Consider the following 57,671-nt stretch of genomic DNA (forward strand, 5'->3'; position numbering starts at 1 on the left):
TATCAAAAGGATTTTTCTATTGTAGCTGAGGTAGTAGTTCACTCGCAGTGATTTATTATTTTCTTTCTTGATAAACAAGGATTTGGGTAAACCCCAGTTGTCATTTTCCCAATAGCTAATCGATATCCCAGACTCCATATAGTCTTCACCGAGGTATTGATTGCCAAGGATCAAATACGGTCTATCTCCATCAGAACCTACAGAAGCGATGAAGTTAGCACTAGAGTTATTGAGCGGTCTGCCCATATTGATGGCTTTGTCCCAATCCTCCATGGCCTCATCTCTCCAGCTATACCAGATGTCTTCTAGGTCTGTGATACCACCGATATTTTCTGGATCCCCCCTTCTAGAGAAGAAAAGCATCTTTCCATCAAGCGATACGAGTGGGCTGATTTCTTGATAAGGAGAATTGATCGTCATGCTTGACTTCCTCATATTGAGGACTTCGGACATGTTTGGCAAAATGAGAATATCTTTATTTACTTCAAACTCATCATCCCCGATAGCAACTGCATCGATGCCTACTTTCTCATTTAGCCCACGAGTATTGAGGCTGATTTTGAGAGACTTAACTTTGTAAGAAGTGAGGGGGAGAGTGATTTTGAGGATATTTTTTTCGAGGGGGGAGCCGACAGGGTCACTTTTGTAAACACTGTACTCTTTGTCTTTTTCGTCATACAAGAAGACTTCGTCTATGTACCCAGGCCTGAGGGTCTCAACGATCGCAACTTGCCGGACAAACTGTGCACTGTCAAAAGAGACTTTGACGTAGGCTTTGGCGCCTAGTACACCAGGGATCCAAATAGAGGGATGCTCACCTGCTTGAGGATATGCATTTGGTTCACCTAGAATTTGTTTGGCTGAATTTTGCTTCGGGGCCCATTCGGAAGAAAAGTCGATGATTTTAGAAGCCCACTGTATTTGTTGAGAGTAGGAAAAGTTGGCAATAAACAATAAGACAATCAATAAATTAGTCTTTTTCAACTGCTGTAAATTTGTTTTGTATGATGAAATTTGTCGATTGTTTTGATAAAGATAAAAATATCCTTGAAAACAAATACTATTCTAAAGATTTTTTTCTGAAAATCACATATCCGTAATGAGCGAAGACTCCCCAACGATTATTTGGTTCATCGTAGTAATTCACACTTAAACTAACTGGCCCAAAAGGAGAGTGCACCACTGCACCTATTGAGCCTGAGAGTCTTGGCGTGAATGCCACAGGTCTCAATCTAGCCTCTTGATTTTCTCTTTGCTCCAACTCTCTCAATGAGGAAAAAAGATACCCTTCGGCTCTCAAGTCTATCTTACTACTCAAGTGAAATACATTTCTTACACCTAATGCCCCATAGCTAAACCCTCTAAAATTTGCATTGATAAATGCTGGACTATCCTGTAATGGCTGAAATACAGGCGTATTGACTAGTGTACCTTTGTAATTACTAAAGAGTGACTGATTGGAAAGTGTAAACTCAGTCAAGTAACCAAAGGAATAAAGCGGACTTATATTAAAATACTCTTCCAACGTAAAGTTTAGCCTAAAAAAGAAATGATTGGTCCGACTATCTACAGAGTCTAGACTAGTAGTCCCCGGACTAAAGTTTTCTCTCCCTTGGATCATTTGAATGTTGATATTATAATTTGATCCTTTATTGGCATACTGTCGCTTATTGAGGCTATACCTACTCAACTGTAGCTTGGTATGTGTCCCAAAAAATGATAACCTATCCAAAATGTCAGAAGTGGTAGCATCTATACTATTGCTATAATAGTCCGTATTATTCACTACAGAAACCGTTGCGGTCAGTTCACTTTTGATCCCTGTAGCTTTACCTATACTTACTCCAAATCTTCTGTCATACTGATTAAGTATAGTAGGGCTCGCATTGTCAAAAAGAAAATCTTTGACATCTACATAGTTCCAATTATTGTAAACGAACTCTGGCTTGATAAAAAGACCTCTTCTAGGATAAATATCAAATCTCGAATACGCTCTGACAGAGGTAAAAAATCGGCTAGAGTACAGATCTATACCTGTGGTATTGAGAAAACGCTTAAACTGGTAAGCTCTCAAGCCTACATAGACATGGCTTGTATTTCGAGTAGACAAGTTACCTCCAATATCTACTGTCAGGATATCCTCAGGCTTACCATATAGCTCAAACACATAGCCTCCTAAATCATCATCCCAGTTGATATTTGGATAGATATTTTTAAAATGCTTGTCAGAGATCAAACTGAAATAAGCATTTTTGACGCCATCTAGCTTATAAAATCCATCTTTGGACTTGAAGTAGTTCCGCACAAACTTCTCTTGCTCATCTGTGAAATTGTACAACTTAATGTCCTTGATGATAAGTGGTTTGAAATTTTTCTTAAAGGTCTCTCTCTTTTTCTCTACATCTTTTTTAGCTACTCGGGTACTTATTTTTGATTTCAGCTCAGGCATTTTTTTGATAGCCATTTGATAGCCTCGCTCGATGAGCTCACTGACTGACTCAAAACTGATCGCTGTATAACCTTCTAGATCTGGTTCGATGTAGATATCTTTCTCGCCCAGTTTAGTGCTGTCGGTCTTGTCTAGAAAGAGAAAAAGCAAAGACTCTGACATGAGCTCCTCATCACCCTCTTCTGGATACTCTTTAAAACGCGTGACGGCTACATTGACCCCTATCGTGACATCAGGTTGATACAAGTCTTCGACCACATCTACAGGAAAATTATTATATAATCCACCATCGAAGAGATATCGCCCGTCAGTCTTGATAGAGCGGTAAAAAAATGGCACTGACATGGTCGCTCTCATGGCGTTTCCTAGATTACCCTCGCCCAAGATGACTTGCTTTTGGGTAAAAACATCAGCAGCCATAGCCCTGTATGGAATCATCAGTCGATCAAAGTCATCATTAGCTACTTCAGATGATTGAGCAGTAAGTTCCTCTAGCGCTAGGTTCAAGCTCAGGTCATTTGCTAAAGGAGAGTTTAACTCAAGCTTAAAAAGGCTTTTCCATGAAAAATCAACAGAAAGCAAACTAGAATTGTCTGGAAAATCACTCGCATCTCTAAAGTACAAACTCTCCGAGCCTCCATTTACCCATCTTTGGAAATTGTCTGACAAAGCAATCCGCTCAATCTCAGCTGGTGAATATCCAGAGGCATAAAGTGCTCCCACTACACCCCCCATAGAAGTTCCTACGATATAATCGACAGGGATATCATGTTCCTCTAAAGCTTTGAGTACGCCTATATGCGCTAGACCTTTAGCGCCACCTCCACTGAGTACTAAACCCACTTTTTGTTGAGCAAATACTACCTGCGAAAAAAATAAAAGGCTCCATAAAAAATACGCTTTCCTCATTGGGTTTTGAGTCTTTTTACCAAAACCAAAAATACAGCGCAGGGAGACTATTCGCTAGTATCTAGGCTTAATTATTTATCACTAATACAGGGTCTTCATCAGGAAAAGGAACATTCGAGATCAACTGTAAGATCTCAGCTTTGCGCTGATTATAAGCAGCCATGTTTTCCTCTTTGATAGGATTTGCAGATGGCAACTCAACTTTGAGGGCATCCACTTGGCGACCATTTTTCCAAAATCTAAAACATAAGTGTGGACCAGTAGCCAAACCTGTGCTTCCTACATATCCGATCACCTGACCTTGCTTCACTTTAGTGCCAGGCTTCATACCAGAAGCTATACGCGACATGTGTAGATACTGCGTAGAGTAAGTGCCATTGTGCTTGATCTTGACATAGTTGCCATTGTACTGACTATAGCGTGCTTCCTCTACGATACCATCTCCTACTGTACGGATCTCTGTGCCTGTAGGTGCTGCATAGTCTGTCCCTAGATGAGCTTTGTAGCGCTTCTGCACTGGATGAAATCTTCGCTGAGTATAGCGCGAACTGATTCTTGAGTATTTTACTGGGGTTCTAAGAAATGCCTTTCTCAAGCTTTGACCATCTTCATCGAAGTAGTCTACTTGTCCATCTTGCTCAAAAGGTATGGCCACATAGTCATTGCCAAAGTGCTGAAAATATGCCGCCCTCACTTCTCCTATCCCCACCACTTGTCCATCTACAATCTTTTCTTCATAGATAACTTTGAATTTATCCCCCTTTTGGATTCGCTGAAAGTCCAACTGCCAGCCAAATATATCTGCAAACTGATCTATCAGATCTGGCGTCACTCCTTGATCTATCATATTGAGGTATAGGTTACGATCTATCACACCTGACACAGAGCGCTCTGAGAAAGTAACTGGACGGGCTTCCTTGTACACCTCTACGCTATCTTTGAGCTTGTAGACGACATATTCCATAGGATTAGGCTCATAGATGAAATATGCGGCTTGAGATGAAAGAGAATCCTTAGGTCTGAGGATAGTATACTTTCTGTTAGCAGCGATTCTTCTGACATCAAATACTTCCCGAGATTTTTTGGCCAGCTCATCGATCAGCTGGTATGGCACATTGAAAGGGGAAAGGATGCTCGACAGGGTTTGGTTACGAGTGACTTTACCTTCGTGGATCTCCAGATTAGTAAGCTCAATGCCAAATATCAACTCAGTGGCAGGAATGACCTCTTCCTCCACAGTTATTTCTTGCTTGAGTGCCTCTATGGTCTCTTGATCATTTGCCTTATTGATGCTAAAAATGTAATATCCCCCTACAGCAATTACCAGTAAAATTGGCAGTATTAGTTTTCTCATGTGAAGCCGCTATTGATGTCGTTAACCCCTAATTTGACGAAATATAAACAATTGTACTTTTCTGATAACGTCTTTGAGGAAGAATTTTCGTGTGTAAAAGTCCTGATTTATTTTCTAAAAAAGGCTAAAAAGGCATTTTGGTTGATGAAAAGCAATAATCATTTAGCTAAGTGCAAAATAGTTTGGAAATAAAAAATCAAATTAAATCTTGTTCAAACTAATGAAAATCAGCTTGATAACTAAAAAAGGCAACCCGTTGGCTGCCTTTTTTAGTCACTATTCTTACATCGCATATCTTCGCTTGGCTTCATCTAGGAACTCCACGAAGTTTTTGATACTGAGATCGTAGGCTTTTGGCTCGATGACTAACTCTTCATTTTCGTCCAAAATCACATAGTATGGCTGCGCATTACTATTAAATCTTGTCACTTGGAAATCAAAGTTTTGCTTACCAATAGTCTTTTTCACTTTATTGTCAAAAGTAGAAGTGTACCACTCATCTTCTGGCAGTTCTCCCCTATCATCTACATAGAGCGCTACTACTACAAAGTCATTTTTCAATCGCTCAAGCACAGCTGGATCAGACCATACACGCGCTTCCATCTCTCGACAGTTTACACATCCATGACCTGTAAAGTCTATAAATAATGGCTTACCCTGCTCACGTGCACAAGCAAGTGCTTGCTCATAATCGAAGTAGCCTTGTATACCATGAGGAATCGTAAACTTATCAGCAAATCTAGGTGGCTCACAAAGCGTAGAAGCAGCAGTGGCTCCTCCTCCAGTAGCGTTTTGTCTGATGAGCTGCTCTAGATTAAAATCATGTGTACTCATCGGTGGAAGATAACCAGAAAGTGCTTTGAGTGGAGCTCCAAACAAGCCTGGAATCATGTAGACCACAAAGGTGAAAGTCAATATGGATAACAATAGACGGGGCACACTTAGGTACTTCATCTCGCTATCATGCGGTAGTCTGATTTTTCCTAGTAAGTATAGACCTAGCATAGCAAATATCACTATCCAAATCACTATGTAAGTATCTCTATCCAAAAGCTCCCAGTGATAAACTTGATCTGCTACACTTAAAAATTTGAAAGCCAATGCAAGCTCTAAGAAACCCAAAACAACTTTCACAGAATTGAGCCAGCCGCCTGATTTAGGCAAGCTATTGAGCCACTCTGGGAATATCGCAAACAATGTAAACGGAATCGCAAAAGCTAAAGAAAAGGCAAACATTCCTAAGATCGGCTTGATGATTTCTCCACCTGCTGACTCTATCAAGATCGTCCCTACAATAGGGCCTGTGCACGAAAATGAAACCAACACTAGTGTAAAGGCCATGAAAAACACGCCATAATATCCCCCTTTATCTGCTTGCTGATCTACCTTATTTACAAAACTACTCGGTAGTGTAATCTCGAATAGCCCCAAAAAGGCTAATGCGAAAATGATAAATACTAAAAAGAAGAAAATGTTGGGTGCCCAGTGTGTACTCAGCCAATTGGCGAACTCGGGTCCATTGACGCGTGAGACGATCGTTCCTGCTATGGTATAAATAGCAATAATCGAAAAACCATAAAGTAGGGCTTTAAAAATGGCTTGACCTCTGTTTTTACTTCCTCCAGTGAAAAAAGTCACTGTCATTGGGATCATCGGAAATACACAGGGTGTCAAAAGCGCGGCTAAACCAGCCAGAAAAGCTAAGACCATGAAGCTCCATAAAGATGAAGATTCAGCACCAGAGATCTGATTGAGATCTACTTTAGGACGTGTAGATTTTTCAGTAGCTACTGAGGAAGTATCTGTATTAGCGATATCTTCTTGTGGATCAATTGCTTCTGGAGCTTGTTCAGTCGGAGTCGTATTTGAGGCTTCAGCTGCATTAGGAGCTGCTTTAAGGCTAATCTCAAAGTCTTCCTCATAAGGGATGCACTGCCCAGTCACTTCAGAGCACATTTGATATTCAAGCGCGCCACTGATTGATGCATTGGTAGCAGTGATTTTTACTTTTTGTCTAAACTCTCCCTTTCCAGTAAATGAACCTACTTCCATCTCGAAGATGTCATCATACTTCTTTTTGGAGTTTACAGAAGCTAAGTCTCCTACCAGCGACATGCCATTAAGCACCAATCCGTCCTTCACAATAGCTGTCACTGTAGGCCCGCCTTGCTCAAAATCGCTTGAATAGATATACCAGTCTTTAGGTATTTCTGCTGTGAAACTAATAGTGACTTCATCCCCTACTTTGACATCTTTGGGGGTGTAAGACACTGTCCATTTAGGAGGCTTTATCAGCTGAGCAGAAGCATTGAGCGTAACAAATAGAGCAAAAACTAAAAAGAATAATTTGCGCATGATGACTTGATCTTAGGATACGGTATAAAATGCTTATTCAAGCAAAATAGTTTATTTCTTGATATAAAACTCGTGATAGCACTTTCATTTTTTAATGACTGCCCTTACTAACGAGATAAATGGATGTTTGGATGATTTCAAAGAAAAACGAGCCTAAGGCTCGTTTCTTCTATTTGTTCATTTTGGCAAATTGCTCATGAAACTTTGTGATCGTCTCTATACCCTTTAGGTAGTTTTGAATCCCATAATGCTCATTTGGAGAGTGAATAGCATCTGTATCTAAACCAAAGCCAAAAAGGATCGCATCTAAACCAAGTGACTTTTGGAATAAAGAAACAATTGGAATAGAGCCTCCATCTCTCGTAGGAATCGGTGATTTGCCAAACGTTTCTTCTATAGCCGCACTCGCTGCTCTATATCCTACTGAATCAGTAGGCACGACAGCTGGCGCTCCACCATGATGTGCAGTGACTTTTACCTTGACAGATACAGGTGCTAGTGATGTAAAATACTCCGTGAACAACTGTGAAATCTCTTTGAAATCTTGATTAGGGACAAGCCTCATAGAGATCTTTGCATTGGCTTTAGATGGCAAGACCGTCTTAGCTCCCTCACCAGTATAGCCACCCCAGATACCATTGACATCTAGTGTAGGTCTGATACCGATGCGTTCTATTGTAGTGAAGCCTTTCTCGCCAGCAACTGCCGCTATATTCAGCTTTTTACGATATTCTACCTCATCAAATGGTGCTTTATTGAGGTCTTCTCTATACTCACTAGTCAGTACCTCTACTTTGTCATAGAATCCAGGAATCGTGATATGTCCGTTTTCATCCTTTAATTTGGCGATCATCTCACAAAGCACATTGATAGGATTAGCGACTGCCCCACCGTAGGTACCTGAGTGTAAATCTCTATTTGGTCCGATCAGCTCCACTTCCATATAAGCTAATCCTCTTAGCCCCACTGTCACTGATGGAGTGTCTAATGAGATCATGCTCGTATCAGAGATCAAGATGACATCAGCCTTTAGCTTTTCTTTATTTTCATTGACGAAGATGCCCAAGTTCTCAGAGCCTACTTCTTCCTCGCCTTCTATCATGAATTTGACATTGCAAGGAAGCCCAGTCGTCTCAATCAGCGTTTCAAAAGCCTTGACATGCATATACATCTGACCTTTGTCATCACATGCTCCACGGGCGAATATTGCTCCTTGAGGGTGTGCCTCTGTTTGCTTGATCACTGGCTCAAATGGAAGCGAATCCCACAACTCATAAGGGTCAGCAGGCTGTACATCATAGTGTCCATAAACTAGTACTGTAGGCAAACTAGCATCTATGATTTTTTCACCATAAACAATGGGATAACCAGCTGTAGGACATATCTCTGCCTTATCCACACCAGCCTTGAGTAGACTGTCCTTTACAAACTCAGCAGTCTTGAGTACATCTCCTTTGAACTTCGGGTCTGCACTTACTGAGGGAATTCTGAGCAAGTCAAGAAGCTCATTGATAAATCGGTCTTTATTGCTTTCTATGTATGATTTAGTCGTCATGATATGTAGTTTGATAAAGAGTACAAAATTAAGATTTTAAGCCAGAAAACCCTGAATAATCCAATATATCAATCTATGAAAAAGCGATAAATTCAAGCCATGAAGATGAAACTAGTCTTTATCTTTGGATGTTTTTTGAAAAAATTCTCATGAATCAAAATCAACAACTCAAACTCATCAGCATTACTGGCATAGTAGAAGGTATCTCTTATCTGCTTTTATTATTTGTAGCGATGCCCCTCAAATATTTTTACGATATGCCCGAGGCAGTCAGGTATGTAGGCATGGCTCATGGATTGCTTTTCGTCTTATTTGCTGCGGGACTTTTTCAGGCTTGGTTGAATCTTGGTTGGACTATGGGCAAAGCCATCAAAGGATTTTTTTACTCGATCATCCCTTTTGGCACTTTTATTTTTGACAAAGAGATCAAAAAGGATATTCGCTAGGCTTTTTCATTAGCCTCTTTGATCTGATAGAGTCTCCACCATGGCGTGCCTGGAGAGGCATGATGCTCATAGTGATAGCCAAAAAAATAACAAGTCAAGAAGGCCCAGAGGTGATTGCTATGCTGAGAACCTGCATGATGCTCATTGTCGTGCTCTCCTTTATGGGGTAGATATGTACCAAAATAAAAGAGTTGGAGAGTACTTAGAATCGCGGGGGCCATCCAGAAAACAATCAAGTTTTCCATAGGTAGGAAGAGTTTGAGAATATTATACGTCACCGCCATCAGTAGGATCTGCCAGATAGTAACATACTGTCTCACAAAGCTGAAATACCAAATAAAGAAGTTGCCTGAAGGGTGATAATCTGGATCCTTATCTGTAGCAACAAATCTGTGGTGTTCATGATGCTTAGGGAATAGCTTCCAGTAGAAGTTGTAAGAAAAAAGCGTAGAAGCTATCCAACCGATACCATGATTGATGCGCTTATTGGGAGAAACTACTCCATGCATGGCATCATGAGCCGTGATAAAAAGTCCCGTATAGAGATGTGTCTGTATGAAGATGAAAAGGTAGGTAAGCGGATTGTCCCAGTGCAAATCGATAGTCAATAAATAGCTTAAGCTCAAACCCCACAAGCCTATGATCGCTAATGCTATCCAAACGCCTTTATATCCGATTGCCTTACTCATATACTCTCAAACAAAAAACAGGGGCTATTCGTCCCTGTCAGCTTATATTCTTTTCAAATATGGATTAAAAATTTGAGATTTTTTCTTTGACTTGCTCCATGAGCCACATCGGAGTAGATGTCGCTCCGCATATGCCTACTGTATCATTGGGAGCAAACCAACTAGGATCTACTTGGTCTTGATTTGAGACAAAGAAAGTATTGTCATTTCTCTCCTTGCATACATTGTACAGCACTCGTCCATTGGATGATTTGGTACCAGACACGAAGATGATTTTATCAAACTTCTCCGCAAAAGCCCTTAGCTCAGCATCTCTGTTGGATACTTGACGGCATATTGTATCATTTGTATTGACGGTGATGCCATTTTCCTTTAGGATCTCATTGATCTCATAAAACTTATCCGTACTCTTAGTTGTCTGACTATAGAGTGTGATATTTTTAGGTAGGGTAGCCAGATCTAATTCATTGATATCTTGGAAAACAACAGCCTTATTATTTGTCTGACCAAGGAGTCCGATCACCTCTGCATGACCATGCTTGCCATAGATATAGATCAACTCATCTTTATCGAAAGAATTCTTGATCCTATTTTGAAGCTTGAGTACTACAGGGCATGATGCATCTATAAGCTCTAGATTATTTTTAAGAGCTAACTCATAAGTACTTGGTGGCTCACCATGTGCTCTGATGAGTACTTTTTCATTAGTCAGATTGAGTAATTCTTCATGATTAATGATTCTCAGTCCTTTATTGACTAAGCGACTGACCTCTTCATCATTGTGTACGATATCTCCTAAGCAGTACAGGTATCCTTGCTCATTGAGTATATCTTCAGCCATTTCTATGGCATAGACTACTCCGAAACAGAAGCCTGAATTATTATCTATCGTGACACTGAGGTTTAGCATAGTGCTTAAACTTTAAGCGGTTAAAATTGTTTTTTTGCTTTTTAAAAACTCATAAAAAGTAAGGTTCATAAAAAGCAAAAGCATGGAATATATACTGTCTTCAATCGGTATGGTAAAAAGTCTGATACTGAGATTTTCTTCATTATTATACCAGACCACTGGCTCTTCAATAAATGATCCTGTCAAAACACTATTTACCAAAATAAATGGTATGAGATGTACAAGATACGTTAAATAAAAACGACTTATATCCCTTCCTTTAAAAATTAACATATAAATAATCAAGAAAAGCCCTCCAAAAAGGAAATTCCAAAAAGTGTATGCTTGATCTTGATAAATGTATGAAAGGATGAACAGAGCAATCGCTAAAATCCATGTAAAGGGCTTAGCAAAGCTTTTAAAAGGATCTGCTTTGACAAAATAAGCTAATGCTTCATGGATAAAAACACATGAAAAAGGCACGAAAAAGAAAAACATCCACTCTTCTATCGGCAATGATAAAATATAAGTGCCTAAAATGTATCGCTCATTGAATCCCCATACACCATTGACAGTAAAGATATGATCCCAAACCACAAAGAATGCTGCTGTCAGGAAAACTCCAGGAAAGAGAAACTTCCATTTACTAGCATACTGAAGTCTATGCTCAAAAGACTGCGCTAGTGGGTAAGAAATAGTGAAAAGCATCAATCCTAAGTAGAGGTATTGATCCATCTTATATAAAGTTAAGTCGGTGCTTGAAATATGTCTGAAGTAACAGTGTGATCTTCTTGGCATTTGGTATGCGTATACGCTCTTGCGTGATCACTTCCACAGGCAGATTTTTGATCTTTTTGAAAAGCTTCAAATAGTATATATAAGCTATATAGACGCCTAGTCTAGCCGTTTTTGGCAAAGCCATAATGCCTTCATAAGCCTCATCAAAGTCTCGCTGGATATCTGCTTCTATCTCTTCTTTGGATTTTTGACTAAAGGTCTGGTAGTCTACCCCAGGAAAATAAACTCTGCCTCTCTCATGATAATCACTCTTGACATCTCTTAGAAAGTTTACCTTCTGAAAAGCTGCTCCAAGTTTACAAGCAGGTGCTTTCAACCTATCATAGGCTGCTTGATCTCCTTCACAAAAAACTTTCAAGCACATAAGACCTACCACTTCTGCAGATCCATAGATGTACTCATTATACTTGTCATCATTATAAGTATGAAAATGTAAATCCATCTCCATACTCCATAAGAATGCCTCAATAAGCTCTTTATCAATCTTGAATTGATTAACCACAATCTGAAAAGCATGAAGGACTGGATTGAGACTAACACCTTCTTCTATGGCTAGGTAAGTATCTGCTTTGAATCGCTCTAGCAGGGTCTTTTTGTCTTTGTCATGAAAAGTATCAACTATCTCATCTGCATAGCGCACAAATCCATAGATGGCATAGATCGGCAAGTGAAACTTTTGGTCTAAAGTCTTGATCCCAAGCGTAAAGGAAGTGCTGTAGCGCTGGGTGATGAGTTTGCTACACTCAAAAGTCGTCTGATCGAAGAGTTCCATACCAAAAATTTACTTCAAGTTAATTAAAATCACTTAGACAACCCAAATTCTTTTGAGACCTGCTCAGCCACCACTCTTCCTGATATCAATGATGGAGGCACTCCCGGACCCGGTACCGTGAGCTGACCTGTATAATACAGATTCTTGACTTTTTTGTTTTTCATAGAAGGTTTCAAGATGGCCGTTTGCGTCAAGGTATTGGCTAGTCCATAAGCATTCCCTTTAAAAGCATGATAATCCGACTTGAAGTCTGCATGTGCATAAGATCGCTTATAGATGACAGCGTCTCTAATTGATTGATTCGTAAGTCTCTCGAGACGATCCATCACCATGTCATAGTACTTCTCTCTCATCTCATCAGTGTCTTTTAGATCAGGTGCTAATGGAATCAGGATGAAGACATTTTCTTTACCTGCTGGCGCTACTGTAGGATCTGTTTTTGAGGGTACTGAGACATAGAACAGTGGATTTTCAGGCCATCTTGGATTTTTATAGATTGCATCTGCGTGTGGGCCTAGTGGTTCATCAAAAAACAAGTTATGATGCCTTAAATTATTCAATGTTTTATCTACCCCTAGATAAAATAATAGGCTTGAAGGAGCCATTACACGCTTATCCCAATACTTATCACTGTAGTTTCTGTATTCTGGAGATAGGAGTTGTGTATCTACATGATGATAGTCAGCTCCTGCTACTACTATATCTGCCTCATATCTTTCACCATTTTCGAGGACTACACCTTTTGCTACACCATTTTTGACATCGATGTAGCTGACAGGACTATCCAGCATGATTTGGACACCTTTCTCCTGAGCAAGCTTCACCATACCCTCGATGATTTTATGCATACCACCCTTGGGATACCAAGTACCCAATGCGATATCCGCATAGTTCATCAAGCTGTAAAGTGCAGGAATATTTTCGGCAGTTTCTCCCAGAAAAAGCACGGGAAATTCCATCAATCGGATAATCTTATCATGCTTGAAAAACTTCCTTACATGCTTAGACATTGACTGGAAAATGTCCATTCTCAGCATATCTGCCAGAAGCTTAGGACTAGCAAATTCAGTGAGTGAAAGACTAGGTCGATAAACTAAGTCGTTTATACCAACTTTGTATTTATAAGCTGCTTGCTCTAGAAATTTGTCTAACTGTGGACCTGAGCCAGGCTCTATTGATTCTAAGAGTGTTTTAAATTCATCTAAATTGGCAGGGATATCCACAAAATCATCCTTACCATAGACTACTGTATAGGAAGGATCTAGCCTCTCTAAATCATAATAATCACTTACTTTTTTACCAAAAGCGGCAAAGTAGGACTCAAAGACATCTGGCATCCAATACCAGCTCGGCCCCATATCAAAAAGAAAACCCCCAGCTTCGAACTTCCTAGCTCGGCCACCGGGGATAGTGTTTTTCTCTATTAATTTGACTTCATAACCCTTATCGGCTAGTGAAGTAGCTGCTGATAGGCCAGCAAAACCAGCACCTATCACAATAACTTTTTGAGACATTCCTTAGAATTTATACGCGTAAACTTTCAACTCTGACTTGAGCTCTTTTCTAGCAATATGAATTCTATTTTTTACTGTTCCAATAGGTATCCCCAATTTATCTGCGATCTCGTGGTATTTAAAACCTCTGTAGTGCATCATAAAAGGAGTCTTGTAAACATCGTCTAACTTATTGATAGCAGCGCTAATGTCATCCATCGCAAAGTTCGTGTTGGCGTTGTTTTCGATCTCTACACTTCCAGAGTTGATATAGTGAAGATTATCTGTCGTATCTACGAAAGTCCCTCTTCTAATCATCCTTTGATAATTAGTAATGAAGGTATTCTTCATGATTGTATAAAGCCAAGCTTTTAGATTAGTACCATCTGCAAACTTGTCTCTATTAGTGAATGCTTTGAGCATCGTATCTTGTAGAAGATCATTTGCCTCGTCTAGGTCTTTGGTTAGCTTAAGCGCAAATGGCTTAAGTGACTTAGACATTTTGTTGAGAGAGTAACTGAATTCCAATGTTGTCATGGCTTTCTGCTTTTTGTTTAATCAAATGTAATAAGGATTAAACAAACCTCAAAACTTTTGTTTAATTATTTTTTAAATTTATTAAACATTAATTAATTGTTAACCAATAATACACGATCTTCATATGCTTAGGTTTCGTTTAAAACACATTTTTTATGTATATACATGCTTTAAACACGAAAAAAGGCTGATTTCAAAAATCAGCCTTTTGTTTAATAGATAATGAAGATGTTTAAATCAACCCGTCATTCTGTTTTCACTTTCATCTTCTACGATCTCTACTAACTGGTTAAGATTAGATAGGACCTTGATATTTTTGGCTAGGTTGAGATCTTGACCTACGACTTGATAGCCCGACACCAATAAGGTAGAAGACTCAAATCTACTCGCAAGCTTGTTGAGGTATGTCTCTACATATTCTTGGCTAGGAGTAGTCGTGACTACAGTGAGGATGTATTCAGGTCTGTGTACTTTGTAAGCTTCTTCTAAATCGTTAGCAGGCATGCTTTGCCCTAAGTATATTACTCTATTTCCTCTAGACTTGATCAAGAAATAAGAAAACAGCAAAGTCATCTCATGAAGCTCACCTTCTGGCAAGAACAGCATATACTTTACACTATTTGCTTTCTTATCTACATATTGCCCATCGATGGCTACAATGATCTTCTGTCTAATCAAACTTGAAATAAAATGCTCCTGAGCAGGATTGATACTTCCTGTCTGCCAGAGGACCCCTATTTTAGATAAAAAAGGATAGATGATATTCACCATCGTATTCTCAAAACCTAATTTGAGTGTATTGGTAGAAATGATCTTTTCAAAACGATCTTCATCGAAATCAATCATCGCAAGGGTCAGCGAGTGAATCTGATCATCATAAGTCAGACTTCTCTCTGTGAGTTTAAGTACCTCTCCACGCATTTCCTCCTCTGACATACTGGCTATTTTTGAAATTTTGTAGCCATTATCATTCAAAAGTGACACATTGAGGATCAGTTTTAAATCCTCATCGTCATAAAACCTAATATTCGTATCTGTACGCTTAGGAAGCATCAGATTGTATCTTTGCTCCCACATTCTCAAAGTATGCGCTTTGATTCCAGATAGTTGCTCTAGATCCTTGATTGAATAAGTACTCACTTTACTATAAAATTAATCTTTACTAAAATACTTCTTTGGTACCAAAAACAATCCGAAAGATACTGCTCCATCCTTCTTATTGCTTTTGTGGTGATCCCTATGTGCTTTGGCGATACCATTGAGAAATTTGCCTCTTGGCCTATCAAAGACTTTTACTCTTCTATGAATCAGCATATCGTGTAAGATGAAATAACTGAATCCATATACCGTGATGCCTGCTCCTACCCAAAATCTCCAATCAAAACCGTCTATCGATCCTAATATAATCAACACCACTGCTGTGCTACCAAATATCAAGGAGAAGATATCGTTTAATTCAAAGTACCCTCCTTTAGAATGTCCATGATGAGTTTTGTGAATATTCCACAGCACACCATGCATGATGTATTTGTGAAAAGCCCAACTAAAAATCTCCATGAAGACAAATCCTGCTGTTAAGTAAATGATATTCATCCACATCATAGTTGAAACACCGTGAGGCTCAAATTGTTTGCTTTAGTTAACCAATAGAAAATTTAAAATAACAAAAAATAAAACTTCTATTAAGAATAGTCTTGGAGCCAATTTGTTTGTCTTTTCAAATGATAGATATTGATAAATCAACTGTATCACAAAGGCTACCAAAAACCAAGATAGGTAATTCTGAAAAGGGATGTCTCCTCCAGACCAAGTCCAAAAGTCTAGCTTGATAGCAACTGGCTCGATGAGATAGTCAAGCACCACCATGAGGAAAGCGCCATAAATCGCTGCTAGCCATTTAACTTTAGTAGCTCTCTGAGCGATCTCCCCAGTAATGTAGCCTAGCAATAGCCAGTTTATCCCAATGATCAAAGGCACCTCTAATAGTTGAAAACCAAGTGTTGGGCCATAGCTATATTCGCCAAATATCTGACCAGTATAGACACCTGCTACTTCTATCCAATAGCCAATCAAGTAAGTAATCAACGCAAAAGCCAGAAACTGCTTGCTGAAGTCACGATGAAGCCAAAACAGTAAGCCAATCGACAAGAGTAAATTGAACGGGGTCAAAGCTTGAAAAATCTCTCGTAGCGCAGGTGAAGATAATCCTACGACACCGACTAAGTGAAATATGGCCAATAGCGCAGTCGCTATGTTCAGCTTGCTGATGTCTCTTCCCGCGATCGATATGCTGTCTTTCTTCATAATTTGTAAAAAATCCATTGACGCTAAACTAGCTATTCTTAATATTGTTGCTCATTTTGATACTTAAAATACACAGCATATGATCTTATACAATGTGACCATAAATATAGACCAAAATGTAGAATCTGACTGGGTACACTGGATGAAAACAGTGCATATCCCGGATGTCATGGCTACAGGTCTCTTCGAGTCATACAAGTTCTATAAGCTCCTCCACGAAATGGAAGGTGGAGGCATCAACTACTCTGCTCAGTACTTTGCTAAGTCTATAGAAGACATCAATATCTACATGGAGCAGTTTGCTCCTAAGCTACAGGCAGATGTCAAAGCTCGCTACCAGGACAAGTACATTACCTTTAGTTCCTTGCTAGAAGAAGTGATCTAGAGTTTGAAGTAGTTGTCTATTTGATTCTTAGAAAGCTTGCAGTTGATCCAGCCACTATCCAGATCAGCTTCAAGCTTTTTGTAGAAATTAATCGCTGGTTCATTCCAGTCTAGTACTTGCCAAGTGATCAGCCTAGCACCTACTCGCTGTGCTTCTCTGACGAGTTCGTCAAATAATAGACGCCCTGTTCCCTTACCCCTTTCTGATTCTCTTACCACAAAATCTTCTAGGTATATACACTTACCCTTCCAAGTTGAGTATCTATAATAATAGAGTGCTATGCCTTGGATTTGCTTCTGAGCGTCCTCTGCCACAAAAAACTCAAAGATAGGCTTCTCTCCAAATCCATCCTCAAGCATACGCTCTACGGTGTTGTCTACCTCATGAGGTGCTTTTTCATATACGGCTAGCTCATATATCAAATCATAGACAGCTGGTATGTCAGCTGCTGTTCCTTTTCTAATCTGCATCTCCCTTTTTTTTTACGCGCTAATTTAATGATACAAAATTCATTTTCATGAGGCCATTGTATTTATCTGATAGCCGATTGTCTTGAGGATTTAAATGGTGAAAACTTAGGAAAGCAAAAAATCGATCTTAAGTATTTGGGATAAATTGAAAAAGTGAAAAATTTTTTCGCTTTAATTTCAAATTTTTTTTCGCTTTCAAAATGGTACTTTCAACAAAATAGCTATGACGAAAGAATATATTCTTTACATAAAAAGAAACACTGCTCGTAAGTAACATATTCTTAATAAGTTAGCCTTCGAACAATTATATTTTTTTTGAAATATTTCTTTTACTTTAGTAGCTCATGGTAATATCAATCATCAATCAAAAAGGCGGAGTAGGTAAAACAACAACTGCCTTCAATTTAGGAGTAGCATTAGTCAAACTAGGTAAGCGTGTTTTACTTATAGACATGGATCCTCAAGGGAATTTGACTTCTGCTCTAGGAGCTGAAGAAGAGAAACAGAGTGGCACTTATGAGCTACTCAGTGATGACTTGGATCCTCAAGAGCTTGTGATGAAGCTTGAAGGACAGCTGCCTGATTTGATACCAGCACACATGGATTTAGCTGGTTTTGAGATTGAATGTTTGACTTTAGAAAATAGAGAGTATGTCTTAGATGATAAGCTCCAGTCACTTAGGTTTCAATATGACTATGTGATTTTGGATTGCTCGCCATCTTTGGGCTTGCTTACTATCAATGCGCTAGTCGCTTCTGATGATGTGATTGTCCCTATCCAATGTGAGTATTTCGCACTGGAGGGCTTATCCAAACTTTTGGAAACGATGCAAGTCGTCAAGACAAATTATAATACCAGATTGAGTGTACTAGGTCTTCTGCTTACTATGTATGATGCACGACTCGCATTATCCAATCAAGTGTATGAAGAACTAAAAGCACACTTTGATGAGATGTTGTTCCAAACGATCATTCCGAGGAATGTAAAGGTAGCAGAGTCGGTTAGTTTTGGCCTATCTGTGATGGACTACGATCAGAGCTCCAAGGGAGCCATGGCATACAGTGAATTAGCAAATGAAGTAATACTTAAAAGTACCCCGGCATGACAAACATTACAATATTAGGAGAAACTAGCCTCGCCTGTACACTAGGAGAAAAGTACAGAAGTAGAGGCATGCAGGTCACTTATGGTGTATCTGGTACATTTCAAGCTGACTCTATTGCTTGGCGGATCTTACTGCAACAAGGCAATGTAGTCGACTATGAAGAAGCCATATCTGGCTCGGATGTAGTCCTAGTCTGCTGTGACAATGAACAACTCCCTGAAATCTGTCAAGTGCTCAAAGCCGTCAACGGCAACAAACTGGTGATCGACTGCACCAATGCCACCTCAGAGCAGGAAGATAAAATATGCAATACGGAGTATATCCAAAAGCATGCTAAAGTAAAGCGTATCTTTAAGGCATTCAACAACTTGGGGATAGACTACCCAAACTGTGATAAACTACAGATGCTCAAAGAAACCTACTACTGTGGCAATGATGATGAAGACTGTAAGCTAGTCAGAAAACTAGCTGAAATCATCGGCTACAGAGCCATTTTCGCTGGTAAAATACAAAATGCCTATCTCCTAGAGGCTATGTATCACCTCAGTAAACAAATAAAAAATAGTGTGTCTACCAACTCAGACTATTTTTTCAAAATCATGTCAGTTTAACCCGCTTAGTCGGGTTATTTTTTTGCACTTTTCTCTCGCATCATTTTTGTTCTATTTCTTGTATTGAGAGCTACACGTATCCATCTCAGATTAATTTCGTTAATTTTAAAAATCGCAAATCATCTCTCCATCATGAAAAAGTTTATAAAAATTTTTACAGCCGCTGTCGCTATCATTCTAGTCCTTTTAGCCAGTTTGCCATTTTTATTCAAGGACAAAATCAAAGCTAAAATAGATGAAGCCATAGCTAGTGCAGTCAATGCAGACGTGTATTATGATTATGATAAGATCAGCGCTTCTATTTTCAAAAGATTCCCTGATATTTCGATCACTTTAGGCGACTTTGGAGTGGTTAATAGAGCGCCATTCGCGGGAGATACGCTGGCTGCCATAGGTTCCCTTCAGGTAGACTTCAATCTCAAGTCAGTTATTTTTGATGAAAATCCTACACTGACAGGCATCCATTTAGATAGAGCCAAGCTCAATGTGAAAGTACTAGCTGATGGAGCCGCCAACTATGACATTACTTTCCCTGAAGAAGAAGCAATCCAAGAAGATACTACGGGTACAGGTGACCTTCAAATAGCCATAGATCAACTAGAAATTAGTAATTCCTCTATGATCTATGAGGATAAATCACTGAACTTCTATACAGACCTAAGAGACCTTAATCTAGATGGTAGAGGTGATTTTACATTAGATATCTATGATCTCAAGGGACTCCTGTCAGGAACCATCCACAGCATGATCTATGAGGATGTCAACTATTTAAGTAATAAAAAAGTACTGGCAGATGCTGTAGTAAACATCAATATGCCTGAATTCAAATTCACTTTCAAAGAGAATCTAATCAAAGTCAATGATTTTGGATTCATATTCGATGGATTCATCGCTATGCCAGAAGATGACATAGAGATGGATTTTTCTGTTGCTGCTGAAGACAACTCTTTCAAGAGCCTACTTTCTCTAGTACCAGGCATCTATACAGAAAGCTTTGAAGGCATACAGACCTCTGGCACCTTAGACTTTGCCTCAAATGTCAAAGGGATATATAGTGATACCTCCATGCCTGCTTTTGACCTGATGCTCAAAGTAAGCGAGGGCATGTTTCAATACCCTGATCTACCAGATGCTGTCAGAGATATCAATGTAGATCTACTCATAGAAAACAAAGATGGTAATATAGACAACACCTCTTTAGACATCAAAACCTTCAATCTTGCTTTTGGTAAAAACCCACTTAGTGGACGTATGAAAATCGCCAATTTGGTGACTTATGATATAGATGCATTCTTAAAAGGATCGATCAATCTAGCTGATATGACAAGCATGTTTCCTCTTGAAGGCATGACTTTAAAAGGGGTATTTAGTACAGATATCACCGCTAGTGGCCGATATGATAGCCTTACCAATACGATCCCAAAGATTAATGCCAACATGAATTTAAAAGATGGGTATATCAAATCAAGTGATTTCCCTAGTGCTTTGGAACAAATCAGCCTAACGGCCAATATCCTAAATCAATCAGGAAAAATGGCTGAGACGACCTTTGACATGTCTGACTTTAAGATGCTACTAGATGGTGAAGAGGTCATCGCAAAGCTGAAAGTATCTAATCTCAACGACTACACTTGGGATGCTTTTGTACAAGGTAACCTTGACTTAGGCAAGCTTATGAAAATCTATCCTATAGAGGGCACCACGCTTGATGGGCATATCTATGCCGAGCTAGAAACCAAAGGTAAAATGTCGGATCTAGAAGCTAAAAGATATGCGAATCTACCAACTAAAGGCTTGGCTGTGATCGACAACTTGACTTATCAGAGTACAGACTTACCCCAAGGATTTAAAATAGAAAAAGCAGAAACCAGCTTCAACCCATCTGAAATCACACTTACACAGTTTGATGCACAAGCTGGAGAAAGCAAGTTTTCTATGACGGGAGCACTAAGCAACTATCTGCCTTATTTACTTGGTGAAAATGAAGTGCTAGTCGGTAAGGTTAACTTCAACTCCAAACGCTTCAATGCCAATGAGTGGATGACCGAGACAGAGGTAGTAGACACCACTAGTAGCGAACCGCTCAGCGTGATAGAAATCCCAAAAAATGTAGATTTCACATTTAATGCTGCTATCGATGAAGTCATATATGATAATCTCAATCTAAAATCAGTCAAAGGACAAATCATCGCAAAAGATGGCGTGCTACGATTTAATGATACAGGCATGAAACTACTCGGAGGTGATATGAACCTATCTGGCACCTATGATACTCGTGACATGAGCGACCCTAAGTTTGATATGACTTTCAAGTTAAAAGAAATTTCATTTAAAGAGTCCTTCAACTCTTTTGTAACGATACAGACATTGGCTCCAATCGCTCAACATATAGCTGGAAACTTCTCCACTACTTTCAAGCTAGGCGGAAAATTAGGTCAAGATATGATGCCAATACCTAGCTCGCTAGACGGAAGTGGGCTGATCAATATCGCAAAAGCCGCATATGAAAATAGTCAACTCCTCAGTGGCTTGACCAGCGTGACTAGTTTGAATGATGCCAACTCCGTATCTATCAAAGATCTCGTGCTAAGCGCCTCAATTACAGATGGTAGGTTCTCTGTGAAGCCATTTGACGTTAACATAGGATCATATAAGACCAATATCAGTGGTAGCACTGGACTAGATGGCTCACTACAGTATCAACTCAAAATGGATGTACCTGCTGGCAAACTAGGAACTCAGATAAATGATCTGATCGCAGGTATTTCTGGACAAGCCTCCTCAGGGAGTAGCATCATTCCACTTAATATCGCCCTAACTGGTACTTATGACAAGCCGAAGTTTGGCCTGAATAGCAATAAAAGTGTCACAGGGCAAGTCCAAAACGCTATACAATCCAGAGTAGAAAGTGAGAAGGAGCAAGCGGTAGAAAAAATCGAAAACATAGCTGACTCACTGAAAACAGATCTAAAAGCAAAGCAAGATAGTTTGAAAAAAGTCATCGAAGCTAGAGCCAAAGCCAAAGAAGATAGTCTAAAAAAAGCAGCTGAGGAAGCAAAGAAAAAGCTAGAAGAAGAAGCTAAGAAGAAAGCACTCGAGCTACTTCGTAAAAGGGGCGGAGGAGAGTAATCTATCTTCAAAAAAAGCACTAAAGGCACCTAATGAATTTTAGGTGCTTTTTTTATCCAATCATCCAGTACCACAAGAGCACCGTAAAAAATGAAAGAGGAACACCGATACCAACCATCATACCTGCAAGCTTTTCATTAAGTTGATTGCTAGAAGCTACGATAGAGGCAGTAATCATAGGTGCCATAGCTGCTTCTATGATACTAACATCTACAGGCATTCCTTCCCCTCCAAGTATCCAAACATATAAAGCAAAAATCAGAAAGGGTGCTAAAAACAACTTGTAACTAAGGCCAATGAGTAATGGTCTGAAGTCAAAGTTTGTAGCTTTTACCTTCAATTGCAAACCTACTGAAACTAAGGCTAGCGGAGTGAGTGTCGCCCCTATTTTAGACAGTATATCTGCGACCACACCCTCAAACTTGATATCAAAACTCCCTAATATAAACGCTAAGACAAAAGTCAAAAACGGAGGAAACTTCAGTACCTTCTTAAAAATATCTCTCTTCCTAGACGTGTCTCGCCCATAGACTGCCGCTACCACGATCCCAAATGAAGAAACGATGACAAATGATCCTGGCTGATCTACCAAAATCGCATATTGCAACCCCTCCACCCCAAAAAGCGCTTCCACTAATGGATATCCTACAAAGGATGTATTTCCTAAACCACAACAAAGTATCACACAACCTGTGGTCGCTCGATCCCAGCCAAGTCGAGGACCAAGAAATCCAAAGATTAAAACAGCCGCACCAAATATGATCCAAGCTGTCATCAGTGGATAAATCAACGTGAGGCTATAAGTAATCTGCGGTATATACACTAATGCCAAAGCTGGCAATGAGACATAAATGATGAAATTATTGAGGGTGATATGAGCATTTGATGGAAAATCCTTTACTCGCTGAAAGAGTAAACCTAGAATCAAACACAGAGCTAGTACATAAAGGTTGGTCATTTTGGCATATTAAATGTAGTGTGAGAGACATCAAGGCGACATTTGAAAACATTAACAGAATAATAACACGCTTTTAATCAACAATTTATACGTAAATGAGATTATTGTATTAAACTAATTGAGAAATGGAACAAATTACACCTTTTATCATTGATGACGCAGAGTTCGTGCAGCTTTCCAACCTGCCTACTAGCATTGCTGATATGCTGAAGAAATTGATCCCTGACAGAAACGTTTTGACCTTAAACTATCAAGGAATCGAGTTGAAAGATTGTATATCATTTGAAGACTTCAATCAGTGGTTTGACTATTTCAACTACAGCGTGAAGACTGTGAATGAGTTTTAAAATCCTGATCTCCTTTTTTCATCAAAATACTTTTTCAACTGCGGGTACACTTCACTCTCCACTTCTGGCGTACCCATAAGCGTGATATCCATTGAACCTAGTATCTCCTTATTGGTGATTTCTATAGTTTCGATTAGGTAAATAATCTCAGAAAGTTTAAGTGTAGACTTTGATTTAACTGGATCCGTGTGGAATGTATTCCCATAAAAATCCACCACTTCATAATATATCTCACCATCCAGCTTTTCTGCAAAAATGGTCAAATCATCTCCCCACTGACTTTCTGGATAGTGTAGCCTCACCAAAACAACACTTGGAGCTGGCGTCTCAAAGTAAGTCTTGGGTTTAAAATCAAAATCTATTTTATCATTCATTATACAAATCTAGCCTTAAATGGCCTGATGGGCAAAAGGTTAATCTAAAGATTATTTAGTCTTATCTAAATTTATTATTTGATTAAACTATTTATTAGTTTTGTGTATTCAAAATAAATATTAAGCCTGATATGATTAGATATATATTTTTGGTTTTGTATACATTTCAGATACTGATAGTTGATGTACAAGGCCAAAACATCAAAGGAACCGTGTATGATAACAATAAACCACTAAGCTATGCTACGGTGGGTATCCCTTCTTTAAATAAAATCACACAAACCGACTCTTTAGGAAGATTTGCATTAGATGATATCCCCAAAGGAAATCACCTAGTCAAGGTATCGCTACTAGGCTATGTGCCATATGAGCAAGAAGTCAATATCAATCAAGAAGACATTACACTTGCTATAAGACTTCAATCCAACGCGATTAAACTAAAGGACGTCACTATCAGTGGTGCTAGATATGAGCAATCTAGCAGAGAAAGTGCTACTAAGGTCAGTTCGATCAATCAAGATTTACTTTGGCAAATGAATGCATCAAGTCTAGCTGACGGATTAAAATTCCAATCTGGCCTAAGAGTAGAGAACAACTGTGCTAATTGTGGTTTCACACAAATCCGACTCAATGGACTAGAAGGACCTTATACGCAAGTTTTGATCAATAGCCGACCGATCTTTAGTGCGCTTGCTGGAGTCTATGGACTAGAACATATTCCAACGCATATGATTGAACGCATAGAAGTCATCAAGGGTGGTGCATCTGCACTGTATGGCGCTAATGCGATCGCAGGCACGGTCAATATCATTACTAAAAACCCTATTCAAAATGAGTTTCAGGCGGGTATCACTGGGGCTATGATCGATGGTAAAGCGCTTGATAGATCTATTTATGCTAGTGCAGATATAATCGATCAGGACATGAATCAGGGATTTACACTGTACGGACTTCAGCGAGAGCGAGAAGACTGGGATGCCAATGACGATGGTTTTTCTGAGATCACTGAGTTATCGCAGCAGGTTTTGGGATTTAAGCATTTTTTCAAGCCAAACACAAAAATCAAGCTCTCTAGCGACCTACACATCATCAATGAGAGCAGACGTGGCGGTAACCTCCTGCACCTCCCTCCTCACTTGACGGATATCGCTGAGGCACTTGATCATCGGATAATAGGTGGAGGTATAAATGTCGACTACATCTCAAGCTCAGCGAGTAAATGGCAGTTTTATACTGCAGGACAGAGAGTTCTCAGAGATAGCTACTATGGTGGCGGTGGAAATGAAGCCACTCTTAGGTCAGAAGGACTTAGTGATGATGCTATAGCAGACGCTCTATCCAATGCTGCCCGATTCTATGGTAATACCACAGATTTCGCTTGGAATACAGGCGTTATGAAGCAGTATTTTACCGAGAAAAACAGCTTTACTTTAGGAGTAGAATGGGTAGGAAATAAGGTAGATGATCAAATGCCTGGCTATGGCAGAAGTATAGTTCAAACTGCCCAGTCAATTGGACTCTACGCCCAACACGAATGGAAGCCTAATCCAAAATGGACTGTACTAAGTGGTATTCGTGCAGATCAAAATATCATAGATGGCACTTATACACTAGGCTTGTCGGACAATGAGATTACTTTTAACGCACTCACAATAAACCCTAGGGTTCAATTAATGCACTTAATAGATGAAACTTGGCAGTTTAGAACGGGATTTTCTACAGGATATAGAGCTCCACAAGCATTTGATGAGGACCTACATATAGAAACGGTCAATGGAGCAGCGCAATTTGTACAGCTCTCGAATGATCTAAGACCTGAGCGGTCACAAAGCTTTTCTGCTGGACTTTATAAAGATGCTCAAAGAGTCAAGGATAGGATACAACTGTCTGTAGAGGGCTTTTATACATTATTAAATGACCCCTTTATACAAGTTGGCCTAGCTGAAAGTACCGAAAATGCTCCAGAAATATTGGAAAAAAGAAACTCACCTATAGATGCACAGGTGGCTGGTATGAACCTAGAGTTCAATTGGACGAATACATTAGGATGGGAAGTCCAGAGTGGATTTACTATCCAAAAAGCGATTTATGAAAGTCCTGTAGAAATCTACGAGCTTGCAGATGAAAGTACAATACAGACACGCAATATCCTGAGAACACCAAATCTCTATGGGCATGTCATTGGTTCGTACAAGTGGAATACAAAGTGGCGAACAAGTCTAAATGTAAATTATACTGGAAGAATGGAAGTCCCTTATGAGGGTCCCGCTGCACCACTAGCTATTAGAAACGTCAGAGATTTTTATGAAGTAAATGCCTCTGTAGAAAGATATGTGACCTTCAATCAGCACACCAATGTCACCATAAAACTAGGTGTACAAAACATATTCAATGCCTATCAAAATGACTTTGATACTGGGAGGTTTAGAGATGCCGCTTATATTTATGGGCCTATGTTACCCAGAAGTATCACGTTTGGTATACAGCTTAAGCATTAAAATTGAGCTCGGTATTATCACCTACGTTGATGCTATTGCCATGGCCAGCGATAGAGGTATCATTTCCTATGATAGATCTGCTAAGCACCGTGTCACTCAATTCACTGAAGCTCCCCACTATAGAGTGTTCTATGATAGAAGATTTGATGATCGTATTATCCCCTATTGCCACATTAGGCCCTATGATAGATCTTTCGATCTTACAGTTAGCCCCTATACTCACAGGAGGTATGATGATCGTATTTGGAAAGTTGTGCTTTTTATTTGTCTTAAACTCTGGCTTATTGAGCAGAATGGAGTTGGTCTCTAGTAGTGAATCTCCTCGGCCACAGTCATACCAATTATCTACTTCCACCACTTGGATTTTTTCACCTTTTTCGACCATATACATGAGTGCATCTGTGAGATGATATTCTCCATGAGTTTTATGCTGGTGATCCAGCAAGTAACTCGCCCCTTCTATAAGCAGTTTGGGATTATTGATCTTGTATATACCCACCAGTGCTAAGTTTGATTTTGGGATAACTGGCTTCTCCACCATCCTTTTGATCCAGCCTTCTTTATCCAGCTCAGCAACACCGAAAAGACTTGGGTCCTCTACTTTTTTGATACCTATCGTAGAATATTCGCTTTGAAGGATTTTTTGAAAATCCATATTGACAATAGTATCCCCTAAGGTGATCAATACTTCTGAATCACCAGCTATAGCATGTCTAGCAGCATACAGTGCGTGAGCGATGCCTTCCCTAGGCTCAGGCTGGACAACAAATTCAATCTTTAAGCCTTTGTCAGTATATTTATCTTTAATGTACTGCTCTATTTTATTTCCAAGATAGCCTATGATGAAGACAAATTCTGTCACTTGTGCTTCTATCAAGCCATCAATGATATGTCCTAGTATAGCTTTACCAGCAACAGGCACTAGAGCCTTGGGCTGAGTATGTGTGTGAGGTCTAAGTCTAGAGCCTACTCCTGCTACTGGAATGATAACTTTCATGGATCTGATCTTTATTCTGCAAAGGAGTCTTCCCAGCCCTTCACTTCGATATCTCTAGCACTCTCCAATACGATTTCTTTGAGTGACTGCTTATATTTCTCTAGGTTTTCCGCAATACGTGCATCAAATGCTCCAATAATCTGGGCTGCTAATATGCCTGCATTTCTAGCGCCATCAAGCGCTACGGTAGCTACTGGAATGCCCGCAGGCATTTGCAAAATAGACAATACACTGTCCCAACCATCTATAGAATTAGATGACTTCACAGGTACACCTATCACTGGCAAAGAAGTAAGAGAAGCGACCATACCTGGTAAGTGTGCTGCTCCTCCAGCTCCAGCGATGATCACTTTAATTCCCTTTTTTCTAGCTGTCTCTGCATATTCTATCATGCGATGCGGAGTTCTATGAGCAGATACTATAGTGAGTTCAAAATTTACTCCAAGCTCTTCCAGTATCTTAGCTGCTTCTGACATGACTTTCAAGTCAGACTTACTACCCATGATGACCCCTACTTGCTTACTCATGCTATTATTTTAATTAAGTTTCTGATTCTTTTAGCCTTTTCCTCTACTTGCTCTATCGTCTCTCCTACTACGGTCACATGCCCCATTTTTCTAAATGGTTTAGTTACTTTTTTTCCGTACAAATGCACATGTACACCACTTGTTGCCATGGCCTCATCCATTCCGATATATCTCGCATCTCCTGAGTAGCCGTCTTCCCCTAGTAGATTGACCATGGCTGCGGGTTGAATGATAGAAGTATCACCAAGCGGCATACCAAGTATAGCTCTTAGGTGTTGTTCAAACTGAGAGGTAATATTAGCCTCAATCGTGTGATGACCACTATTGTGAGGTCGAGGTGCTATCTCATTTACTAAAATTTGCCCGTCTCGAGTGACGAACATCTCTACAGCTAATAGTCCCACTAGTTGTAGTTTATCAATGACTTCTCTAGCCACAGCTTCTGCCTTATGTTCTACTGCTTCAGATAAGCCTGATGGAGCAAAAAGGTATTCTACTAAATTAAGCTCTGGGTGAAAAGCACAACCTACTGTGGGAAATGCTTTGATCTCTCCTTTTTCATTTCTTGCGACTATGACGGATATTTCTAATTGGAAATCAACTAGCTTTTCAAGAAGGCCGGGCTGATCAAAAGCCTTATGTATATCAGCTTCAGTTCGTAAAACTTGAACACCTCTACCATCATAGCCATCCTTCCCTAACTTATGGACGGCAGGTAAAAAATCAACAAACCGCTCTACATCTTGGCGATTATCTGTCAGCACAAATTCTGCTGTAGGAATGTGATTTTTGAGATAAAAATCCTTTTGAATTCTCTTGTCTTGTATCAGCTCTATCAAATGAGGTTGCGGAAATACTTTTACACCTTCCACCTCTAATTTCTTGAGCGCTTCTGTATTGACACTTTCGATCTCTATCGTGACTAAGTCAAGATGCCTCCCAAAGTTATAGACAGTATCAAAATCCTTCAGACTTCCACAGGTGAAGTTATCTGTTAGGCTTTTAGCTGGAGCATTTTGATCTGGATCTAATATGTGAATGTCTAAATTAAAGTCTGTAGCCGACTGAATCAGCATCCTTCCTAACTGCCCTCCGCCTAAAATTCCGATTTTAATATCTTGATAAGAGACTTGACTCATGTGCTTAAAAGTATTTGTTCAAATATAGTCTAAATCCCTTTTAGGTCAAATTTGACCTATCTAACAATAAGGCATAAAAAAAGGCTGATTTTCATCAGCCTCATGATATCACTAAACTCCTCTACCTCCGATAAATCTCAACAGTATGGATACTACTGCTAACACTAGTAAAATGTGGATCAATCCACCAGCACTATATACAAAAAAGCCCAACAACCAACCAATCACCTAAATGACAGCAATCAAATACAATAAAGATCTCATAATTAAAAAACTTTAGGTTGAACAATCATTTACAGTTACTTAGGCAAAAACAAGTCCAAAAAATAATTAAACTTTTATCCCCATCAGTTGCATCAGCTTAGAAGCATTGAAACTATGGCAAACACCATCTTTTATTTGGTAATCAAAGAGTATGTCGTCATCCTTGATCTCACTATTAAAACTTTTGTTAATCAAGCCTTTCCATTCTGAAGCCATATTACCCAACTCAACATCATGTGTAGAAATGCACCCACTAGCATGAGCAGCTAGTAGTTGCTTGATGAGTGCTTCACTACCTTTAATCCGATCAGCTGAATTTGTCCCCTTCAAGATCTCATCTAACAAATAAAAAACTGGAGGGTTTTGTCCCAGCAGACCTAGTAATTCCTTGATCCTTTTGAGCTCCGCATAAAAAGAAGATACACTTTCACTCAAGTCATCTTGATTTCGCATGCTCGTGAAAATGGTCCATTGGGATAATTCTAATGATCGGGCAGTAACGGTGGCTCCTGCTTGTGCCAATACCATATTTACTCCAAGCGTCCTCAAAAAAGTAGTTTTCCCAGACATATTTGACCCAGTGATCAAGTAACACCGCCCCGTATCTCCTAAGTTAAAATCATTCGACACACGCTTAGCAACTGGTATCAACGGGTGTCCTAACTGCACTCCCTCAAATTTGGGTACTTTAACAAATGAAGGATAAACTGTATCTGGAAAAGTATGTCGATGAAAAGCCAAACTTACCAAAGCCTCCATTTCTCCGATTTGATCCATCCATTCAGCGACCTTTGCTCGATATTGCTTTCGCCATTTTTCCATTCGATACAAAAGGATGATATCTAAGAAAAAGACGATATTCAATGAAATATATAAGATATTTGAACGGTTCTGAAATTGATCTAAGTGCTTTTCAAGACGCTCTATCGCTGCAGACGCTAAGAAGTTTTGTTGCTTGAAATTAGACTGAATTTTTTGTAATTGCGCGGATTCAAAAGACTCTTGCTCCAAATGTAAAATTGCTTTTCGATAATTTTTGAGCAATGTGATAGAAGGAGTTAAAAGTAATGCAGTCTCTGAGGCATATTTGAATCTAAGTCCAACTACACCTACGCCTATAAGTAGCCATATGCCAAAAACTCCATATGGAATAATAGATAGCGACAATAAAACAACTGACAGCGTGCCTAATAGTGGTCCCAATATACTTAAGACTAGATAGAGCTTTCTCCCATAAACTTGCTCTTCTCTAGCCAGCCACTGGGTCAATTTGGACTTATCCACTGTAGTATGATCACCCAACTTCAAATGTGCTAAAAATGAAGTAGTCCAGTCAGTTTTATCAGAAAGCTCCTGAGATGATTTTTGACGTGCCAGTATAGCACTTTCCTCCTGTGGCTGCGAAAGCCAAGAAGCCAACCTTGATTTACCTTCTATGGTATTCGCACGATTGAGCAGTTGAAAGATCGATTGTTTACCAAAAATATCAAGATCGGAAGTGTAGGAGTGTGCAGGATCTATATAAGTAGCTCCCCCATCAAACTTTGTCAAATTGAGATCAAGTCTATCAATTTCTTCTTCATTCACACTAACCATCGCTTGCCAGAAATCTCTCAGGTATCTAATCTCTCTATGCCTTTGAACCAACAGAGCAAAGCCCACTAAAAAGCTAATAAAAAGCAAAATGGCTAATTGAAATATGCCACTGCTAGTAACATATATTAATAACGATATACCTAAAAGGAAATAAAGCACCCTAAGTAAAGACCATTTCCTCTCTAAGAGCTTGTAGCGCTCAAACTTCCTTTTTGATTCTGTAATGTGATTTTGATAGATTGATCTGACAGATTCCATGCAATATTAATTTTAACCCAAAGTAACACATGTCCTTTTTAGCATGTCCAACATTTCATGAATTATTTAATGCAACATTGTTGCATTAAATCAAAGTATTCCTAATTTTACATTTCTGATAGTCGTTCTCTTCATTCAGGCTATTAGGTGGTTGACAGAAAACTCCTACTTCGGTAGGAGTTTTACTTAAAATAATCCATTCAATGAACACTTTTCAAAAACTCCCAGTCACAGTACTTAGCGGCTTTTTAGGTGCTGGTAAAACGACTTTACTCAATCATATACTACACAATAAAGAAAAGTTAAAAGTAGCAGTCATTGTAAACGACATGAGTGAGATCAACATAGACGCTCAGCTCGTTCGCAATGAAAATGTGCTACATAGAACCGAAGAGAGACTCGTAGAAATGAGTAATGGTTGTATCTGTTGTACTTTGAGAGAAGACCTCATGATAGAAGTCGAAAAACTCGCCAAAGAGAATAAATTTGATTACCTGCTGATAGAAAGTAGCGGAATATCCGAACCACTTCCTGTGGCGCAGACATTTTCCTTTGTAGACGAACAAAACAATATTGATCTTTCCAAATTCGCCAAGCTAGACACCTTAGTCACTGTTGTTGATGCTGCCAATTTTTATAAAGACTTTGGAAGTGATGATACTGTACATGCACGTAATCTAAACCAAGACGCTACCGATCAAAGAAGCATCGTCAACCTACTCACTGATCAGATTGAGTTTGCCAATGTGATCTTACTCAATAAAGCTGACCTAGTTTCATCAGAGCAATTATCAGAACTTGAAGCTATCATACAGAAGCTCAATCCCGATGCAGAAATCATCAAGTCTGTGAATAGTCAAGTTTCAATTCATAAGATCTTAAACACTGGGAAATTTGACTTCGAAGCTGCTTCAAGCTCCGCTGGATGGATTCGAGAATTACAAAATGAGCATACTCCCGAAACAGAGGAATATGGCATCAGTTCATTTGTTTTTCGAAACAAGAGACCTTTTCATCCAGATAGATTTTGGACATTGATCACAGAAGAGTGGCCTTCCTCAATTATCAGAAGCAAGGGACTTTTTTACTTAGCTTCACGACCAGATCAGGCATTTGTATGGAGTCAAGCTGGTGGTTCGGTGAAGGCTGAGCCTGCGGGCGTATGGTGGGCAAGTATGAGCTTTGAAGAAAGAACCAAATATGCTTCATTTATAGAAAACCAGAAGCATATAGAAAGTAAATGGGATAAACACTTTGGAGATCGTATGAACGAATTGGTGATCATAGGTCAAGACATGGACGTTGATTGGATCAAAGAAGAGTTTGAATCGGCTCTATTAAATGATGAAGAAGTTCAAGCTTTTCTCCAAGGTCAAACATTTAATGATGATTGGCAGCTCTAATACCAGCGCTTCTTGACAGCTGCTAAAAATGCATCATGTATGGCATTATTTGTCGCCAATATCTGTCTTCCAAAAATGTAATCCTGTCCTCCTCCAAAGTCAGACACGCGTCCTCCAGCTTGCTGTACGATAAATGCTCCTGCTGCTACATCATAGGAGTTTAAGTTATATTCAAAAAACCCTTCAAAGCGTCCGCAAGCTACATACGCTAGATCTACTGCTGCACTTCCCATTCTCCTAAGACCATGTGACTGCTGCATGAGATCTCCCAAAATGGACAGGTAGGCAGGCATTTTTTCAAAATCATAATAAGGAAATCCAGTAGCCAAAAGAGATTGGCTAAGCGAAGTAGCAGAAGAGACATGGATTGGCAGGTCATTCATCATCGCTTGAGCACCTTTGGTAGCGTGGAAACACTCCCTCCTGTTGACTTCATAGACTACGCCCAAAACGATCTCATGATCCTTCATCAGTGCTATACTGATCGCAAATACAGGAAGCCCGTGAAGAAAATTTGTTGTACCATCAAGAGGGTCTATGATCCAAGTATAAGACTTCGTATCATCTGCTGCTGTTCCTTCTTCTGTGATAAAACCAGCCTCAGGAAGTATTTGTCTAAGTCCTTTTACTAACCTCAACTCGGCTTCCTTATCTACATAAGAAACCAAATCATTAAAGCCTTTATGCTCAATCTTACTTAGATCAAAATCAAGGCGCTCCCTTCGGATAAAATCAGCTACCGATTCACTCAGTGAACAAACTGCTTTTTCTAAGTCTTTGAGATTGATCATTTTTTGCCAGCAATGGTGAGTACTATTTCTCCCTTGAGTACATGTGATTGATAATATTGGAGCAACTCAGCCAATGTTCCTCGGACATTTTCCTCATGCAGTTTGCTGAGTTCTCTAGAGACGCAAGCTTGCCTATCTTCACCAAAAACTTCTCCCAATTGTTCCAAGGTTTTCAGTAAACGATGAGGGGATTCGTAAAAAACCATTGTACGCTCTTCATCTTTAAGAGCATCTATACGCGTCTTTCTTCCTTTCTTATGAGGTAAGAATCCTTCAAAGATAAATCGATCATTAGGCAAGCCAGAATTAACTAATGCCGGTACAAATGCAGTGGCACCAGGAAGTGATGAGATCGTGATATCCTCTTTGATACATGCACGAACCAAAAGAAATCCTGGATCTGAAATACCGGGAGTGCCTGCATCCGTGATGAGCGCAGCTGTCTCACCAGCCTGAAGCCTCTTGATGACTTTTTCTACTGTTCCATGCTCATTGAAAATATGATAGCTCTGAAGTGGCTTATTGATAGCCAAATGCTTCAAGAGCTTACCAGAAGTACGTGTATCTTCCGCTAAGATAAAGTCAACAGATTGAAGTGTATTAATAGCTCTAAGCGTGATATCCTCTAGATTCCCTATAGGAGTCGGCACTAGGTAGAGCTGCACAGTCTGTTCCATTACTTAAGAAAGCAATTTATCAATAGCCTTAGCTAGCTTACGATCTTTATCTGTGATGGTATTGCCAGCATCATGAGTAGTGAGAACAATCTCTACTTTATTGTAGACATTTGACCAATTGGGATGGTGATCCATCTTCTCAGCGATCAATGCCACCTGACTCATAAATCCAAAAGCTTGTACAAAATCATCAAACTCGATCGTCCTACTTAATTTATTATCTGCTTCTTTCCACATGATTTTCTCTATTTAATACCTCAAGTTAAAAAATATATATATCCTAGCGAAATCATCAAAGGGCTATGATTCCTTCTATGGCCTTAGCCCGCCCGTATATATTGACGATAGCCTCACTAGATTCCATCATAGCTCTGATAGTCACACTGATATATTTCCCTTTAGAGGAAGGTTTAAACTCCGCTTCGTTTTTGGGAAATAAGGCAGTCACCTCCTGCTCTTTTCCTTCTGGTACGATAAATTTAAACATATACAATGCTGGGAAGCTCAATTGCTCATCTAAGGTTTTCTTAAATGACTTTTCATCAAAATTCATGTCCTTATAATTTTATACAGCTAAACAGCTATTGAATAAAAAACATTCAAGCAAAAAAAATCGGCACTAGGCCGATTTTAATTTCTTAGAAGAATTTATATCTATTGTCCTTCACTTTGGCCTTGTCAGTCAGTGCCTGATTCAGCAAGAAAGGAAGTCTAGAAGTATACTTTTGTTCTACTTGATTCTTGTAGACTGTATAATCTCCGATCTCTGGAGCTGTAGTCTTTTGATCTACTTGTACCACTACTACACCTACTTCTTCTTTGATAGGTTGGCTGATTTGACCTGCTTCTAGTGCAAACGCTTTACCGATAGCTGCTGGAGCAAAACCGACACTTGGAAGTGAATTGCTACCTAAAGATACCGCAGCATTTTGATAGATATTAGCATCATTGCCAAATACTGCTTGCATGTCAGTAAGCGTAGTCTTTCCTTTTAGTTTTTCGATGATCATGTCAGCTTTCATCTCACGCTTATAGGCAGTAGTCACTTCTGTACGTACATCATCTAAAGATGGCGAACCTCCTTTAACTTCTGATCTCATGACAGCGACTACATATCTATCGTCAAGCTCAAATACAGGCGATACTTTTCCTACCGTAGCATCATTGTACAACCATCTTACCACTTCTCTTGCATTCAATACATTATTGAAGCTTCTCGCAGCAGAGATGATACCATTTGCTTGGTTGATAGCATAACCTTCAGACTGAGCAGTTTCTTGGAAAGACGCTAAGTCATTCGCATTTCCTGCGAAATAGTCAGCATTTCTGAAAGCCTCATTTCTAGTTTCATCACTAGCGATGATTTCTAGCTCGATAGTAGCAAGGTCTATCGCTCTCTTTGTAGGCACTTCTGTTACTTCTATTAGGTGGTAGCCATACTCCGTTTCGATCACTCTATTGATCATACCCTTTGACTTTGCAGCAAATACAGACTCTGTAAACTGCTCCACCATGGTGTTTTCATCAAACCAACCTAGGTCTCCACCTCTATTAGCCGAGCCGTCCTCACTATACTGTCTAGCTGCCGTAGCAAAGGCCAAACCATCGTTGATCTCTGCTCTGATGCCTTCTATCTTAGTTTTAGCCTCCGCCTTTTGAGCCTCATCTAGTCCTTCTGTTCTGATCAAAATATGGCTTGCTCTAGCAGAAGCTACTTCAGCCTCATAGATATCAGACACTTTATATATGGCAAATCTATTTTCATTGATAAATGGCCCATAGACTTGGCCTTCTTCAGGAGTAGCTACATTAGCATCAAATACACCTGGAAGATTTGAAAAATTATAGGTAGCAAATGGAAGCTGACCTTCTGTATTTAGCGTAGCAAATGTAGAGTCTTCTTCACTTGTCGCCAGCTGGGCTTTGAGACGCTCAATCTCACTTCTCAATGCTGCACTGTCTGCTGCAGAAGCTGCCAATGAGAAAGATACATAGTTGAAATCTCTATTGTCCTCAGTCTCATACTTAGCGATATTCTTTTGTAGGTATGACTTAAGCGCATCATCCGTTACGTTGATTAAAGTATCACTGATAGCCACATCTGGATTGATGTATAGGTAAGTGATATCAACAGTATTGTTTTGCTCAGCATACTCTAATTTGGCTTCAGCCTCAGTAGCATACTCAGAGTAAAGAATCAGATTCTCATACTTAAGTCTTTGGCGCGAAGGTCCAAGTGTTCTCTCAAAGTTATACCAAGCAGCTTGCTGCTGAACTGGCATACTTGGGATTTGCTGCAAATATTGAATGACTTGATTTCTATCAAACTGACCAGTAGCAGGATCTACGAAAAGCTGCTGAAGCTCTGGGCTGATATTTCTTCCTTGTACCATGTCGATAAGCTCTTCATCTGACACGATCACTCCTAGTGCCTCAAACTCTTCTCTAAAAGTACGCTCAGCTACTAATGCTTGCCAAGCTTGCTCTCTGATACCGTATAGTTCATTTTCTGAAGGAACTCTACCTGTTTGATTTTGATAGTTGAACTTGATCTCTTCTATTTTGGCCAAATACTCTTCATAAGTGATGTCCTCACCTGCGATCTCGCCAACTACATTGGCTTGACTACCCAAAAGCACTGAATTGGGACCCAAGATGTCTCCTCCAACCAAGAATAATATTAAACCTACAGTGATCACACCGATCAATAAACCTGTTCTTTCTCTAATTTTGTTAATTAATGCCATTTCTATTCTTTTTGAAGTGTCGCAAAATAATTACATCTACCGCTAAAATCAAAATATTATCCTTTACAAAAATCGATTACTTCTCAGATGAGTCAAAATCTAGCTGAAGTTTGACAGTATCTATGCGAGTATCTTGCATAGAAGCGATGATAAAAGTGTAAGGTCCATACTTGATAATTTCGCCTATTACAGGTAGATTTTCTGTGATGGATAAGATAAATCCGCCTAAAGTCTCATACTCACCCTCTGGTAGATTCCAGTTGTATCGGTCATTGAGATAGTCGATTTCATGTCTACCACTGAGGAGAAAATTATAGGCATCTAGCTGTTTTTCTACCAAATCATCTGAGTCATACTCGTCTTCTATCTCTCCGAAAATCTGTTCTATGATATCCTCCATGGATACGATACCAGAAGTGCCTCCAAACTCATCTACCACCAATGCTAGGCTTTTCTTCTCAGAAATTAGCTGAATTAGTAGCTCATTAGCCAATGCCGTTTCTGGTACGATCACAATAGGATTGAGGATATCCTCTATACTTTTTGGCTTTTTAAAGAGCTCTAGGTGGTGACAGTAGCCAATCACTTCATCAATATCATCCTTATATATGATAATCTTAGAGTGGCCACTTTCGATAAATTGCTTTTTAAGCTCCTCAATGTCATCTTCTATATCCATGGCCACAATGTCAGTTCTAGGCACCATACACTCTCTGACGCGGATAGTTTTGAACTCTATCGCATTGTTGAAGATCTTAGTGTCTAAGTCCACATTAGAGTGATCTCCAGCTGCTTCTATACTTTGCACGAAAGCATTGAGGTCTGTAATCTTGAAGACTGGCTTATCCTCAGAATATTCTAGTTTCAGAATATGGACGATGACAAACCTAGACATCTTCACTACTACAAATACTAGCGGATAAAGCAAATAATAAATCACAAGCATCGGTACCGCAAAGACATTCAGCATAGAGTTTGGATTGAGCATAAAAATACTCTTCGGGGTAAACTCAGCTGTGATCAAAACGATGACCGTAGAAATGATCGTTTGACTTAGCAGCAGTGTGGCATTGTTTTGAAACTGATCAGGAAGGACTTCCTTGATATATGGATCTAGTATCACTGCCAAAAAAATACCATATACAACCAGTGTAACCGTGTTGCCAAGCAGTGTAGTTCCTATGAGGTTAGATTGGTTTTTTACAAAGTTAGAGAGTATGCGACCATTGACAGTGCCTTGCTTGTTTTGCAGCTCTATCTGAAGTCTGTTGGCGGATACAAAGGCTATCTCAAAGCCTGAAAAAAAGGCAGAGAAGGCAAGACAGACCAGTACGATCAATAAGTTAGCATCCATGTTTATTTCTTCTTTTGCTTATTCCCCTTTTTCTTTTTGTCAGATGGGGTCTGAGCGGAAGTGTTTCTCTTCCTTAATTGATACCAAAAAAGCATCGCTAAAGAAAGCATAAAGATAGAATAAGAAAATTCAATTCCACCTATATATGTCTGATGGACGCCTATGATAAATAATGCTGCCGATACAGATAGTAATGTGATGTCTAAAGTCTTCATGATCAGTTGCCAGATAGCTCTACATCGCCATCTCTAATTTTAAATATTTGATAATCCGTGAAATTCTCGTCAGTAATGAGTCCTTCTCCCAAGATCAGCCCCGTCTGACTTTCGATTCGAACAGCCCGCTCGGTATATATTTTCTTTTCCTTAGGCGACCAAAAAAGCTCCTCTGAGAATAGCTTTTCATCTTTGGCCAAGTTAATCACTACTACGTCTCCCTCTCCTCGATATAGGTTTTCCTCTTTGATGAAATACCCCTTATCTGCCTTGATCGTAGAGCTCAGTTCACCATCTTTTCCATAAAACTTGATGAAAATACCCTCTGGAAATTCACTATCCCCATTTTGCAGATCTACTTTCCTAGCAGCCGTTAGGTTAATCCTCACGATAGCGGAATCACTAAAAATCAGTTCTACATTAGTCGCTTCACTGAGTGGGCCCGTGTATGCCACAGGAAACTCAGACTCGTCTGATTCACAAGCCAGTAAGGGCATCAAAAATAATAGTATACAAGTGGTAAAAAACCATTTATTCATAGATCAAAATTAAAATAAAAAAGGCGGTCGGGCATCACCCAACCGCCAGTATTTTATATGAAGCGTTTGCTTAGTCTCTTGTCTGAAGCGTTACTGTTTCATTGATCCAGCATCCTACAGTTACCTTGTCACCTACTGATTTAGTCGCTGTGAAGATCTCTTCTTTTGAAGGGAACTGCGCTCTAGCTTGGGCCATTCTTTCATTGTCACCAGCTTTTCTGAAGTACTCATAAGCTGCAATAAAGATCGCTCTATCATCTACTAGACTTACACCACCTTTACACTGATCATAAGATCTGAAGATCATAGCTCCTATGAAGCTGTAAGCTGTAGAAGCTTTAGCTGGATCAATCTCAGCAGCGCTCAAAGCTTCTTTTCTAGCAGTTCCTCTTTGACCTCTTTCTTCATAGATTCTAGCCAACTCTAAGTGACCACTTGCCTTATCAGATTTCTCTGTAGCCAACTCGATCGCTTGGTTGTAATAAGAGATAGCTTTGTCTATTTGACCCATTGACTGGAATCTATCTGCTAGCACCTTAGTCATGCCATAGTTAGGCTCGGCTGCCTGTACTACTTGCGCTGCTGTTAAGAAAGCATCAGAATCAGTACACTTATACTGGATAGAGTAGCTCACTATTTGCTTAGCTACCTTCACATCAGACTGATTAGCTTGCAACTTAGGAAGTAGCTTATTCTCTATGTAGTTACAGTCGATCAATTTCAACTCTGCTAAGAAATCATCCAAATAGCCTTGATATAGATCGAGCGTTTTGGCATTTTCTCCGCTAGCCTTCCTACGCTCGACCATGGCAGTGAGTTCATCGTATTTCTCCAAGATATAGTCATCAGAAACTTGATCTGGGAAAGCCTGCTTTTTCAACTTTAAGAAATTGAAGTAGAAAGGTATTACAAATGAAGATGTTTTATCACCTTTCAGCTCAAATGCTTTCTCAGCACTAGCAATGATCTCATCATATCTTGACTTGTCTGTTTGAAAGAAAGTATATCCATGAAACACTTTCATCTCCGCCACTCTAGATTCTGCACTAGCAGATGGGAAGTATTCTAGTCTTTTATCTAATACTAAGAATAAAGAGTCTACAAAATTCTTTCTTGCGGCTGCATCTGTCGCTTTTTTAGCCAAGTTTTCATACACTTTCTCTCCATTGATATAGATAGACTCATTGAGTGAAGGCGTATTGACGAGCAACCAATGTAAAGGAGCTCTAGCGCCATCATAATTCTCAGCGTTTTTGTTATCAGTATAAAGTGCATTAGACTCCTCTGCTTTCTGACGCGCAGCAGGATCTTCAGGCCAGTTCCATACGCCCTGAGCCTTTACCATTCCAGCCATTCCCACAGCTAGTATGAAACTTAAAGCTAACTTTTTCATAATTGTAAACGTTAATCAAACTTTCTTTTTATAAACCAAGATGTATCATTGATGGTAACTCCTAGAGCTACTCTAAAGTAATTCTCCCTTATGGCACCATTGTCCAGAGTCCCTCGTTGACCAGCTTTTAAGGCTACATTCAGCATGCTAATTTGCCTTACTGGTACCGAAACTCCAAAATTAATGCCAACATCATTTATTTGCTGTGAGCCTATCAAATACGGTGTTTTATCATAGCTAACACCAAATCTGTAGATCCATGTTTTGAGTCTGCTCTCACTTGAAGTATAATCTGGGGTAAACTCTCCCCCTACGATCACCGAGTAAGCATTGTCAAAATTTTCAGTAACGCCATCGAATCCTCTATATGACGTCATGTCTCTCAAATGCACGTCCACGCCAAAGGTCCAGTTGAAACTCTTTTCTATCGAAATACCAAATGATGATCTTCCAGGTAGACTTACGAAGTTTTGTCTATCATTGATCAAAGTATCACCAATAGGCACTCCAGAGTTTTGGTTATCTAATAGACCTACACTTAAGAATCTTCTCGTATTGATATCTGCATCAAACTGATAAGCTGCGCCAAAGTTCAAAAAAAGTTGGTCTTTCAGTTTATAGTTGTAAGCAACACCTAGTTGCGCTGAGAAATCAGAAAAGCTCTGTCTGTCATAGTACTCTGTCTGATTTCCTACTGGAAAGCCATTGTCATCTACAATCGTCTGGATGTTTTGCTCTATGATGGATCCAAAGAGATAGGACATTTTTAAGCCTATATAAAAATTGTCTTTAATTCTAAAGGCATTGGTCACATAAGCTTCTGTCATCCCTCCTGTGCCTTTGATATTATTCTCAGCACTAAACTCCGTACCTCCTATTTGCTCAGCAGGTATACTTAGATTATAATTTACAGTAGTGACAGGATTGAGTCCTAAAGCGATTGACCATTTGCCAGGCTTCATCGGCAAACCCAGCCCTAGGTAAGTCAATCCTCCCCCATCTACTGGCTGCTCCAGAGTCCCATTAGAAAGCGATCTATTCTCATAGTTGACACCAGCTTGAAAGATCCCAATGTTATGCTTTGCGACAAGCGCAGGGTTGACAGTGTTGAAAAACAATACGTTTCCATTACTTACTCCTAATCCACCCATAGCTGCATTATGGGTAGATCCATAATAATTGAAATCCCCGATCCCAATGGCAGAGTAAGAGGAGGCACTGGTCTGGGCCGAAGCTAGACTTGTGCAAAAAAGAAAAAGGCCTAGGAGCCCGCTTGTGTACTTAAATTTTAGAGACATTATGATTCAAAATTCTATTTAATCCGTACAGGACCAAATCGGGGACTACAAAGATGTGTTCTTTTGATTTATATTCAAAGTATTTTGCATCTCCTCCACAAATAATTACGTGAATATCAGCAAACTCCTGCTGATAGGCAGAGATGACGCCTTCTATTTCAAATCTAAGTCCATGATATACACCGCTTTGCAAACACTTTTTAGTGGATTTCCCGATCAACTCTACTTGAGCGTCCAGTGGTACTAACGGTAGTTTGGCAGTATAATTATGCATCGATTGCGCGCGCATTTGTAGTCCTGGGGAGATCGCTCCTCCTTGATATACACCCTTCTGATCGATCAAATCATACGTCACGCAAGTCCCTGCATCTACTACTAAGCAAGCACGCTTAGGATACAATGTATGCGCTCCGACTACACCCGCGATGCGGTCTAGGCCTAAAGTCTCAGGAGTGTCATAAGCAATGCTGATCGGTAAACGGGTCTGCTGATCAAAGGCAAACCAAGAAACTGGAAGTTTTTCAAGAGCACCATCTGGCAAGGCTTTCCCAACACTAGCATATATCGCATGAGAAACTTTAACATTTTTTAACCAATCTAAACCTTCCTCCCAAGTAGAGAAACTAGCCTTATCTACCAAATCGCCTTTCTCGAAAAGTCCGATTTTCAAAAATGTATTCCCCTGATCAAATACTGCATTCATAAAATTCTTTTACCGATTAAACAAAGACCTTTGTCTGGAAGAAACTTTTAAAATAGCTTTCACTTTTCGAAATTGTCAAGAAGATAAACTCCACAGGGCAAATTTAACTCGAATTCCATGCAAGTATATAAAGTATTAGGCTTAATGTCAGGAACATCCTTGGATGGCTTAGATGTGGCCTACTGTGAATTTGCCAAATCTAACTCTTGGAGTTTTAGATTAGGCTCTTGTGTGACTTACCCCTACCCTGCGGTTTTAGCAGAACTACTAACTAAATCCACCACGCTATCTGGTCTAGAACTAACCATGCTCGATCATCAGCTTGGGGACTTTATGGGCCTATGTGTAGAAAAATTCCTAAATCCACACACACAGCTCAAGGTTGATTTCATCGCCTCACATGGTCATACCATTTTTCATCAACCCGAAAAGAAATTCACTCTTCAAATAGGCAACCCTTATAAAATACAACAGCATACGGGACTTGCCGTGGTCAGTGATTTTCGTCAAGCAGATGTACAAGCTGGCGGTCAAGGCGCACCTTTAGTTCCTATTGGGGATCAACTGCTCTTTAGCGAGTATGACTACTGTCTCAACCTAGGTGGCTTTGCTAATATCTCTTATGAAAATGCAGACGCAAGAATAGCATTTGATATATGCCCCTTTAATATAGTCAATAACCTTTATGCCCAACAAATGGGTTATGCATATGATGATCAGGGCAAACTAGCTCGGGAAGGAAAATGCATCGAAGCACTTGCCCGCTCGCTCGATCAGCTTTCTTTTTATGAAAACTTGGGGCCTAAATCTCTAGGTACTGAATGGCTCGCAGAAAACTTCCAACCTGTATTAGATAAGTATCGTAAAGAAAATCCTAAGGACATATTGCATACTTTAGCACTCCATCAAGCTAAACAAATAGCTAAAATCATCAATAAGCCAAAAAGTAGGGTATTAGTCACAGGAGGAGGTGCTTACAATACTTTTATCATAGAAACTCTACAAAACCTACTATCTGTAGATCAGCAAATAATTATTCCTGATGCAAATTTGTTGGAGTTCAAAGAAGCCCTCATATTTGCTTTTCTTGGTGTATTAAGCTTGAGAAATGAATGCAACAGTTTGAGCAGTGTCACAGGAGCTACTCATGATACATTGGGTGGTAGCTGGACGCGTCATTTTTCTTTTGATAGATAGAACCCAAAATAATTTAGATAAATCAAACCATGAAAGAGCTATTAGCAAAATTTGAAAATAAAAGGCCTGAAGTCGTATTTGAGTGGCAAGATGCTGAAACAGAAGCGGAAGGCTGGGTAGTGATCAACTCGCTCAGAGGGGGTGCCGCTGGTGGTGGTACGCGCATGAGAGTAGGCTTAGATAAAAGAGAAGTAGAGTCGCTAGCCAAAACGATGGAAGTCAAATTTACCGTTTCTGGTCCTGCTATTGGAGGCGCTAAATCTGGTATCAACTTCGATCCTAGTGATCCTAGAAAGGCTGGAGTGCTAGACAGATGGTACAAAGCTGTGATGCCACTTCTCAAAAACTATTATGGTACAGGCGGAGACCTCAATGTAGACGAAATCCACGAGGTCATCCCTATCACTGAAAACTATGGACTGTGGCATCCACAAGAAGGTATCGTCAATGGACACTTTAGCGCAACAGAGCCTCAGAGAATACGAAAAGTAGGACAACTGAGACAAGGAGTGTCTAAAGTCATAGAGGACCCTAACTACACACTAGACGGTGCTAAAAAATATACTGTAGCGGACATGATCACAGGCTATGGCGTAGCAGAAGGTGTCAGACACTACTACAAGCTATGGCATAACTCCAATATCAAAGGAAAGCGTGCCATCATCCAAGGATGGGGCAATGTCGGTGCTGCAGCAGCTTGCTTCCTTGCAAAAGAAGGTGCTAAAATAGTCGGGATCATAGACAGAGATGGTGGTTTGATCAATGAGAGCGGATTCACACTTGCAGAGATCAAACAGCTTTTTGCAGATCGCCAAGGTAATAAGCTAGTGGCTGAAGGAATGATCCCATTTGCTGAGATCAATCAAAAAATATGGGATATCCCTGCCGAAATCTTCATTCCTGCGGCTGCTTCTAGGCTGATTACCAAAGATCAAGTGGAAAGAATGATCAAAAAAAGTTTGGAAGTTGTATCTTGCGGTGCAAACGTTCCATTTGCTGATCCAGAGATCTTCTTCGGTCCAACGGGTGTTTTTGCAGATGAGCGTATCGCGATCATTCCTGATTTTATAGCTAATTGCGGTATGGCGAGAGTTTTTGCTTATTTAATGCAAGATCACGCTGAGCTCACGGATGATGCGATCTTTAGAGACGTGAGCAATACCATCAAGAAGGCATTGAAAAAGACACATGGTGTCAACCCTAAAACCACCAAAATCGCACAGTCTTCTTTCGAGATTGCGCTAAAGCAGTTAGTCTGACGATAATCGAAACTAGTCGGTTAGATGACATGCTTCCCGACTAGTTTATTGTAAAACCTATTCACTATTGATGAAGAAGCTATTCATTCTACTCTTTGTGTTGTTTCAGTCTTTTGCCTTTGTAGAAGCTGCCACGATCGAAGAGGATACATTCAAACAAGAGACAGTACAAGAACATCATACAGATGAGGCATCAGCCACATCTGAAGAGGCACATGCTGAGGAGGCGCATCACGAACCTCCAGGATGGCTGACAGTACCCTTTATACTACTCTTGGGGATGATTGCCACAGGACCTCTTTTTTATGAGCACTTTTGGCATAAAAACTATCCCATAGTCGCTGTTTCTTTAGCTGCAATAGTTGTCCTATACTATCTCTTTGTTTTACAAAATTTACACGGTCCAGTACATGCTCTAGCCGAGTATGTACAGTTTATCGCGCTTTTAGCTTCTTTGTACATTGCCTCGGGCGGGATTTGGATAGAAGTAGATAAAAAAGCCACTCCACTGGCTAATGTCGGTATCCTCTTGATCGGAGCCATCTTATCAAATTTAATTGGAACTACAGGCGCATCCATGCTTTTGATCAGACCTTTTATCCGATTAAATAAAGACAATATCAAAGCCTATCACATCGTCTTCTTCATCTTTATGGTGAGTAATATAGGAGGTTCGCTCACGCCTATAGGTGATCCTCCACTTTTCTTAGGCTTTTTGAAAGGAGTGCCCTTCTTCTGGACACTTGAGCACAACATCCTGCCTTGGATCATGGCCTTAATCATCATGGCTGTTCTCTTCTTCTTTTTAGATAAAAAATTCAGTCAAGACAATGAGATAGAATTGGGTGTGAAATACAGCAATAAAATCACTATTGTTGGTATGAAAAACTTTGGTTGGTTAGCTATTGTCATTGGAGCAGTATTCTTGGATCCTAATGTGATAGATTGGGTGCCTGCCATACATTATGATGGTCAGAAATTCTCCTTTTTAAGAGAAATCATCATGCTTTCAGTAGCATTCTTTTCTTATAAATTTGCCAATCAAAGAGCTCTCAAAGGCAACGAATTCAACTTTGAGCCTATCAGAGAAGTCGCCTTTATCTTTGTGGGAATATTCGGTACCATGATGCCAGCATTAGAGTTGGTAGGTGCATTTGCCAAATCTCCTGAAGGAGCAGCACTCATCACACACAATACCCTCTACTGGGGTACAGGTATCCTATCAGGTGTGCTAGATAATGCCCCTACATATCTCAACTTCCTAGCAGCAGCGATGGCTTCTCAAGATGCTAGTATCAGTAATATCTCAGAAGTACGAGCTTTCGCCAATAATGAATATCTAGATTCTGCCTTTGAACTCATGGCTATCTCGATCGCCTCAGTCTTCTTTGGCGCAATGACTTATATCGGTAATGGGCCAAACTTCATGGTGAAGTCTATAGCAGAGCAAAGTGGTATCAGAATGCCTTCTTTCTTTGGCTACATCATCAGGTTCTCCGTACCGATCTTATTGCCAATTTTATTCCTTGTTTGGCTCGTGTTCTTTGCATTCGTCTAAATAAAAATTCAACGAAACATAAAAAGTCCTTTCGGAAGAACGAAAGGACTTTTTTGTTATAAACCTATCTATTTAAAAAACCTGATCTTCGAGGTAGTTAGGATAAATCTGCATGTGACGCTTTTTCACCATTTGAAAAATCACCTCTCGCAGTTCCTCTACATTGTCTCTATTCTCAGCTGAGATAAACACAGCTGTTTGATTTGCTTTCTTAGAGTAATGCGCTCTCAAAGCTTCAAAATCAAGCGTATGCTCTGCTTCCTCCTCATCGATGATTTCCATTTCTTCTTCTGCTGTTTTCGGAGCAGGTTGAGGGACTAAATCTATTTTATTAAACACCAATAAAGTAGGCTTATCAGCTGCTTTGATATCCAGCAATGTCTGATTGACGATCTCTATTTGCTCTTCAAATCCTGGGTGAGAGATATCTACCACATGGAGTAAAATATCTGCCTCAGTGATCTCATCAAGTGTAGACTTGAAAGATTCTATCAAGTGATGCGGCAGCTTTCTGATAAATCCTACCGTATCTGAAAGCAGAAAAGGAATATTATTATACACCACTTTTCTGACGGTAGAATCGACTGTAGCAAAAAGCTTGTTTTCAGCCAGTACGTCTGCCTTAGTAAGCATGCGCATAAGTGTAGACTTACCAACGTTAGTATAGCCCACCAAAGCCACCCTTACGATATTCTCTCTATTCTTTCGCTGTGTAGCCCCTTGCTTTTCGATCTTTTTCAACTTGTCTTTGAGTAGATCGATTTGATGGCGAATGGTTCGCTTATCTGTCTCGATCTCTTTCTCACCAGCACCACCTCTAGTACCCGTACCTCCACGCTGACGCTCAAGGTGAGTCCACATCCTAGTAAGTCGTGGCAAGATATATTGGTATCTTGCCAGTTCTACTTGAGTTTTGGCTTGAGCTGTCTGTGCTCTTTTGAGGAAAATATCCAAGATCAATAAAGAGCGATCATAGATTTTGACCTTTAAGAAATTCTCCAAGTTTCGAAGCTGAGAAGGTGTCAAGTCATCATCAAAGATGACTGCATCGATACTATGGTGTTTGACATAAGCTTCGATCTCCTCTAGCTTTCCTTTTCCGACAAAGGTCTTCACTTCCGCACGCTCTAGTCGCTGTGTGAATTTGTATTTTGTTTCGTAGTCAAGTGTCTCAGAGAGAAAATCTAATTCATCTAAGTATTCTCTCACTTGTCGGTCACTTTGCTTTTGACCGATCAGTGCTACTAGTACTGCTGTTTCCTGCCTTGGGGCAGTTGAATATGTGATTGGTTTATTCTTCAAATGTTTCAATATATGTAACTAAGCTCATGATTTGTTGATCGCTTAGTTGGTTTCCAAATTTTGGCATAATGCCTTTTCCATTAGTGATAATCGTCACCTTTTCATCATAAGAAAGTGTAGAAGCTCCTAGTGCAGCCGCTTTATATAAGCCCTTCTTACCATCTGCCCCATGACAGTTTTCGCAAGCTTGCGCATAAATCGCCTTAGCCTCTGCTAGTTCCAAGTCTTCACCTTCTGCAGCTACTACATCTACCGTGATAGGTGTAGGTCTCATGGTGATACTCTTAGTCTCCGCCATACCATACGCCATCAAGAGCAAAACGACTGAAAGTAACGCCAAAGGCTTCTTTTCTCTCTTTAGACCAACTATCCCTAGTGGAATAGATAGGAAGACTAGAACAATCTTAGCGATCAGATAAGTTTCCATTCCTGAAAGTGATAGTAGATAAAACCCTGTAACTAGGATTAATACTCCCAAGATCATGTCTATCACTTTAGTTTTAGCTCTGATTTTAGCAAGTGTCTCTAGCCTATTGAGCGTTAGCAAGAGTGTCTTAAAAGTCATGAAAACAATAAAAAGTAAAACTACAGTAACGTGTAAATGGAACATTCCGATCTGCATGGCTTTGAATATTTAAAGGTTGATTAATTGATTGCTGTAAAATTACAGATTAATATTGGTAAATAAACTAGTGGGAGATGTCATCCGTATCTTTCCTACGTTATCAGATAGCGTGAAGCTATCGATCATTAAAAAACACAAGCATGAAAATCTGGGGACTCACAGGGAAGAGAAAGCAAAAAGAACCTACGCGACTTGATTTTATACAAACTGATATGCACTCTCATCTGCTTCCTGGCATAGATGATGGTGTAGCAGACATGGCGCAGGCACTTGATACTATCCGACACTTACATGCCTTGGGATATGATAGACTCATCACTACACCGCATATTTTGAATGACTACTATCCCAATACTCCAGAGATCATCTTAGGCAAATTAAAAGAAGTACAAGATGCGGTAGCAGAAGCGCAACTCCCCGTCACGATCGAAGCTGCTGCTGAATACTTTCTAGATGAGACCTTTCTAGACAAACTAAACGGTACAGAGCAAATCCTTACATTTGGAAAACCCAAATACTTACTGTTCGAAACAGGATTCATGAATGAGCCCATCCTGCTCAATGAAGGGATTTTTCAAATGACCATCAAAGGATATCAACCAGTACTCGCACATCCTGAGCGGTACATTTACCTATCTGGGAAAACCAAAATATTAGAAGAAATTGTTGAAAAGGGTGTCTTACTACAAGTAAATATCTTATCCTTTACTGGCTATTACTCAGAAGGGGTGAAGAAAATGTCCGAGAAGCTTTTAGACATGGGCTTAATCTCCTTTCTAGGAACTGACTGTCATGGACCTAGACACGTGGATGCGCTGCATGAGCTAGGACAGCTAAAGAGTTATAAAAAAATACAGCAACTAAAACTACTCAACAATAGCCTATAAGGTATATGAAGATATTCATCACAGGCGCTACGGGTCTATTAGGAAAATATACCACCAAAATCCTGCTCCAACAGGGTCATCAACTGACTGCCAGTGCGAGGCCTCAGAGCAAAATATACCAACATGATCCACAAAATGAAATCAACTGGGTAGAAGCTGATCTTTTAGACATCAATACACTGGTAGAAAAGCTATCAGGTCATGATTTAGTGATTCACTGTGCGGCTATGGTTTCTTTTGATAAAAGAGAAAAAGAGCAGATCTTCCAAACAAACGTAGAGGGCACAGCCAATCTAATCAATGCTGCACTTTTAGCTTCTGTAGAGAAATTCATCCATGTGAGTTCTATAGCCGCTGTTGGTAGAAATACCAGTGGTGAGCCAGTAAATGAGTCTAACAAATGGCAAGAATCCTCGCTCAACACAGTCTATGCGGAAAGTAAATACTTAGCAGAACTTGAGGCTTGGAGAGGAAGTGAAGAGGGCTTAAAAGTAAACATCATCAATCCATCTGTAATCCTCGGTATTGGAGAGCTTGAAAAAAGCAGCTCTCAGCTCTTTGACTATGTCAAACAAGAGCAGAAATTTTACCCTGCTGGAACGATCAGTTATGTAGATGTGAGAGATGTAGCTGAGGCCATCAGTAGGCTCACAAGCGCAGATACTTGGGGACAGCGCTACATCATCAGTGCAGGAGAGACCACCTATAAGGATTTTTTTGCGCGTATAGCAAATCATCTAGGTAAAAAAGCTCCCTCTATTCCTGTATCCAACATGATGATCAGTATGGCACTTCTAATTTTCCGCATCAAAAGTCTGCTTACAGGCAAGCCCTCTTTGGTCACTAAGGAAACAGCTATGCTCAGCCAGCTAAACGTGTATTTTGATAACTCGAAGTCTAAATCAGCCCTCGGACTAAAATACCGTGATCTAAATGAAAGTCTTCAATGGATCTGTGAAGAAATAAAAGAGCGCTAAAGGCAAACGAACATAAATCCGCACTTGCTTGTTTGATGGGGTGATCGATCTGAAATAATTTAGGCAGATCAAGAAAAATTTAATAGAATAAATCCTTAAATTAAACGAAGGATATAGACCACAAGCTATGGCTGGAGAATACAGAGGAAAAAGAGAAGAAGAAAAAGAGCTGGTAAGAAGATTCGAAAGAAGCTCCGAAGCCAATGAAGAAGGTTACTTTGACCTCAATGAGTATGAGGACATCATAGAGTATTATCTTCAAAGAGGTCTATTCGAGCAAGCACTCAAAGCAGCCCAGCATGGCATAGATCGTCATCCTTATTCTTATGATCTAGTCATGTTCAAAGCACAAGCACTCATCAACCTAGATAAGCTCGATGAGGCGCTAGAGATCATGCTTACTGTCAAAAACCTCATGCCTGGAGATACTGATATGAGTCTGATGATCGGCACGACTCTTTCTTTGATGGGCAAGTTTGATGAAGCAGTCAAAACACTAGAGCAAATTCTTCCACTAGTAGAAGATCCGTCTGAGATTCACTATCAGATAGGCATGGCATACCAACACTCTGGAAAGTATCTGCCCGCTATCGAAAGCTATAAGGCAGCCTTAGAGAATAATCTAGATAATGAAAACGCCCTCTACGAGTTGGCTTATTGTTTAGACATGGTCGGTGAACTAGAAAACAGCATCGACTACTACAAGCAGTTTATAGACAAAGATCCCTTCTCAGTCAATGCTTGGTACAATCTCGGCATCATTTACAACAAGATCGGGCTTTTCGAAGAAGCGATTAAGGCCTATGAGTATGCCTTACTCATAGATGAGAAATTCGCTTCTGGTCACTTCAATATGGGCAATTCATTTATGAATTTACAGAAATATGAAGAGGCGGTAGATGCTTATAAAAATGCCATCACTTGTGAAGGTCCTAATGCCGAAAACCAATGCTGCTTAGCAGCTGCCTACGAAAAAATGGGCAAAATAGAGCTAGCCATCAAATACTATCAGAAATCCACTAAGTATGACGCCTTTTATGATGAGGCGTGGTATGGCCTAGGAAGTTGCTTGCTGACACAAGATAAGTACTATGAATCTATCCATTTCTTAAATAAAGCCCTCAAACTAGATCCAGAAAATGCTGCCTACTGGACTGCCATAGCAGAAGCAGAACTAAAAATCGGTAATGTCATCAGCAGTATAGAGGCATATGAGGAAGCAGTGGCACTAGATCCGTATGATGCAGACATTTGGCTCAATCTGTCGCTTATCTACAGTGAACAAGGAGATTTTGACAAAGCCATCAATACCATACAAGAAGCTATCGAAGAACTCCCAGAAGAAAGCGATCTGTACTATCGCATGGTCGTTTACTTATTGCAGGATGGTAAATTCAAAGAAGCTTTTAACTTTTTAGAGCAAGCACTCACTTTAAACTATGAGAACCACATTGTGCTTTATGACTTTTTCCCCAAGCTACAAAGTCAAAAGGCACTCTATAAAATCATAGAACAATATAGAAATCCTTCATAAATCGGTGAAGCTTTCTGTTTTAGGCAAAAAGCATTACTTTTGAACTTCTTTTTTAACCAATTCAAACCGACATATATGCACTACGTGTTGAATAACATCCCAGAGCGCACGCAAAAACCACGCGAAAAGGGATTCACTATGGCCATGGACAAAGGCCTAAGCCTCAGAGAAGTAGAAGACTTTATAGAGACATCTGGAGTCTACACAGATATCGTAAAACTAGGCTGGGCGACCTCATATGTAACACCTAATCTCAAAGAAAAACTTAAACTCTACCGAGATGCTGGGATTCCAACTTATTTTGGTGGGACACTTTTTGAAGCCTTTGTTATCCGAGATCAGTTCGAAGATTACAGAAGGATATTAGATGAATTTGAGATGACCTTTGCTGAAGTATCAGACGGGTCTATCTCTTTAAATCACGATACTAAATGTGAGTATATACAGACACTAGCCAAGCAAGTTACTGTCCTATCCGAAGTAGGGTCTAAGGATGCTGCTAAGATCATCCCTCCTTATAAGTGGATTCAGCAGATGAATAAGGAGCTAGAAGCGGGTGCTTGGAAAGTCATCGGTGAAGCCAGAGAAGGTGGAAATGTGGGTCTATTTAGAGACTCTGGAGAAGTTCGTCAAGGACTAGTAGAAGAAATCCTCACACAAGTTCCAGAAGAAAAAATCATCTGGGAAGCTCCTCAGAAAGCACAGCAAGTATGGTTTATCAAACTCATCGGAGCCAACGTAAACTTGGGAAATATAGCTCCTAATGAAATCATCCCACTAGAAACCATCAGACTTGGTCTCCGTGGAGATACGTTTGATCACTTCTTAAACCTTGAAAAGTAATTTATAAAGACCAAGCGTATATTATTTACGTTTGGTCTTTTGGCTAATACAAGCAATCCCTTTTTCATGAAGCACCTCAAAGACTACATTTTACTTTATCTAAAAGGCCTAGCAATGGGTGGAGCCGATGTCATCCCAGGCGTCTCTGGAGGCACGATTGCTTTCATCACAGGCATCTATGAGACTTTATTGAAGAGTATCAAATCATTTGACTTGACTGCTTTGAATCATCTCAGGAGATTTGAGTTTAAAGCACTTTGGCTACATGTTAATGGAGCTTTTCTGCTCACATTGTTAGCAGGTATATTCACCAGTATTTTGTCATTAGCCAAACTCATCGTCTACCTTCTTGACCAATATCCAATTCAAGTTTGGGCGTTTTTCTTTGGCTTGATCATCATCTCAGCGCTTCAAGTTGCTAGGACAGTCTACAAGTGGCGTGTCAAAGAAATTTTTTCTCTGCTGATCGGCATAGCGGTCGCCTACTTTATCACAGAAAGCACCCCTTCTCAATCCCCAGAAGGTCTGTGGTTTATCTTCATCGCTGGAGCTGTAGCCATTTGTGCCATGATACTTCCAGGCATTTCAGGCTCCTTCATCCTATTACTGATGAGCAAGTATGAGTACATACTCAATGCCCTGGATACAGTTGACATACCAGTCATCATCGTATTTGGGCTTGGCTGTATCGCTGGTCTTTTGTCATTTGCTCGTGTGATTTCTTTTCTATTTGACAAATTTAAAACTGTCACCATTGCCTTATTAGCAGGTTTTATGATTGGTTCTTTAAATAAAATCTGGCCTTGGAAACGAGTATTAGAGTTTAGAACCAATAGTGCTGGTGAGCAAAAGCCATTTTTGACTGAAAATATCTTGCCTACAGACTATCTAAGTATCACAGGAGAAGACCCTCATATCTTAGGTGCATTACTTTTCTTTCTTTTAGGCATTTTGATCGTGATCGGTTTGGAGCTAGCCGCTCACTATCTTAAAAGAGACTAACAATATGAAGCGATATGGGCTGATCGGTTTTCCAGTGAAATACTCCTTCTCACAAAACTACTTCACGGAGAAGTTTTACAAGGAAGGGATAGAAAATGCCCTTTATGAGCTATTTGAAATCAAAGATATCGCTGAAATCAAACAGCTAATCACTAATCACCCCGATCTAGTTGGCCTCAATGTCACCAAGCCTTACAAAGAGCAGGTTATCCCTTTTTTGGATCAACTAGATGAAAGCGCCCGAAAAATCGGTGCTGTGAATGTCATTAAGATCGAAAATGGTCAGCTCAAAGGATTTAATTCTGATTATTTCGGATTTAAAAACTCCCTCAAAGCATGGCTTCCTCATACAGATATAAAAGCACTCATGCTGGGAAATGGAGGCGCTGCCAAAGCAGTAATGGTCGCACTAGATGATCTCAAAATCCCTTATCAAATTGTCAGCAGAACACCTCACTCAGGACAGATCACTTACGAAACACTTCACACTGAGCCTCATTGGCTAGAGACACATCAGCTCCTGATCAACTGCACTCCACTCGGCATGCAGCCTGACGTCCATCTAGGGCCTGACCTTCCTTATGACTTAGTCACCTCAGAGCATTATGGATATGACTTGATTTACAATCCTGAGGAAACTTACTTTATGAGAAAAATCAGCGTCAAAGGCGGAAAAGTAAAAAATGGTCTAGAAATGCTCTATCTCCAAGCAGAAAAATCATGGGAGATATGGCAATCAGATATGGATTAGTTTTGCTCCTTATAAACCTTTTATGGCTTTCAAGTTGTTAAGTAGTTTACGATAAAAGCTTCCCATGGAATTCAAATTACAGTCATCATACAAGCCTACAGGAGACCAGCCTCAAGCCATAGCGAAACTGGTCGATGGGGTCAATAGTGGCGAACCTGCTCAAGTACTTCTTGGTGTCACTGGTTCTGGAAAGACTTTTACTATGGCCAACGTGATCGCGCAGACGCAGCGACCTACGCTTGTGCTTTGTCACAATAAGACATTGGCTGCACAGCTTTACGGAGAGTTCAAACAGTTTTTCCCAGAAAATGCCGTAGAGTATTTTATTTCCTACTACGACTACTATCAGCCTGAAGCTTATATTCCAGGATCAAATACCTACATCGAAAAGGACCTCTCGATCAATGAAGAAATAGAAAAACTTCGCTTGAGTGCTACCTCGGCCCTGCTTTCTGGCAGAAGAGATGTCATCGTAGTGGCTTCAGTTTCCTGTATCTATGGTATTGGCAATCCAGAGGAATTTGGCAAAAATGTCATCAAGCTACAAGAGGGAGATCGTATCCCAAGAAATCAATTACTCTTTAGGCTAGTCGATATTCTTTACAGCAGATCCGATGCAGAATTTAAACACGGAAACTTCCGCGTGAAGGGGGATACAGTAGACGTATTTGTTGCCTATGCAGACTTTGCTTATCGTATCTTCTTCTGGGGGGATGAGATAGAGGCTATCCAGCGTGTAGATCCTGCTTCTGGTAAAAAAATATCCGATGAAAAAATAATCACCATCTTCCCTGCTAACCTTTTTGTGACGGGCAGAGATGTGATAGAAACAGCTATTCATGAAATACAAGATGACCTCGTTTCGCAGTTGAGCTTTTTCGAAAAAGACCTCAAATTCATCGAAGCCAAGCGACTCAAAGAACGCACAGAATTTGACCTAGAGATGATTCGTGAGCTGGGCTACTGCTCTGGAGTAGAAAACTATTCCCGCTATTTTGATAGAAGAACTCCTGGTTCAAGACCATTCTGTTTGCTCGATTACTTTCCCGAAGACTACTTACTCATGATCGATGAGAGTCACGTGACTGTCTCTCAAGTTCGTGCAATGTGGGGAGGAGACCGCTCTAGAAAAGTCAACCTTGTCGAGTATGGCTTTAGACTGCCATCTGCTTTAGATAATCGTCCCCTTAAATTTGATGAGTTTGAGATGATGACCAATCAAGTCCTCTATGTTAGTGCTACACCAGCAGATTATGAACTATCTAAAACTGGTGGAGAGGTGGTAGAGCAAATCATCCGACCAACAGGTCTACTCGATCCGATCATAGAAGTACGCCCTAGCCTCAATCAGATCGATGACCTCATGGACGAAATAGATGAGCGCGTCAAAAAAGATGAACGTGTACTAGTCACTACACTCACCAAACGAATGGCCGAGGAACTGAATAAATTCCTTGATAGAGCAGGCGTGCGTTGCCGCTACATTCACTCTGAGGTGAAGCCACTAGATAGAGTGGAAATCCTCCGCGAACTAAGACTAGGAATCTTCGATGTACTCATTGGAGTCAATCTCCTTCGTGAAGGACTTGACCTTCCTGAAGTATCTCTAGTGGCGATCTTAGATGCCGATAAAGAAGGTTTTTTGAGAAATGAGCGCTCGCTAGTCCAGACTATAGGTCGTGCCGCTCGTAATGAAAACGGGATGGTGATCATGTATGCTGATAAAATCACTGGCTCTATGCAAATGGCCATAGATGAGACCAATCGAAGACGAAGCATACAAATCGAATACAATGAGCAACATGGCATCACACCTACTACAGTAGGCAGAAACAAAGAAGCCATCATGTCTCAAACTAAAGTTGCCGACAGCAAAAAAGGTGTCAAGTCCTATGATACCGTACAAAGTTCTAAAGATAGGCTCGCGGCTGATCCTGTGGTACAGTATTTGAACAAGGATCAAATACAAAAGATGATCGGCCAAACACAAAAACTCATGGAGAAAGCGGCCAAAGAACTCAACTTCATGGAAGCTGCCAGATTAAGAGATGAGTGGGAAGCGCTCAAAGAGCGACTCAAAGAGATGGACTGATCATCTTACAAACCAAACCATTATTTATGAAAAAGTACATCCTAACAACTTTACTGGTTATTTTAATAATCAGTCCAGCTGTCTTTGCGCAGTCTTCTGGCAGCTTTTTGATTTCTAGTGGCCTAGATGTCTACAAAACAGACAATACTGGCATAGCCGATAAAGTCCAATTTGGATTAGAAGGTAACTACTTCGTGACCAGTAATTTCACCTTTACCGGAGGCGTAGACTTCTGGTCTCAAGGACCCAATAGCAGCATTATCATTGGTTCTAGATTTTACCCCATAGAACCTCTTTTCTTGAGATTTAGAGGACTGCTGCGTGACAATAGCGATATCGCCCTAGGTGCTGGATATCAAGTGCCGATTTCCTATCGTCTGAGACTAGAGGGCATGGCAGATTACTACATGAATCAGCGAGAACTAGGTTTGCGAATTGGACTAGCTTTCTTAATCAATTAGTCTAAAATATAATTTCCTACAGCAAAGGAGGCCTGATGATTCAAGCCTCCTTTGTTAATTTTTATTAAAAAATAGAAGGATTTGAGGGTTTTTTCTTAGTTTCAAGATGAAATAAAAATCTGATAACATGAAAAAAACTTTGACTGTACTTTTAGGAATCTCTAGCTTTTTGTTTTTTGCTTGTGGCAGCGATGGCGACTCTGGGGATGGGGCGATGAAAGAGTTCTCCCTAACTATCGAGGACACCTTAATGATCGATGCAGGAGATAGTTTTTTAGACCTTAAAAGCTCCCTCAATTCTGCTAAGCTCTTCGATGATGACAACACACTATACACTTACAATTCATTAGATCACCACTTAGATATCATCGATCTGGATGCACTCAATATCAAAGAGCGGATCAAGTTTGAAAAAGAGGGGCCAAATGGAATCTTTGGTACGTTCCCATTCTTTACAGGAATGAAAATAGTGGATAAGAATACATTTTTTAATAGCACCATGTTTGGTTTTGATCAGTTCAATAGCAAAGCAGAAAAAGTCAAAGAATTCATCACTCAAAATCAAGACAAGTATGACTATGTAGGCGATAGTTTAGCTGAGGGTGAAAAGCTCACGGGTAATAATGCTTTCACAGCTGATGGGAAGCGCTATTACACCCAATTCAAGAGTGGAGAGGCTTCTGCTGGTATTGCCTTTATAGATTTAGATGAGTTTAGACTGACCAAAAAACCAATAGCGGATTTTGACAAGCTAGATAAGTTTAATATCACCTTCACCATGACTATGGGTAATGGTACTTCAATGATATCTTCTGGCGAGAGTTGGACGCCAATCGTAGAAGAAAGCAGAGTGA

Annotated in this window: 55 protein-coding genes (2 of these 55 cut by a window edge); 20 read left to right on the forward strand and 35 right to left on the reverse strand. The window is 39.9% G+C overall.

Annotated elements, in window-relative coordinates; genetic code table 11:
- The 5 genes from I5349_RS04530 to I5349_RS04550 form a co-directional block, all read right to left on the reverse strand.
- Nucleotides 1-984 carry the start of an OmpA family protein gene (locus I5349_RS04530; RefSeq protein ID WP_226389551.1) on the reverse strand. The gene continues 1,080 nt to the left of window position 1, outside the view, so the window shows 984 of its 2,064 coding nt (coding positions 1-984); it begins with the start codon at nucleotides 982-984; its stop codon lies beyond the left edge, outside the window.
- A 76-nt stretch (nucleotides 985-1,060) separates the two neighbouring features.
- Nucleotides 1,061-3,292: a patatin-like phospholipase family protein gene (locus tag I5349_RS04535; RefSeq protein ID WP_226389552.1), complete on the reverse strand. Its 2,232-nt coding sequence runs from the start codon at nucleotides 3,290-3,292 to the stop codon at nucleotides 1,061-1,063.
- Nucleotides 3,293-3,425: 133 nt separating this feature from the next.
- Nucleotides 3,426-4,712 (reverse strand): peptidoglycan DD-metalloendopeptidase family protein, encoded by a 1,287-nt coding sequence (locus I5349_RS04540; protein ID WP_226389553.1) that lies wholly within the window; start codon nucleotides 4,710-4,712, stop codon nucleotides 3,426-3,428.
- A gap of 282 nt (nucleotides 4,713-4,994) precedes the next feature.
- The gene (locus I5349_RS04545) at nucleotides 4,995-7,067 is read right to left on the reverse strand and encodes a protein-disulfide reductase DsbD family protein (RefSeq protein WP_226389554.1); all 2,073 of its coding nucleotides are present in this window, start codon (nucleotides 7,065-7,067) and stop codon (nucleotides 4,995-4,997) included.
- A gap of 169 nt (nucleotides 7,068-7,236) precedes the next feature.
- Nucleotides 7,237-8,622, reverse strand: a complete 1,386-nt coding sequence (locus I5349_RS04550) for a dipeptidase (RefSeq protein ID WP_226389555.1) — start codon at nucleotides 8,620-8,622, stop codon at nucleotides 7,237-7,239.
- A gap of 149 nt (nucleotides 8,623-8,771) precedes the next feature.
- Here I5349_RS04550 and I5349_RS04555 point away from each other — a divergent pair, with 149 nt between their 5' ends.
- Complete coding sequence (locus tag I5349_RS04555) at nucleotides 8,772-9,068, forward strand: DUF3817 domain-containing protein (protein WP_226389556.1); 297 nt, start codon at nucleotides 8,772-8,774, stop codon at nucleotides 9,066-9,068.
- Here I5349_RS04555 and I5349_RS04560 read toward each other — a convergent pair.
- The 9 genes from I5349_RS04560 to I5349_RS04600 all read right to left on the reverse strand — a co-directional run bounded on the left by I5349_RS04560 (nucleotide 9,065) and on the right by I5349_RS04600 (nucleotide 16,550).
- Entirely contained in the window at nucleotides 9,065-9,757 is a 693-nt protein-coding gene (locus tag I5349_RS04560) for a fatty acid desaturase (protein WP_226389557.1), read from the reverse strand. The genes I5349_RS04555 and I5349_RS04560 overlap by 4 nt on opposite strands.
- A gap of 64 nt (nucleotides 9,758-9,821) precedes the next feature.
- Entirely contained in the window at nucleotides 9,822-10,667 is an 846-nt protein-coding gene (locus tag I5349_RS04565) for a 4-hydroxy-3-methylbut-2-enyl diphosphate reductase (RefSeq protein ID WP_226389558.1), read from the reverse strand.
- Nucleotides 10,668-10,679: 12 nt separating this feature from the next.
- Nucleotides 10,680-11,381: a lycopene cyclase domain-containing protein gene (locus I5349_RS04570; RefSeq protein ID WP_226389559.1), complete on the reverse strand. Its 702-nt coding sequence runs from the start codon at nucleotides 11,379-11,381 to the stop codon at nucleotides 10,680-10,682.
- A 1-nt stretch (nucleotide 11,382) separates the two neighbouring features.
- Nucleotides 11,383-12,216, reverse strand: a complete 834-nt coding sequence (locus I5349_RS04575; RefSeq protein ID WP_226389560.1) for a phytoene/squalene synthase family protein — start codon at nucleotides 12,214-12,216, stop codon at nucleotides 11,383-11,385.
- A gap of 29 nt (nucleotides 12,217-12,245) precedes the next feature.
- Nucleotides 12,246-13,730, reverse strand: a complete 1,485-nt coding sequence (gene crtID / locus I5349_RS04580; protein WP_226389561.1) for a bifunctional phytoene desaturase/3,4-desaturase — start codon at nucleotides 13,728-13,730, stop codon at nucleotides 12,246-12,248.
- A 3-nt stretch (nucleotides 13,731-13,733) separates the two neighbouring features.
- Nucleotides 13,734-14,246 (reverse strand): RNA polymerase sigma factor, encoded by a 513-nt coding sequence (locus I5349_RS04585; protein WP_226389562.1) that lies wholly within the window; start codon nucleotides 14,244-14,246, stop codon nucleotides 13,734-13,736.
- 237 nt (nucleotides 14,247-14,483) lie between these two features.
- On the reverse strand, nucleotides 14,484-15,386 hold the full coding sequence (locus I5349_RS04590; protein WP_226389563.1) for a MerR family transcriptional regulator: 903 nt from the start codon (nucleotides 15,384-15,386) through the stop codon (nucleotides 14,484-14,486).
- Between the two features lie 12 nt (nucleotides 15,387-15,398).
- Nucleotides 15,399-15,839 (reverse strand): sterol desaturase family protein, encoded by a 441-nt coding sequence (locus I5349_RS04595; RefSeq protein ID WP_226389564.1) that lies wholly within the window; start codon nucleotides 15,837-15,839, stop codon nucleotides 15,399-15,401.
- A gap of 42 nt (nucleotides 15,840-15,881) precedes the next feature.
- Complete coding sequence (locus I5349_RS04600) at nucleotides 15,882-16,550, reverse strand: carotenoid biosynthesis protein (protein WP_226389565.1); 669 nt, start codon at nucleotides 16,548-16,550, stop codon at nucleotides 15,882-15,884.
- A gap of 79 nt (nucleotides 16,551-16,629) precedes the next feature.
- Here I5349_RS04600 and I5349_RS04605 point away from each other — a divergent pair, with 79 nt between their 5' ends.
- Nucleotides 16,630-16,935, forward strand: coding sequence for a DUF4286 family protein (locus I5349_RS04605; protein WP_226389566.1), 306 nt, complete (start codon nucleotides 16,630-16,632; stop codon nucleotides 16,933-16,935).
- On the opposite strand, the gene I5349_RS04610 is transcribed toward I5349_RS04605, so the two are convergent.
- Nucleotides 16,932-17,405, reverse strand: a complete 474-nt coding sequence (locus tag I5349_RS04610; protein ID WP_226389567.1) for a GNAT family N-acetyltransferase — start codon at nucleotides 17,403-17,405, stop codon at nucleotides 16,932-16,934. The two genes, I5349_RS04605 and I5349_RS04610, sit on opposite strands and share 4 nt — an antisense overlap.
- A gap of 344 nt (nucleotides 17,406-17,749) precedes the next feature.
- On the opposite strand from I5349_RS04610, the gene I5349_RS04615 reads away from it, so the two are divergent.
- The 3 genes from I5349_RS04615 to I5349_RS04625 all read left to right on the forward strand — a co-directional run bounded on the left by I5349_RS04615 (nucleotide 17,750) and on the right by I5349_RS04625 (nucleotide 22,251).
- Entirely contained in the window at nucleotides 17,750-18,511 is a 762-nt protein-coding gene (locus tag I5349_RS04615; RefSeq protein WP_226389568.1) for a ParA family protein, read from the forward strand.
- Nucleotides 18,508-19,122 (forward strand): NADPH-dependent F420 reductase, encoded by a 615-nt coding sequence (locus I5349_RS04620; protein ID WP_226389569.1) that lies wholly within the window; start codon nucleotides 18,508-18,510, stop codon nucleotides 19,120-19,122. The genes I5349_RS04615 and I5349_RS04620 overlap by 4 nt, the downstream gene beginning before the upstream one ends.
- 132 nt (nucleotides 19,123-19,254) lie before the next feature.
- Nucleotides 19,255-22,251, forward strand: a complete 2,997-nt coding sequence (locus I5349_RS04625; protein ID WP_226389570.1) for an AsmA-like C-terminal region-containing protein — start codon at nucleotides 19,255-19,257, stop codon at nucleotides 22,249-22,251.
- Nucleotides 22,252-22,303: 52 nt separating this feature from the next.
- Here I5349_RS04625 and I5349_RS04630 read toward each other — a convergent pair whose 3' ends face one another.
- Entirely contained in the window at nucleotides 22,304-23,209 is a 906-nt protein-coding gene (locus I5349_RS04630) for an AEC family transporter (protein WP_226389571.1), read from the reverse strand.
- A 125-nt stretch (nucleotides 23,210-23,334) separates the two neighbouring features.
- Here I5349_RS04630 and I5349_RS04635 point away from each other — a divergent pair, with 125 nt between their 5' ends.
- On the forward strand, nucleotides 23,335-23,556 hold the full coding sequence (locus I5349_RS04635) for a hypothetical protein (protein WP_226389572.1): 222 nt from the start codon (nucleotides 23,335-23,337) through the stop codon (nucleotides 23,554-23,556).
- Here the strand turns inward: I5349_RS04635 and I5349_RS04640 are convergent.
- Nucleotides 23,553-23,930, reverse strand: a complete 378-nt coding sequence (locus tag I5349_RS04640) for a UDP-glucuronosyltransferase (RefSeq protein WP_226389573.1) — start codon at nucleotides 23,928-23,930, stop codon at nucleotides 23,553-23,555. The two genes, I5349_RS04635 and I5349_RS04640, sit on opposite strands and share 4 nt — an antisense overlap.
- 131 nt (nucleotides 23,931-24,061) lie before the next feature.
- On the opposite strand from I5349_RS04640, the gene I5349_RS04645 reads away from it, so the two are divergent.
- Complete coding sequence (locus tag I5349_RS04645; RefSeq protein ID WP_226389574.1) at nucleotides 24,062-26,428, forward strand: TonB-dependent receptor; 2,367 nt, start codon at nucleotides 24,062-24,064, stop codon at nucleotides 26,426-26,428.
- Here I5349_RS04645 and I5349_RS04650 read toward each other — a convergent pair.
- From I5349_RS04650 to I5349_RS04670, 5 genes are all read right to left on the reverse strand, one after another.
- On the reverse strand, nucleotides 26,418-27,425 hold the full coding sequence (locus I5349_RS04650) for a sugar phosphate nucleotidyltransferase (protein WP_226389575.1): 1,008 nt from the start codon (nucleotides 27,423-27,425) through the stop codon (nucleotides 26,418-26,420). The genes I5349_RS04645 and I5349_RS04650 overlap by 11 nt on opposite strands.
- Nucleotides 27,426-27,436: 11 nt before the next feature.
- Entirely contained in the window at nucleotides 27,437-27,952 is a 516-nt protein-coding gene (gene purE, locus I5349_RS04655; protein WP_226389576.1) for a 5-(carboxyamino)imidazole ribonucleotide mutase, read from the reverse strand.
- Nucleotides 27,949-29,091, reverse strand: coding sequence for a 5-(carboxyamino)imidazole ribonucleotide synthase (locus tag I5349_RS04660; RefSeq protein ID WP_226389577.1), 1,143 nt, complete (start codon nucleotides 29,089-29,091; stop codon nucleotides 27,949-27,951). The genes purE and I5349_RS04660 overlap by 4 nt, the downstream gene beginning before the upstream one ends.
- Nucleotides 29,092-29,202: 111 nt before the next feature.
- The gene (locus I5349_RS04665) at nucleotides 29,203-29,319 is read right to left on the reverse strand and encodes a lmo0937 family membrane protein (RefSeq protein ID WP_226389578.1); all 117 of its coding nucleotides are present in this window, start codon (nucleotides 29,317-29,319) and stop codon (nucleotides 29,203-29,205) included.
- Between the two features lie 102 nt (nucleotides 29,320-29,421).
- The gene (locus I5349_RS04670) at nucleotides 29,422-31,209 is read right to left on the reverse strand and encodes a MutS-related protein (protein ID WP_226389579.1); all 1,788 of its coding nucleotides are present in this window, start codon (nucleotides 31,207-31,209) and stop codon (nucleotides 29,422-29,424) included.
- Nucleotides 31,210-31,412: 203 nt separating this feature from the next.
- Here I5349_RS04670 and I5349_RS04675 point away from each other — a divergent pair, with 203 nt between their 5' ends.
- Nucleotides 31,413-32,612: a GTP-binding protein gene (locus I5349_RS04675; RefSeq protein WP_226389580.1), complete on the forward strand. Its 1,200-nt coding sequence runs from the start codon at nucleotides 31,413-31,415 to the stop codon at nucleotides 32,610-32,612.
- On the opposite strand, the gene I5349_RS04680 is transcribed toward I5349_RS04675, so the two are convergent.
- From I5349_RS04680 to I5349_RS04730, 11 genes are all read right to left on the reverse strand, one after another.
- Nucleotides 32,609-33,403, reverse strand: a complete 795-nt coding sequence (locus tag I5349_RS04680; RefSeq protein WP_226389581.1) for an inositol monophosphatase family protein — start codon at nucleotides 33,401-33,403, stop codon at nucleotides 32,609-32,611. The two genes, I5349_RS04675 and I5349_RS04680, sit on opposite strands and share 4 nt — an antisense overlap.
- Nucleotides 33,400-34,080 carry a 16S rRNA (cytidine(1402)-2'-O)-methyltransferase gene (gene rsmI, locus I5349_RS04685; RefSeq protein WP_226389582.1) on the reverse strand — a complete coding sequence of 227 codons (681 nt, stop codon included), beginning with the start codon at nucleotides 34,078-34,080 and terminating at the stop codon, nucleotides 33,400-33,402. The genes I5349_RS04680 and rsmI overlap by 4 nt, the downstream gene beginning before the upstream one ends.
- Before the next feature lie 3 nt (nucleotides 34,081-34,083).
- The gene (locus I5349_RS04690) at nucleotides 34,084-34,317 is read right to left on the reverse strand and encodes a 4a-hydroxytetrahydrobiopterin dehydratase (RefSeq protein WP_226389583.1); all 234 of its coding nucleotides are present in this window, start codon (nucleotides 34,315-34,317) and stop codon (nucleotides 34,084-34,086) included.
- 55 nt (nucleotides 34,318-34,372) lie between these two features.
- On the reverse strand, nucleotides 34,373-34,633 hold the full coding sequence (locus tag I5349_RS04695; protein WP_226389584.1) for a DUF493 domain-containing protein: 261 nt from the start codon (nucleotides 34,631-34,633) through the stop codon (nucleotides 34,373-34,375).
- A gap of 85 nt (nucleotides 34,634-34,718) precedes the next feature.
- On the reverse strand, nucleotides 34,719-36,827 hold the full coding sequence (locus I5349_RS04700; protein ID WP_226389585.1) for a peptidylprolyl isomerase: 2,109 nt from the start codon (nucleotides 36,825-36,827) through the stop codon (nucleotides 34,719-34,721).
- 76 nt (nucleotides 36,828-36,903) lie between these two features.
- Entirely contained in the window at nucleotides 36,904-38,181 is a 1,278-nt protein-coding gene (locus I5349_RS04705) for a hemolysin family protein (RefSeq protein WP_226389586.1), read from the reverse strand.
- A 2-nt stretch (nucleotides 38,182-38,183) separates the two neighbouring features.
- Complete coding sequence (locus I5349_RS04710; RefSeq protein ID WP_226389587.1) at nucleotides 38,184-38,396, reverse strand: hypothetical protein; 213 nt, start codon at nucleotides 38,394-38,396, stop codon at nucleotides 38,184-38,186.
- Between the two features lie 2 nt (nucleotides 38,397-38,398).
- Nucleotides 38,399-38,935, reverse strand: a complete 537-nt coding sequence (lptC, locus tag I5349_RS04715) for an LPS export ABC transporter periplasmic protein LptC (protein WP_226389588.1) — start codon at nucleotides 38,933-38,935, stop codon at nucleotides 38,399-38,401.
- Nucleotides 38,936-39,005: 70 nt separating this feature from the next.
- The gene (locus I5349_RS04720) at nucleotides 39,006-40,328 is read right to left on the reverse strand and encodes a tetratricopeptide repeat protein (RefSeq protein ID WP_226389589.1); all 1,323 of its coding nucleotides are present in this window, start codon (nucleotides 40,326-40,328) and stop codon (nucleotides 39,006-39,008) included.
- A gap of 11 nt (nucleotides 40,329-40,339) precedes the next feature.
- Nucleotides 40,340-41,626 carry a BamG family beta-barrel-assembly machinery protein gene (gene bamG, locus I5349_RS04725; RefSeq protein WP_226389590.1) on the reverse strand — a complete coding sequence of 429 codons (1,287 nt, stop codon included), beginning with the start codon at nucleotides 41,624-41,626 and terminating at the stop codon, nucleotides 40,340-40,342.
- Entirely contained in the window at nucleotides 41,610-42,329 is a 720-nt protein-coding gene (locus tag I5349_RS04730) for a type III pantothenate kinase (RefSeq protein WP_226389591.1), read from the reverse strand. Before I5349_RS04730 ends, bamG begins: the two co-directional genes overlap by 17 nt.
- Before the next feature lie 117 nt (nucleotides 42,330-42,446).
- Here I5349_RS04730 and I5349_RS04735 point away from each other — a divergent pair, with 117 nt between their 5' ends.
- The 3 genes from I5349_RS04735 (at nucleotide 42,447) to I5349_RS04745 (ending at nucleotide 46,343) form a co-directional block, all read left to right on the forward strand.
- Complete coding sequence (locus I5349_RS04735; RefSeq protein ID WP_226389592.1) at nucleotides 42,447-43,526, forward strand: anhydro-N-acetylmuramic acid kinase; 1,080 nt, start codon at nucleotides 42,447-42,449, stop codon at nucleotides 43,524-43,526.
- Between the two features lie 29 nt (nucleotides 43,527-43,555).
- Nucleotides 43,556-44,785 (forward strand): Glu/Leu/Phe/Val dehydrogenase dimerization domain-containing protein, encoded by a 1,230-nt coding sequence (locus I5349_RS04740; RefSeq protein ID WP_226389593.1) that lies wholly within the window; start codon nucleotides 43,556-43,558, stop codon nucleotides 44,783-44,785.
- A gap of 70 nt (nucleotides 44,786-44,855) precedes the next feature.
- Nucleotides 44,856-46,343, forward strand: a complete 1,488-nt coding sequence (locus tag I5349_RS04745; protein WP_226389594.1) for a sodium:proton antiporter — start codon at nucleotides 44,856-44,858, stop codon at nucleotides 46,341-46,343.
- 72 nt (nucleotides 46,344-46,415) lie between these two features.
- Here the strand turns inward: I5349_RS04745 and hflX are convergent, their stop codons facing one another.
- Both hflX and I5349_RS04755 read right to left on the reverse strand, forming a co-directional pair.
- Nucleotides 46,416-47,657 (reverse strand): GTPase HflX, encoded by a 1,242-nt coding sequence (hflX, locus tag I5349_RS04750; protein WP_438865894.1) that lies wholly within the window; start codon nucleotides 47,655-47,657, stop codon nucleotides 46,416-46,418.
- Nucleotides 47,635-48,267 carry a c-type cytochrome gene (locus I5349_RS04755; RefSeq protein WP_226389596.1) on the reverse strand — a complete coding sequence of 211 codons (633 nt, stop codon included), beginning with the start codon at nucleotides 48,265-48,267 and terminating at the stop codon, nucleotides 47,635-47,637. Before I5349_RS04755 ends, hflX begins: the two co-directional genes overlap by 23 nt.
- Nucleotides 48,268-48,410: 143 nt before the next feature.
- Here I5349_RS04755 and I5349_RS04760 point away from each other — a divergent pair, with 143 nt between their 5' ends.
- From I5349_RS04760 to I5349_RS04800, 9 genes are all read left to right on the forward strand, one after another.
- Nucleotides 48,411-49,157 carry a tyrosine-protein phosphatase gene (locus tag I5349_RS04760; RefSeq protein ID WP_226389597.1) on the forward strand — a complete coding sequence of 249 codons (747 nt, stop codon included), beginning with the start codon at nucleotides 48,411-48,413 and terminating at the stop codon, nucleotides 49,155-49,157.
- A 5-nt stretch (nucleotides 49,158-49,162) separates the two neighbouring features.
- Nucleotides 49,163-50,134, forward strand: a complete 972-nt coding sequence (locus tag I5349_RS04765) for an NAD-dependent epimerase/dehydratase family protein (protein ID WP_226389598.1) — start codon at nucleotides 49,163-49,165, stop codon at nucleotides 50,132-50,134.
- A gap of 127 nt (nucleotides 50,135-50,261) precedes the next feature.
- Nucleotides 50,262-51,668, forward strand: coding sequence for a tetratricopeptide repeat protein (locus I5349_RS04770; protein ID WP_226389599.1), 1,407 nt, complete (start codon nucleotides 50,262-50,264; stop codon nucleotides 51,666-51,668).
- Nucleotides 51,669-51,743: 75 nt separating this feature from the next.
- Nucleotides 51,744-52,511 (forward strand): phosphosulfolactate synthase, encoded by a 768-nt coding sequence (locus I5349_RS04775; RefSeq protein WP_226389600.1) that lies wholly within the window; start codon nucleotides 51,744-51,746, stop codon nucleotides 52,509-52,511.
- 66 nt (nucleotides 52,512-52,577) lie between these two features.
- The gene (locus I5349_RS04780) at nucleotides 52,578-53,513 is read left to right on the forward strand and encodes a polyprenyl-phosphate transporter (RefSeq protein ID WP_226389601.1); all 936 of its coding nucleotides are present in this window, start codon (nucleotides 52,578-52,580) and stop codon (nucleotides 53,511-53,513) included.
- Nucleotides 53,514-53,517: 4 nt separating this feature from the next.
- On the forward strand, nucleotides 53,518-54,264 hold the full coding sequence (locus I5349_RS04785; RefSeq protein ID WP_226389602.1) for a shikimate dehydrogenase family protein: 747 nt from the start codon (nucleotides 53,518-53,520) through the stop codon (nucleotides 54,262-54,264).
- Nucleotides 54,265-54,328: 64 nt separating this feature from the next.
- Nucleotides 54,329-56,356, forward strand: a complete 2,028-nt coding sequence (uvrB, locus tag I5349_RS04790) for an excinuclease ABC subunit UvrB (RefSeq protein ID WP_226389603.1) — start codon at nucleotides 54,329-54,331, stop codon at nucleotides 56,354-56,356.
- A 26-nt stretch (nucleotides 56,357-56,382) separates the two neighbouring features.
- The gene (locus I5349_RS04795) at nucleotides 56,383-56,817 is read left to right on the forward strand and encodes a hypothetical protein (RefSeq protein ID WP_226389604.1); all 435 of its coding nucleotides are present in this window, start codon (nucleotides 56,383-56,385) and stop codon (nucleotides 56,815-56,817) included.
- A 127-nt stretch (nucleotides 56,818-56,944) separates the two neighbouring features.
- Nucleotides 56,945-57,671 carry the 5' portion of a DUF4221 family protein gene (locus I5349_RS04800; RefSeq protein ID WP_226389605.1) on the forward strand. Its footprint extends 440 nt past the window's final position, so only the first 727 of its 1,167 coding nucleotides appear in the window; it begins with the start codon at nucleotides 56,945-56,947; the stop codon falls past the right edge of the window.

Source organism: Penaeicola halotolerans, from assembly GCF_016464625.1.
Taxonomy (GTDB): Bacteria; Bacteroidota; Bacteroidia; order Cytophagales; family Cyclobacteriaceae; genus Penaeicola; species Penaeicola halotolerans.

Coding starts and splice junctions, on each gene's coding strand:
- I5349_RS04605 (WP_226389566.1), top strand. CDS start 16,630: ATGATCTTATACAATGTGACCATAAATATAGACCAAAATGTAGAATCT.
- I5349_RS04545 (WP_226389554.1), bottom strand. CDS start 7,067: ATGCGCAAATTATTCTTTTTAGTTTTTGCTCTATTTGTTACGCTCAAT.
- uvrB (WP_226389603.1), top strand. CDS start 54,329: ATGGAATTCAAATTACAGTCATCATACAAGCCTACAGGAGACCAGCCT.
- I5349_RS04795 (WP_226389604.1), top strand. CDS start 56,383: ATGAAAAAGTACATCCTAACAACTTTACTGGTTATTTTAATAATCAGT.
- I5349_RS04760 (WP_226389597.1), top strand. CDS start 48,411: ATGAAAATCTGGGGACTCACAGGGAAGAGAAAGCAAAAAGAACCTACG.
- I5349_RS04720 (WP_226389589.1), bottom strand. CDS start 40,328: ATGAAAAAGTTAGCTTTAAGTTTCATACTAGCTGTGGGAATGGCTGGA.
- I5349_RS04675 (WP_226389580.1), top strand. CDS start 31,413: ATGAACACTTTTCAAAAACTCCCAGTCACAGTACTTAGCGGCTTTTTA.
- I5349_RS04570 (WP_226389559.1), bottom strand. CDS start 11,381: ATGGATCAATACCTCTACTTAGGATTGATGCTTTTCACTATTTCTTAC.
- I5349_RS04770 (WP_226389599.1), top strand. CDS start 50,262: ATGGCTGGAGAATACAGAGGAAAAAGAGAAGAAGAAAAAGAGCTGGTA.
- I5349_RS04700 (WP_226389585.1), bottom strand. CDS start 36,827: ATGGCATTAATTAACAAAATTAGAGAAAGAACAGGTTTATTGATCGGT.
- I5349_RS04695 (WP_226389584.1), bottom strand. CDS start 34,633: ATGAATTTTGATGAAAAGTCATTTAAGAAAACCTTAGATGAGCAATTG.
- I5349_RS04595 (WP_226389564.1), bottom strand. CDS start 15,839: ATGAATATCATTTACTTAACAGCAGGATTTGTCTTCATGGAGATTTTT.
- bamG (WP_226389590.1), bottom strand. CDS start 41,626: ATGTCTCTAAAATTTAAGTACACAAGCGGGCTCCTAGGCCTTTTTCTT.
- I5349_RS04610 (WP_226389567.1), bottom strand. CDS start 17,405: ATGCAGATTAGAAAAGGAACAGCAGCTGACATACCAGCTGTCTATGAT.
- I5349_RS04630 (WP_226389571.1), bottom strand. CDS start 23,209: ATGACCAACCTTTATGTACTAGCTCTGTGTTTGATTCTAGGTTTACTC.
- I5349_RS04780 (WP_226389601.1), top strand. CDS start 52,578: ATGAAGCACCTCAAAGACTACATTTTACTTTATCTAAAAGGCCTAGCA.
- I5349_RS04560 (WP_226389557.1), bottom strand. CDS start 9,757: ATGAGTAAGGCAATCGGATATAAAGGCGTTTGGATAGCATTAGCGATC.
- I5349_RS04690 (WP_226389583.1), bottom strand. CDS start 34,317: ATGTGGAAAGAAGCAGATAATAAATTAAGTAGGACGATCGAGTTTGAT.
- I5349_RS04625 (WP_226389570.1), top strand. CDS start 19,255: ATGAAAAAGTTTATAAAAATTTTTACAGCCGCTGTCGCTATCATTCTA.
- I5349_RS04640 (WP_226389573.1), bottom strand. CDS start 23,930: ATGAATGATAAAATAGATTTTGATTTTAAACCCAAGACTTACTTTGAG.
- rsmI (WP_226389582.1), bottom strand. CDS start 34,080: ATGGAACAGACTGTGCAGCTCTACCTAGTGCCGACTCCTATAGGGAAT.
- I5349_RS04650 (WP_226389575.1), bottom strand. CDS start 27,425: ATGAAAGTTATCATTCCAGTAGCAGGAGTAGGCTCTAGACTTAGACCT.
- I5349_RS04710 (WP_226389587.1), bottom strand. CDS start 38,396: ATGAAGACTTTAGACATCACATTACTATCTGTATCGGCAGCATTATTT.
- I5349_RS04575 (WP_226389560.1), bottom strand. CDS start 12,216: ATGGAACTCTTCGATCAGACGACTTTTGAGTGTAGCAAACTCATCACC.
- I5349_RS04775 (WP_226389600.1), top strand. CDS start 51,744: ATGCACTACGTGTTGAATAACATCCCAGAGCGCACGCAAAAACCACGC.
- I5349_RS04555 (WP_226389556.1), top strand. CDS start 8,772: ATGAATCAAAATCAACAACTCAAACTCATCAGCATTACTGGCATAGTA.
- I5349_RS04735 (WP_226389592.1), top strand. CDS start 42,447: ATGCAAGTATATAAAGTATTAGGCTTAATGTCAGGAACATCCTTGGAT.
- I5349_RS04585 (WP_226389562.1), bottom strand. CDS start 14,246: ATGACAACATTGGAATTCAGTTACTCTCTCAACAAAATGTCTAAGTCA.
- I5349_RS04540 (WP_226389553.1), bottom strand. CDS start 4,712: ATGAGAAAACTAATACTGCCAATTTTACTGGTAATTGCTGTAGGGGGA.
- crtID (WP_226389561.1), bottom strand. CDS start 13,730: ATGTCTCAAAAAGTTATTGTGATAGGTGCTGGTTTTGCTGGCCTATCA.
- I5349_RS04600 (WP_226389565.1), bottom strand. CDS start 16,550: ATGAAGAAAGACAGCATATCGATCGCGGGAAGAGACATCAGCAAGCTG.
- I5349_RS04680 (WP_226389581.1), bottom strand. CDS start 33,403: ATGATCAATCTCAAAGACTTAGAAAAAGCAGTTTGTTCACTGAGTGAA.
- I5349_RS04550 (WP_226389555.1), bottom strand. CDS start 8,622: ATGACGACTAAATCATACATAGAAAGCAATAAAGACCGATTTATCAAT.
- I5349_RS04730 (WP_226389591.1), bottom strand. CDS start 42,329: ATGAATGCAGTATTTGATCAGGGGAATACATTTTTGAAAATCGGACTT.
- I5349_RS04670 (WP_226389579.1), bottom strand. CDS start 31,209: ATGGAATCTGTCAGATCAATCTATCAAAATCACATTACAGAATCAAAA.
- lptC (WP_226389588.1), bottom strand. CDS start 38,935: ATGAATAAATGGTTTTTTACCACTTGTATACTATTATTTTTGATGCCC.
- I5349_RS04745 (WP_226389594.1), top strand. CDS start 44,856: ATGAAGAAGCTATTCATTCTACTCTTTGTGTTGTTTCAGTCTTTTGCC.
- I5349_RS04565 (WP_226389558.1), bottom strand. CDS start 10,667: ATGCTAAACCTCAGTGTCACGATAGATAATAATTCAGGCTTCTGTTTC.
- I5349_RS04755 (WP_226389596.1), bottom strand. CDS start 48,267: ATGCAGATCGGAATGTTCCATTTACACGTTACTGTAGTTTTACTTTTT.
- I5349_RS04705 (WP_226389586.1), bottom strand. CDS start 38,181: ATGGATGCTAACTTATTGATCGTACTGGTCTGTCTTGCCTTCTCTGCC.
- I5349_RS04635 (WP_226389572.1), top strand. CDS start 23,335: ATGGAACAAATTACACCTTTTATCATTGATGACGCAGAGTTCGTGCAG.
- I5349_RS04785 (WP_226389602.1), top strand. CDS start 53,518: ATGAAGCGATATGGGCTGATCGGTTTTCCAGTGAAATACTCCTTCTCA.
- I5349_RS04620 (WP_226389569.1), top strand. CDS start 18,508: ATGACAAACATTACAATATTAGGAGAAACTAGCCTCGCCTGTACACTA.
- I5349_RS04645 (WP_226389574.1), top strand. CDS start 24,062: ATGATTAGATATATATTTTTGGTTTTGTATACATTTCAGATACTGATA.
- I5349_RS04740 (WP_226389593.1), top strand. CDS start 43,556: ATGAAAGAGCTATTAGCAAAATTTGAAAATAAAAGGCCTGAAGTCGTA.
- purE (WP_226389576.1), bottom strand. CDS start 27,952: ATGAGTAAGCAAGTAGGGGTCATCATGGGTAGTAAGTCTGACTTGAAA.
- I5349_RS04615 (WP_226389568.1), top strand. CDS start 17,750: ATGGTAATATCAATCATCAATCAAAAAGGCGGAGTAGGTAAAACAACA.
- I5349_RS04660 (WP_226389577.1), bottom strand. CDS start 29,091: ATGAGTCAAGTCTCTTATCAAGATATTAAAATCGGAATTTTAGGCGGA.
- I5349_RS04765 (WP_226389598.1), top strand. CDS start 49,163: ATGAAGATATTCATCACAGGCGCTACGGGTCTATTAGGAAAATATACC.